The 57671-nt window shown below is 50.3% G+C and carries 55 protein-coding genes (1 of these 55 cut by a window edge); 31 read left to right on the top strand and 24 right to left on the bottom strand.

The window, feature by feature from the left end:
* Positions 1-419 precede the first annotated feature (419 nt).
* Positions 420-1814: an outer membrane channel protein TolC gene (gene tolC, locus A0G03_RS05210; protein ID WP_048258387.1), complete on the bottom strand. Its 1395-nt coding sequence runs from the start codon at positions 1812-1814 to the stop codon at positions 420-422.
* A gap of 336 nt (positions 1815-2150) precedes the next feature.
* Between tolC and nudF the strand changes: the two genes are divergently transcribed.
* The 15 genes from nudF to A0G03_RS05130 all read left to right on the top strand — a co-directional run bounded on the left by nudF (position 2151) and on the right by A0G03_RS05130 (position 16422).
* Positions 2151-2783 carry an ADP-ribose diphosphatase gene (nudF, locus tag A0G03_RS05205; protein WP_048258388.1) on the top strand — a complete coding sequence of 211 codons (633 nt, stop codon included), beginning with the start codon at positions 2151-2153 and terminating at the stop codon, positions 2781-2783.
* A gap of 4 nt (positions 2784-2787) precedes the next feature.
* Positions 2788-3219 (top strand): DUF1249 family protein, encoded by a 432-nt coding sequence (locus A0G03_RS05200; RefSeq protein ID WP_048258389.1) that lies wholly within the window; start codon positions 2788-2790, stop codon positions 3217-3219.
* A 231-nt stretch (positions 3220-3450) separates the two neighbouring features.
* Complete coding sequence (gene cpdA, locus A0G03_RS05190) at positions 3451-4278, top strand: 3',5'-cyclic-AMP phosphodiesterase (RefSeq protein WP_048258390.1); 828 nt, start codon at positions 3451-3453, stop codon at positions 4276-4278.
* Positions 4278-4859, top strand: coding sequence for an esterase YqiA (gene yqiA, locus A0G03_RS05185; RefSeq protein WP_048258391.1), 582 nt, complete (start codon positions 4278-4280; stop codon positions 4857-4859). The genes cpdA and yqiA overlap by 1 nt, the downstream gene beginning before the upstream one ends.
* An 84-nt stretch (positions 4860-4943) precedes the next feature.
* A complete protein-coding gene (gene parE / locus A0G03_RS05180) occupies positions 4944-6839 on the top strand; it encodes a DNA topoisomerase IV subunit B (protein ID WP_048258392.1) in 1896 nt (631 codons plus the stop codon).
* A gap of 592 nt (positions 6840-7431) precedes the next feature.
* Positions 7432-8142 carry a hypothetical protein gene (locus tag A0G03_RS05175; protein ID WP_048258393.1) on the top strand — a complete coding sequence of 237 codons (711 nt, stop codon included), beginning with the start codon at positions 7432-7434 and terminating at the stop codon, positions 8140-8142.
* Positions 8111-9592, top strand: a complete 1482-nt coding sequence (locus A0G03_RS05170) for a 4-hydroxyphenylacetate 3-hydroxylase family protein (RefSeq protein ID WP_053075279.1) — start codon at positions 8111-8113, stop codon at positions 9590-9592. The genes A0G03_RS05175 and A0G03_RS05170 overlap by 32 nt, the downstream gene beginning before the upstream one ends.
* Positions 9576-9953, top strand: coding sequence for an NUDIX hydrolase (locus tag A0G03_RS05165; protein WP_048258394.1), 378 nt, complete (start codon positions 9576-9578; stop codon positions 9951-9953). Before A0G03_RS05170 ends, A0G03_RS05165 begins: the two co-directional genes overlap by 17 nt.
* Positions 9943-11148: a M24 family metallopeptidase gene (locus tag A0G03_RS05160; RefSeq protein ID WP_048258395.1), complete on the top strand. Its 1206-nt coding sequence runs from the start codon at positions 9943-9945 to the stop codon at positions 11146-11148. The genes A0G03_RS05165 and A0G03_RS05160 overlap by 11 nt, the downstream gene beginning before the upstream one ends.
* Positions 11149-11160: 12 nt before the next feature.
* Positions 11161-12180, top strand: coding sequence for a pyridoxal-phosphate dependent enzyme (locus tag A0G03_RS05155; RefSeq protein ID WP_048258396.1), 1020 nt, complete (start codon positions 11161-11163; stop codon positions 12178-12180).
* Positions 12177-13232 (top strand): quinone-dependent dihydroorotate dehydrogenase, encoded by a 1056-nt coding sequence (locus A0G03_RS05150; RefSeq protein WP_048258397.1) that lies wholly within the window; start codon positions 12177-12179, stop codon positions 13230-13232. Before A0G03_RS05155 ends, A0G03_RS05150 begins: the two co-directional genes overlap by 4 nt.
* A complete protein-coding gene (pyrE, locus tag A0G03_RS05145) occupies positions 13213-13866 on the top strand; it encodes an orotate phosphoribosyltransferase (protein ID WP_048258398.1) in 654 nt (217 codons plus the stop codon). Before A0G03_RS05150 ends, pyrE begins: the two co-directional genes overlap by 20 nt.
* Before the next feature lie 303 nt (positions 13867-14169).
* Complete coding sequence (locus A0G03_RS05140; protein WP_048258399.1) at positions 14170-14622, top strand: DMT family transporter; 453 nt, start codon at positions 14170-14172, stop codon at positions 14620-14622.
* 84 nt (positions 14623-14706) lie between these two features.
* Positions 14707-15270 carry an LOG family protein gene (locus tag A0G03_RS05135; RefSeq protein WP_048258400.1) on the top strand — a complete coding sequence of 188 codons (564 nt, stop codon included), beginning with the start codon at positions 14707-14709 and terminating at the stop codon, positions 15268-15270.
* Positions 15271-15525: 255 nt separating this feature from the next.
* A complete protein-coding gene (locus A0G03_RS05130; RefSeq protein WP_048258401.1) occupies positions 15526-16422 on the top strand; it encodes a LysR family transcriptional regulator in 897 nt (298 codons plus the stop codon).
* 40 nt (positions 16423-16462) lie between these two features.
* On the opposite strand, the gene A0G03_RS05125 is transcribed toward A0G03_RS05130, so the two are convergent.
* The 8 genes from A0G03_RS05125 to A0G03_RS05090 form a co-directional block, all read right to left on the bottom strand.
* Positions 16463-17044, bottom strand: a complete 582-nt coding sequence (locus A0G03_RS05125; protein ID WP_048258402.1) for an NAD(P)H-dependent oxidoreductase — start codon at positions 17042-17044, stop codon at positions 16463-16465.
* Positions 17045-17247: 203 nt separating this feature from the next.
* Complete coding sequence (locus A0G03_RS05120) at positions 17248-18108, bottom strand: ketose-bisphosphate aldolase (protein ID WP_048258403.1); 861 nt, start codon at positions 18106-18108, stop codon at positions 17248-17250.
* A gap of 89 nt (positions 18109-18197) precedes the next feature.
* Complete coding sequence (locus A0G03_RS05115) at positions 18198-19049, bottom strand: class II fructose-bisphosphate aldolase (RefSeq protein WP_048258404.1); 852 nt, start codon at positions 19047-19049, stop codon at positions 18198-18200.
* 11 nt (positions 19050-19060) lie between these two features.
* Complete coding sequence (locus A0G03_RS05110; protein ID WP_048258405.1) at positions 19061-20152, bottom strand: PTS fructose transporter subunit IIC; 1092 nt, start codon at positions 20150-20152, stop codon at positions 19061-19063.
* 25 nt (positions 20153-20177) lie between these two features.
* Complete coding sequence (locus A0G03_RS05105) at positions 20178-20492, bottom strand: PTS fructose transporter subunit IIB (protein ID WP_010297459.1); 315 nt, start codon at positions 20490-20492, stop codon at positions 20178-20180.
* Between the two features lie 13 nt (positions 20493-20505).
* Positions 20506-20985 carry a PTS sugar transporter subunit IIA gene (locus A0G03_RS05100; protein ID WP_048258406.1) on the bottom strand — a complete coding sequence of 160 codons (480 nt, stop codon included), beginning with the start codon at positions 20983-20985 and terminating at the stop codon, positions 20506-20508.
* A 48-nt stretch (positions 20986-21033) separates the two neighbouring features.
* Complete coding sequence (locus tag A0G03_RS05095) at positions 21034-22584, bottom strand: BglG family transcription antiterminator (RefSeq protein ID WP_080965204.1); 1551 nt, start codon at positions 22582-22584, stop codon at positions 21034-21036.
* 421 nt (positions 22585-23005) lie between these two features.
* On the bottom strand, positions 23006-25408 hold the full coding sequence (locus A0G03_RS05090; RefSeq protein ID WP_048258408.1) for a TonB-dependent receptor domain-containing protein: 2403 nt from the start codon (positions 25406-25408) through the stop codon (positions 23006-23008).
* A gap of 252 nt (positions 25409-25660) precedes the next feature.
* Here A0G03_RS05090 and A0G03_RS05085 point away from each other — a divergent pair, with 252 nt between their 5' ends.
* From A0G03_RS05085 to A0G03_RS05060, 6 genes are all read left to right on the top strand, one after another.
* Positions 25661-25996 (top strand): DUF2314 domain-containing protein, encoded by a 336-nt coding sequence (locus tag A0G03_RS05085; protein ID WP_048258409.1) that lies wholly within the window; start codon positions 25661-25663, stop codon positions 25994-25996.
* 89 nt (positions 25997-26085) lie between these two features.
* Positions 26086-26589, top strand: coding sequence for an SUKH-3 domain-containing protein (locus A0G03_RS05080; RefSeq protein ID WP_048258410.1), 504 nt, complete (start codon positions 26086-26088; stop codon positions 26587-26589).
* A 213-nt stretch (positions 26590-26802) separates the two neighbouring features.
* Positions 26803-29073, top strand: a complete 2271-nt coding sequence (parC, locus tag A0G03_RS05075) for a DNA topoisomerase IV subunit A (RefSeq protein ID WP_048258411.1) — start codon at positions 26803-26805, stop codon at positions 29071-29073.
* A gap of 150 nt (positions 29074-29223) precedes the next feature.
* Positions 29224-29961 carry a 1-acylglycerol-3-phosphate O-acyltransferase gene (locus tag A0G03_RS05070; protein ID WP_048258412.1) on the top strand — a complete coding sequence of 246 codons (738 nt, stop codon included), beginning with the start codon at positions 29224-29226 and terminating at the stop codon, positions 29959-29961.
* A 72-nt stretch (positions 29962-30033) separates the two neighbouring features.
* Positions 30034-31449 (top strand): cell division protein FtsP, encoded by a 1416-nt coding sequence (ftsP, locus tag A0G03_RS05065; protein WP_048258413.1) that lies wholly within the window; start codon positions 30034-30036, stop codon positions 31447-31449.
* Positions 31450-31813: 364 nt separating this feature from the next.
* Positions 31814-32551: a GntR family transcriptional regulator gene (locus tag A0G03_RS05060; protein WP_011091978.1), complete on the top strand. Its 738-nt coding sequence runs from the start codon at positions 31814-31816 to the stop codon at positions 32549-32551.
* Positions 32552-32593: 42 nt separating this feature from the next.
* On the opposite strand, the gene dkgA is transcribed toward A0G03_RS05060, so the two are convergent.
* The 3 genes from dkgA to A0G03_RS05045 form a co-directional block, all read right to left on the bottom strand.
* Entirely contained in the window at positions 32594-33421 is an 828-nt protein-coding gene (dkgA, locus tag A0G03_RS05055) for a 2,5-didehydrogluconate reductase DkgA (RefSeq protein ID WP_048258414.1), read from the bottom strand.
* Between the two features lie 395 nt (positions 33422-33816).
* Positions 33817-34980: an alcohol dehydrogenase gene (gene yqhD / locus A0G03_RS05050; RefSeq protein WP_048258415.1), complete on the bottom strand. Its 1164-nt coding sequence runs from the start codon at positions 34978-34980 to the stop codon at positions 33817-33819.
* A 3-nt stretch (positions 34981-34983) separates the two neighbouring features.
* Positions 34984-35724 (bottom strand): NADPH-dependent oxidoreductase, encoded by a 741-nt coding sequence (locus tag A0G03_RS05045; protein WP_048258416.1) that lies wholly within the window; start codon positions 35722-35724, stop codon positions 34984-34986.
* A gap of 251 nt (positions 35725-35975) precedes the next feature.
* Between A0G03_RS05045 and A0G03_RS05040 the strand changes: the two genes are divergently transcribed.
* Positions 35976-36941 (top strand): AraC family transcriptional regulator, encoded by a 966-nt coding sequence (locus A0G03_RS05040; RefSeq protein WP_048258417.1) that lies wholly within the window; start codon positions 35976-35978, stop codon positions 36939-36941.
* A 29-nt stretch (positions 36942-36970) separates the two neighbouring features.
* Here A0G03_RS05040 and A0G03_RS05035 read toward each other — a convergent pair whose 3' ends face one another.
* On the bottom strand, positions 36971-37630 hold the full coding sequence (locus tag A0G03_RS05035) for a DedA family protein (protein WP_048258418.1): 660 nt from the start codon (positions 37628-37630) through the stop codon (positions 36971-36973).
* Positions 37631-38081: 451 nt separating this feature from the next.
* Positions 38082-39272: a cystathionine beta-lyase gene (metC, locus tag A0G03_RS05030; protein ID WP_048258419.1), complete on the bottom strand. Its 1191-nt coding sequence runs from the start codon at positions 39270-39272 to the stop codon at positions 38082-38084.
* Positions 39273-39435: 163 nt separating this feature from the next.
* Here metC and A0G03_RS21845 point away from each other — a divergent pair, with 163 nt between their 5' ends.
* Positions 39436-39600: a hypothetical protein gene (locus tag A0G03_RS21845; RefSeq protein ID WP_157860046.1), complete on the top strand. Its 165-nt coding sequence runs from the start codon at positions 39436-39438 to the stop codon at positions 39598-39600.
* A 6-nt stretch (positions 39601-39606) separates the two neighbouring features.
* Here the strand turns inward: A0G03_RS21845 and A0G03_RS05025 are convergent, their stop codons facing one another.
* The 3 genes from A0G03_RS05025 to A0G03_RS05015 all read right to left on the bottom strand — a co-directional run bounded on the left by A0G03_RS05025 (position 39607) and on the right by A0G03_RS05015 (position 42604).
* Entirely contained in the window at positions 39607-40899 is a 1293-nt protein-coding gene (locus tag A0G03_RS05025; protein ID WP_048258420.1) for a TRAP transporter large permease, read from the bottom strand.
* A gap of 15 nt (positions 40900-40914) precedes the next feature.
* Positions 40915-41421 carry a TRAP transporter small permease gene (locus A0G03_RS05020; protein ID WP_048258421.1) on the bottom strand — a complete coding sequence of 169 codons (507 nt, stop codon included), beginning with the start codon at positions 41419-41421 and terminating at the stop codon, positions 40915-40917.
* Between the two features lie 205 nt (positions 41422-41626).
* Positions 41627-42604 carry a TRAP transporter substrate-binding protein gene (locus A0G03_RS05015; RefSeq protein ID WP_048258422.1) on the bottom strand — a complete coding sequence of 326 codons (978 nt, stop codon included), beginning with the start codon at positions 42602-42604 and terminating at the stop codon, positions 41627-41629.
* A gap of 676 nt (positions 42605-43280) precedes the next feature.
* On the opposite strand from A0G03_RS05015, the gene exbB reads away from it, so the two are divergent.
* Together exbB and exbD are read left to right on the top strand one after the other, a co-directional pair.
* Positions 43281-44291, top strand: a complete 1011-nt coding sequence (gene exbB, locus A0G03_RS05010; RefSeq protein WP_080965205.1) for a tol-pal system-associated acyl-CoA thioesterase — start codon at positions 43281-43283, stop codon at positions 44289-44291.
* Between the two features lie 3 nt (positions 44292-44294).
* Positions 44295-44720 (top strand): TonB system transport protein ExbD, encoded by a 426-nt coding sequence (gene exbD / locus A0G03_RS05005; RefSeq protein ID WP_039304187.1) that lies wholly within the window; start codon positions 44295-44297, stop codon positions 44718-44720.
* Between the two features lie 105 nt (positions 44721-44825).
* Here exbD and A0G03_RS05000 read toward each other — a convergent pair whose 3' ends face one another.
* From A0G03_RS05000 to A0G03_RS04980, 5 genes are all read right to left on the bottom strand, one after another.
* Positions 44826-45845, bottom strand: coding sequence for a LacI family DNA-binding transcriptional regulator (locus A0G03_RS05000; protein WP_048258423.1), 1020 nt, complete (start codon positions 45843-45845; stop codon positions 44826-44828).
* Positions 45846-45875: 30 nt separating this feature from the next.
* Positions 45876-47285 (bottom strand): glycoside hydrolase family 32 protein, encoded by a 1410-nt coding sequence (locus tag A0G03_RS04995; protein ID WP_048258424.1) that lies wholly within the window; start codon positions 47283-47285, stop codon positions 45876-45878.
* Positions 47285-48655, bottom strand: coding sequence for a sucrose-specific PTS transporter subunit IIBC (locus A0G03_RS04990; protein ID WP_048258425.1), 1371 nt, complete (start codon positions 48653-48655; stop codon positions 47285-47287). The genes A0G03_RS04995 and A0G03_RS04990 overlap by 1 nt, the downstream gene beginning before the upstream one ends.
* Before the next feature lie 70 nt (positions 48656-48725).
* Positions 48726-50261, bottom strand: coding sequence for a carbohydrate porin (locus A0G03_RS04985; RefSeq protein WP_048258426.1), 1536 nt, complete (start codon positions 50259-50261; stop codon positions 48726-48728).
* Between the two features lie 186 nt (positions 50262-50447).
* Complete coding sequence (locus tag A0G03_RS04980) at positions 50448-51383, bottom strand: aminoimidazole riboside kinase (RefSeq protein WP_048258427.1); 936 nt, start codon at positions 51381-51383, stop codon at positions 50448-50450.
* Between the two features lie 471 nt (positions 51384-51854).
* On the opposite strand from A0G03_RS04980, the gene A0G03_RS04975 reads away from it, so the two are divergent.
* From A0G03_RS04975 to A0G03_RS04960, 4 genes are all read left to right on the top strand, one after another.
* Positions 51855-52406, top strand: coding sequence for a bactofilin family protein (locus A0G03_RS04975; protein WP_048258556.1), 552 nt, complete (start codon positions 51855-51857; stop codon positions 52404-52406).
* A gap of 159 nt (positions 52407-52565) precedes the next feature.
* Positions 52566-52877, top strand: coding sequence for a type II toxin-antitoxin system HigB family toxin (locus tag A0G03_RS04970; protein ID WP_048258428.1), 312 nt, complete (start codon positions 52566-52568; stop codon positions 52875-52877).
* A complete protein-coding gene (locus A0G03_RS04965) occupies positions 52874-53290 on the top strand; it encodes a helix-turn-helix domain-containing protein (RefSeq protein WP_048258429.1) in 417 nt (138 codons plus the stop codon). The genes A0G03_RS04970 and A0G03_RS04965 overlap by 4 nt, the downstream gene beginning before the upstream one ends.
* A 235-nt stretch (positions 53291-53525) precedes the next feature.
* Positions 53526-53984: a hypothetical protein gene (locus A0G03_RS04960; RefSeq protein WP_048258430.1), complete on the top strand. Its 459-nt coding sequence runs from the start codon at positions 53526-53528 to the stop codon at positions 53982-53984.
* An 81-nt stretch (positions 53985-54065) separates the two neighbouring features.
* On the opposite strand, the gene A0G03_RS04955 is transcribed toward A0G03_RS04960, so the two are convergent.
* Positions 54066-55418, bottom strand: coding sequence for a pyridoxal phosphate-dependent decarboxylase family protein (locus A0G03_RS04955; protein ID WP_048258431.1), 1353 nt, complete (start codon positions 55416-55418; stop codon positions 54066-54068).
* A 32-nt stretch (positions 55419-55450) separates the two neighbouring features.
* A complete protein-coding gene (locus A0G03_RS04950; RefSeq protein ID WP_048258557.1) occupies positions 55451-56719 on the bottom strand; it encodes an MFS transporter in 1269 nt (422 codons plus the stop codon).
* A 154-nt stretch (positions 56720-56873) separates the two neighbouring features.
* Between A0G03_RS04950 and A0G03_RS04945 the strand changes: the two genes are divergently transcribed.
* Entirely contained in the window at positions 56874-57320 is a 447-nt protein-coding gene (locus A0G03_RS04945; protein ID WP_048258432.1) for a winged helix-turn-helix transcriptional regulator, read from the top strand.
* Positions 57321-57329: 9 nt separating this feature from the next.
* Positions 57330-57671: the 5' portion of a YhbP family protein gene (locus A0G03_RS04940; protein WP_048258433.1), read on the top strand. 120 nt of this gene lie beyond the right edge of the window; only the first 342 of its 462 coding nucleotides appear in the window; its start codon is at positions 57330-57332; its stop codon lies off the right edge, out of view.

The raw sequence follows: 57671 nt of genomic DNA, 5'->3' as shown, positions 1-57671 counted from the left end.
CGTGTTTATCCCAGAGCAAAGCATCACGGCCAATAACAAATAAGTGTGCCTAAGAATAGGGGAACGTTGCTTGAATTTAAAGCGCCAATAGGTGTAACGGAGGGGGTCTTTACGTTGCTATACATTAAAATCCTACCCCATTAGGGCTATTCCATTTGCCATTTTGAACCTGGGCAGTGCTCTAAATCCTCACGTACTACGTGTACGCTCCGGTTTCTGCGCGCTGTCCGTGTCCAAACTGGCTGCACCAATCACGCCTACTGGGATAGGCTTTGAGTCGTGCAGCGTTTCTCCTTATGAAGAAAGAAGAGGGTTCCGGCATGCTGATGCCGTTGCGTTATTTTGTGGAAAAGAGACGGGTATGAAAAAGGGGAACCGTGGTTCCCCTGTATCGGATTGCTTGTCAACGTATCTACAGATTAACGCTGCGCTGAGGCGGTCGTTGCCTGCGGAGCGGTATTATCCGTTACGGTCGGTGTCGTTGACAACGGTTGACCCAATGACGCATTCAGCGCTTGCAGATCGGCTTCATTCAGCGTGCCCTGCGCGGATTTGATGTTTAACTGATTGATCAGGTAATCATAACGTGCGCTGGAGAGCTGCTGTTTGGCGTTATACAGCGTGGTGGTGGCATCGAGTACGTCAACGATGGTGCGCGTTCCTACCTGATAACCCGCTTCCATTGCATCCAGAGAGCTTTGTGCAGACACTTCAGCCTGTTTGTAAGCGTTGATGCTGCTGATGGAGGCAGAAATATTGTTAAACGATGAACGTACCGTCTGGATAACAGAACGGTGTGCGCTTTCCAACAGTTCACTAGAGCTGACGTAGCTGTGCTGCGCCTGCTTCACCTGAGAGTTGGTCGCACCACCGCTGTAAAGTGGCAGAGTGAAGTTAATCCCCACTCGATGCTGCCCAGCGTCTGAATCGTTAAACGAGTTACTGTTCTGTGTTCTCGAACCTGAGTAGCGGGTATCGCTCACGCCCGTCGATGCAGTGAGATCCAGCGTTGGCATATAGCCTGTTTCGGCGGAACGAATCTGCTCACGCGCCAAATCCTGACTCAAACGTGCGGATAACAGGTTCAGGTTGCGAGCTTCGGCTTCTTTCAGCAGGTTGTTAACGGCTTCAGGTTTCTGGGTAGAGAAACGTTCGATGTTCAGACCAGCCAATTGCGGGTAGAAATTGCCCGTAATCTGGCGCAGTGATTCCAGCGCATTATCCAGCGTATTACGCGTCAACACTTCATTAGCCAGCACGCTGTCATATTGTGCACGAGCGTTCTGGACGTCGGTAATAGCCACCAAACCTACATTGAAACGCTGTGTCGTTTGATCCAACTGGCGATAAATTGCCTGCTTCTGCGCATTAATGTAGGACAGTGAGTCAATCGCACGCAGCACGTTGAAATAAGCGGTCGCCGTGTTCAGCATCAGATTTTGCTGAGCGGTCTGATAGGTTACGTCTTCAATACCCGCCTGTTTTTCCTGTAACGTCAGCGCACGCCATTTGGACATGTCGAACAGCGTCTGGGTCAGCTGTAGTGTCGCGCTTTTCTCATTGCTATTGACGCCGTTGCTGTCACGGTAACCTTTGTTATAGGTATAACCCGCGTTGATCCCCAACTGTGGTAGTAATGGGCTGCGTGATTCGTTGATTTTTTCAAACGCGGCGTCGCGGGTTGCCGCAGAGCTGCGTAAATCAGGGTTGGTGCTTTTTGCCTGTTGGTAGACCTGTAACAGGTTTTCCGCCTGACTCATGGCGCTAAAGCCACCCAGGCTCAGACCAATAAGAAGAGGGAGCAATTTCTTCATTTGCATTCCTTGTTGTGCAGCAATCTCGCTATGGTAGCGCTGTCTGTAGACGAATAATTGTCGATTCTATCAGAATCTGCCAATAGGATAAGGTAGCTGAACGTGCCATCTTTCAGCGGAGTATGTCCAAATGGTCAGATAAATTGACCCATTGGATGATTCAGCGCGACGTTTTGCTGTTCTGTCAGGCACGAAAAAGTGATGCGATGGGCGAGTATTGCCCCACGTCGCTGACGTCACGCCTAATAAACGTTCAAAAACAATGATGAGTATAATGACAGCGGATTCCGCCATACAATACCGAATTCCATTAATACTTGTTACAGGAGTGCAGCCATGGCGTCTTCCGTATCCGGCTCCGTTACTTTCACCAAAGATGATGTAGAAATTATTGCACGCGAAACGCTGTACGACGGTTTTTTTTCGCTAGAGCGTTATCGCTTCCGTCATCGTCTGTTTAATGGCGGGATGAGTGGTGAGGTGAGCCGTGAAATTTTAGAGCGCGGCCACGCCGTCGTGCTTTTGCCTTACGATCCGGTACGTGATGAAGTGGTATTAATAGAACAGATTCGTATCGCCGCTTATGACACCAGCGCGTCTCCCTGGTTGTTTGAGCTGGTGGCTGGCATGATTGAGCCAGGAGAAAGCCACGAAGACGTAGCGCGGCGTGAAGCAGAGGAAGAAGCTGGATTAAGGGTTGGTCGCTGCCGACCGATAATCAACTATCTTGCCAGCCCCGGTGGCACGAGCGAACGTTTGGCGGTGATGGTGGGTGAAGTAGATACCCGCTTGGCGACAGGGATTCACGGTCTGGCAGAAGAAAATGAAGATATCCGCGTACATGTAGTGAGCCGCGAGCAGAGCTATCAATGGGTTGAGGCGGGGATTGTTGATAACGCGGCGTCTGTCATTGCCTTGCAATGGTTGGCGTTGCACCATGAAGAACTCAAGCGCGCGTGGGTGGGGTGAATTTATGAAACGTTATACACCGGATTTCCCTGCCATGATGAGGCTATGTGAAACCAATTTCATGCAATTACGGCGTTTACTGCCGAAAGTGGATGAAGTCGGTGAAATCGCGGTTTATCACGTCGATAATGCGGTCTACCAACTGACGATTGTTGAATCTACTCGCTATACCTCATTGGTCGAAATTAAGCAGACGGCACCCGCTGTCAGCTATTGGAGCCTGCCAATGATGAGCGTTAGGTTGTATCATGATGCGTTGGTTGCGGAAGTGTGTTCCAGCCAGCAGATCTTTCGTTTCAAAGCACGTTATGATTATCCTAATAAGAAGTTACATCAACGTGACGAAAAGCATCAAATTAATCAGTTTCTTGCTGATTGGCTAAAGTATTGTTTGGCGTATGGTTCGATGTCGATACCGGTTTTTGATACCCAATAGATTTCAACGTGCAGGAAAGTGGCGGTCGAGCCATAAGGGAAACCAACGTATACCCTAAATAATTCGAGTTGCAGGAAGGCGGCGACACAGTGAATCCCCGGGAGCTTACATCAGTAAGTGACTGGGGTGAGCGAGGAAAGCCAACGCACATGCAGCTTGAAGTATGATGGGTATATTCTGCAAGTTGAAAGATGACGGGTAGAGACAGATTTACGTAACCAAGGACACCATTTGGAAAGCCTGTTGACACTGCCTGTGGCGAGTGGCGCCAGAGTCAGGATTTTACAAATAACAGATACCCATCTTTTTGCGGGCGAGCATGAAACCTTGCTGGGTATCAACACCTATCGTAGCTATCACGCTGTGCTGAATGCCATCGAGGCTCGGCAGGATGCGTTTGATTTGATCGTCGCGACGGGCGATTTGGCGCAGGATCATACGCTGCAAGCCTATCACCATTTCTCACGCGGGATTGCGCAGATTCCTGCACCTTGCGTATGGCTTCCGGGTAACCACGATTTCCAACCGGCGATGGTCGACGCGCTGGCTGACGCCGGTATTGCGCCGTCCAAGCATGTGCTGCTGGGCGACAAATGGCAGATTATCCTATTGGACAGCCAGGTGTTCGGCGTCCCGCACGGTGAATTGAGTGAATACCAGCTTGAGTGGCTGGAGCGTAGCCTGAAAAGCCAGCCCGACCGGTTTACGCTATTGCTGCTGCACCACCATCCGCACCCTTCCGGCTGTACCTGGCTCGATCAACACAGCCTGCGTAATGCGCACAATCTCTCTGCGGTGCTGGATCGCTATCCAAAGGTGAACACCGTGCTGTGTGGGCATATTCATCAGGAGATGGATTTTGACTGGCATGGCCGCCGCCTGCTGGCAACGCCATCGACCTGCGTGCAGTTCAAACCACACTGTACCAATTTCACTATTGATAACGTGGCACCGGGATGGCGCTATTTGGACCTGCTGCCGGATGGTCGCCTGGAAACTGAGGTTTACCGCCTATCGGGCAGCGAATTCCTGCCTGACATGGATTCGGACGGTTACTAATGCCAACACTTCTTTATCTGCACGGTTTTAACAGTACGCCTCAGTCGGCGAAAGCGACGGCGCTGAAAACGTGGCTGGCAGAACAGCATCCTGAAATTGACATGGTGATTCCGCAACTTCCTCCTTATCCGACGGAGGCCGCTGAGATGATGGAGTCGTTGATTATGGAACGAGCGGGTCGTCCGGTGGGCATTGTTGGCTCTTCCCTCGGTGGTTATTATGCCACCTGGCTATCCCAGCGTTTTATGCTGCCTGCCGTGGTGGTGAATCCCGCAGTGAAGCCGTTTGAACTGTTGCTGGACCATCTCGGCGAATATCAGAACCCCTACACCGGCGAACAATATGTGCTAGAGTCTCGGCACGTGTACGATCTGAAAGTCATGCAGGTTGACCGACTGGAATCGCCGGATTTGCTCTGGCTGCTATTGCAGACTGGGGATGAGGTTCTGGACTATCGTCAGGCAGTCGCGTATTACACGGCCTGCCGTCAAACTGTGGAATCAGGGGGCAATCATGCCTTTGTTGGATTTGAGCATTTTTTCACACCCATTGTGAATTTTTTAGGGCTCACGACAGACTGAACCGCCGCATATGCATTGAAAAACGAATCGCTAAAAGCGGTTCGTTAAACACCATTCACTGAACTCAAAGAATTAACGCAAACTATGGCTCAATCAAGTTATAACGCTGATGCGATTGAAGTACTCAGCGGACTGGAACCGGTGCGCCGTCGTCCGGGAATGTACACCGATACCACACGTCCTAACCATCTGGGACAAGAGGTCATAGATAACAGCGTTGATGAAGCGCTGGCGGGTCATGCACGCCGTATTGATGTGATTTTGCACGCCGATCAGTCTCTCGAAGTGATTGATGATGGTCGTGGGATGCCGGTGGATATTCACCCAGAGGAGGGTGTGCCCGCCGTTGAGCTGATCCTCTGTCGTTTGCATGCGGGCGGTAAATTTTCCGGTAAAAACTATCAGTTTTCAGGCGGCTTGCACGGCGTAGGGATTTCCGTGGTGAACGCCTTATCTACCCGTGTTGAAGTCACCGTCAAGCGCGATGGTCAGGTCTATGACATCGCTTTTGAAAACGGCGATAAAGTGCAGGAATTGACGGTAACGGGCACCTGCGGACGTCGTAACACCGGTACGCGCGTGCACTTCTGGCCGGATGAGAAATTCTTCGACAGCGCCCGTTTTTCGGTATCTCGTTTGACGCACCTGCTGAAGGCCAAAGCGGTCTTGTGCCCCGGTGTGGAAATCATCTTCAAAGATAAAGTTAACAATACCGAGCAGCGCTGGTGCTATCAGGATGGTCTGAACGACTACCTGTGTGAGGCGATAAATGGCCTAATCACGCTGCCGGAAAAACCGTTTCTTGGCTCGATTAGCGGCGATACGGAAGCCGTAGACTGGGCGCTGCTCTGGCTGCCGGAAGGCGGTGAATTGCTGACGGAAAGCTACGTTAACCTCATCCCGACGCCAATGGGCGGGACGCACGTTAACGGCCTGCGCCAAGGGTTGCTGGATGCGATGCGTGAATTCTGCGAATTCCGCAATATTTTGCCGCGCGGCGTGAAGCTGAGCGCCGATGATATCTGGGAACGCTGCGCTTACGTGCTGTCGGTAAAAATGCAGGAACCGCAGTTTGCCGGGCAGACCAAAGAACGTCTTTCTTCTCGTCAGTGTGCTGCGTTTGTTTCCGGCGTCGTGAAAGATGCTTTCAGCCTGTGGCTGAACCAGAACGTACAGGCTGCGGAGCAACTGGCCGAGCTGGCTATCTCCAGCGCTCAGCGCCGTATGCGTGCTGCCAAAAAAGTAGTGCGTAAAAAGCTGACTAGTGGGCCGGCGTTGCCTGGCAAGCTGGCGGATTGCACTTCGCAGGATCTCAACCGGACGGAGCTGTTTCTGGTGGAAGGGGACTCGGCGGGTGGATCGGCGAAACAGGCGCGTGAACGTGAATTTCAGGCGATCATGCCGCTGAAAGGTAAGATTCTGAATACCTGGGAAGTCTCCTCCGATGAAGTACTAGCTTCGCAGGAAGTGCACGATATTTCGGTGGCGATCGGTATCGATCCCGACAGCACCGATCTCAGCCAACTGCGTTACGGCAAGATCTGTATTCTGGCGGATGCGGACTCCGATGGCTTGCACATCGCGACGCTGCTGTGTGCGCTGTTTGTCCGCCATTTCCGAGCGCTGGTTCAAGGTGGACACGTTTATGTCGCGATGCCGCCATTGTACCGTATCGATCTGGGCAAAGAGGTTTACTACGCGCTAGACGAAGAGGAAAAAGCGGGAGTACTGGAACAGCTTAAGCGCAAGAGAGGCAAGCCTAACGTACAGCGCTTTAAAGGTCTGGGTGAAATGAACCCGCCGCAGCTGCGTGAAACTACGCTGGATCCCAATACTCGCCGTCTGGTGCAGTTGACCATCAGCGACGAGGAGATGGATCAAACGATGGCGATGATGGATATGCTGTTGGCGAAGAAACGCTCGGAAGATCGTCGCAACTGGCTGCAAGAGAAAGGCGATAGGGCGGAGATCGAAGTGTAACGTCACCGAGGTTGAGTTTTATATAACTCAAACTACGGGCGAACGTTAGCCGTCTTTTAAGCAGATCTTGGTTCATTAAATGAAATGATCCAGTGCAAAAATATCATGGGGTTTCCTTCCATCAAGTCGGATGATGGGGGAACCACCCTTGTTGAACCATGTTGATAATCAATACATTGCCTGAATTTCGGGTTTTATCCAGATAGGCCTGCCAATTTTCCCCAATTTTCCCCAATTTTCCAAATACCCTCGGATTTCTCTGAGCACGGTGCCGCATTCAATAAAAAATAGAATTTTTATTGATCTCATCCTCTTGAATTAAAATTAGCCCTCCATTTTTTTACAAAAATCGTGATGCATGTCTCTTTTTATGGCAAGCGTAAATTTTTATTCAATTAATAATGAGATCCAACTCTCATTTCAATCAATTAAATTTGATTCATTCAAATTGGTTTGTAATTTATAAATATATCTTATGAATTTGCCTATACATCACAAGGAAGCGATGATGAAAATAACAATCTGTGATTAATTTTATTGTTAATAATTAGCTAATTTATTTTCATTTAAAAAACGATAAAGTACCTAAATCATGTCATTTATTAGTCAACAAATAATGATCAAGCCTTGCCAGATCGAAGTAAGGGGATTAAACGATAAGACTTATCTGGTTAGCATTCGTATCGCCTCCTATCATTATTTACCTGGCCAATATGTAAAATTAAGCTGTGGGGATGAACTCGAAAGGTACTTTTCTATATCCTCTTGGCATACATTAAAGAATGAAAATGATGAAATAATTATAGAGTTAATCATAGGGTTTAATGAATTATTCTCAGTATCGCACCGAATTATTATCGAAATACAATCCGGAAAAAACGTCTCTGTTTCATTGCCACAGGGTCAGGCACATTGGCGGCAATCTGATTACGGTAACGTATTAATCGTATGTGATACTGGTTATAGTTATGCCAGAGGTATCATCCAATATCTGGCGAAGCATTACAGTGAACAATCCACGTTATTAATTTGGATAAATGATAAATGTGTTAATTATTTCACTGATGATGATGTGAATGATGCTTTTATTTCCAATGAAAAATTTGATCTCAGAATGGTCCAACGTAGTCACGACAGTCGTGATGTTAATTTTATAAATAAAACAATCAAGACAATTAGTTCCTCTCACTTTTCCCAATCCAACTTCTATATCGGAAGCGGTAAAAACTTCTTTAAATTGATACAAAATGAACTTCATGCCCTAGGGGTTAATGAAGACAGAATTATTTCAGACAATTGCTAATAAGGCTGCTGTTATGTTAAAGGAAGACTATTTACGCAGATTGAAAAGTCCGCGACAGGTTTATATTGATTCTAAATTGATATCTGACGTATCTACTGAACCCTCATTCCGAGGGGCAATTGATAGCATTGCTGAATTCTATCAGCTTCAGGAATCGCAGCCGGAATTGTTCTCTTATGAAGAGAATGGCAGAAATTATCACATCAGCACGCTTGCCCCTAAGACTAAAGAGGACTTGGCGAGAAAGAGAAAGAGTTATAAAGCGATTGCTGATTTATCATTTGGGATGCTGGGAAGAACCCCCGACTTCATCAATAGTGCTTTAGCAGCTATGGCCACAAACTCTCATGTGCTGGGGTCTGGTCAATACACTGATTTTTCTAATAATGCAGTTAAATACTATGACAGATGTCGAAATGATAATTTGTTTGTAGGGCATGGGGCAATCAATCCTCAAATTGATAGAGGCATTCAGTTAGGATTACAAGCAAATCAATATTGCGGGGTTCGGTCTATTTCTCATGATTCAAAGGGAATGATTGTCCGCGGCGCTAAAATGATAGTGACTTTGGCTCCTATTGCTGATGAACTCTTAGTATTTAATATGCCCGGACTGATTCCCGGTGACGAAGACTTTGCCCTGGCATTTGCTGTACCCGTCACCGCTCAGGGAGTGAAGCTCATTTGCCGAAAACCTCTGAACCATAATGGTTACAACCTTTTAGATCATCCAATTGCAAATCTCTTTGATGAGTCTGATGCGTATATGGTTTTTGAGGATGTATTTATTCCGTGGAGCGATGTGTTTGTCTTCAGGGATATAGAGAAATCGAATGCATTTTATGATAAGACAAGAATTCGAAACCATAATGGGCATCAGGGAATTGTTAGGGGGCTTGCAAAAGCCGAATTATTGACAGGCGTTGCAATTGAACTGGCTAATAAAATGGGGCTTGGTGGCTTCTTGAACGTCCAGGAACAACTCGGAGAGATGACCTCAAGCTTGGAGTTAGTTCGCGGTGCGATTTTGTTGGCGGAAGAAGATGCAACTTTAGAAAACGAACTTCTAAATCCGAGTATTCACGCTATTCAGGCTATCCGATACCATTTTCCTAAGTGGTATCATCGGATGGTAAATATCATTCAATCTCTTTCTGCAGGTTCAATGCTTGCTGTCCCCCATCATGGGGATTTTGAAAATAACAATGGCCCGGTTCTTAAAGAAGCATTAAGAAATAAAAACATAAGCGCTGAAGATCGGTGTTTCCTCTTGAATTTGGCGTGGGACCTTAGCGGTGATGGTTTTGGACAAAGGCAAATGGTATATGAAAAGTACCATGCAGGTGATCCTATTAGAATAGCTGCAATACATTATTCACATTACCCTAAGGGTGAATTATTTAAGCATCTGGATAATATAAAGAGAATTTATCATGATTCTTTGCGCTAGCTTGGCATATATCAAGCAAGACAAAGTACTGCTGGTTCGTGTTCGGGATAACACGGTGTGGTATTTTCCTGGCGGAAAAATATCCCCAGGAGAGAATCCTAAAGAAACATTAATACGAGAACTGGAAGAGGAACTCGGATTAGTTGTTCCGGCATCTGAATTGACGTTTCTGACCACAGTAACCGGACCAAATCATGATGGTAGCGATAGGGTTCATCTGTCCATTTTTACTATCTCGTTTTTACCGCCTGTCACCCCATGCGCTGAAATCAGTGAATTGGGGTGGTTTTCTCTTTCTGACACGGAGCACATGGCCCCGGCTGTCGTAAAAACGCTCAAGGTTATTAACAATGGCTTATGATACGGCTCAAATTCGAGACCTTTTCGAAAGAGAAAAAATAGACTTATTGATTGGAGCAAGCAGAGAGAATCTCCACTATTTCACGGGATTTTCACCTGTTGTTAAGACATTGAATCCCTATCATGGGCAATGCTATGTATTACTTCATCGGTATGACGTTGGTGCTGTAAGCATTGTGCATTCGATTGGTGAAATCGATCAGATACTTGATGCGGATGTTCCCGTCCAACATGTTCAGCCCTATGGGATATTTTATCGTGAATATGGCGGTCAAATTCGCTTAACGGAAGATGAAACTGAACTTCTGAAGCTTAGCAATATCGAGTTATCTCAGGCATCGCCAGCTGAAGCCTTAGAAAAGCTGATTCGTAAAATACGAGACTATGGTGACATAAATCGCATCGGGTTTGATGAAGATGGTATTCCACTACAGACCTTGGACTATCTTAAAAATAACTTGCCTAGCATCAAATGGATTGGGGTATCTAAGGCTATACGCCATGCGAGAAGGCGTAAAACACCAAACGAAGTCGAGATGCTGACAAAATCAGCTTTGATTAATGAAGCTGCGATTTATGAGACGGTAGAGTTAGTCAGTAGAGGTTCCAGTGAGACTGAAATAGCAAGTTGGTTCAATCAGGCACTTGTGAAGAAAGGGGCTTTTCCTTCCCTGACTATGCTCAAAGTGGGCCGAGCCGCAGTCGGTGGGCAGAGGCGGCAAAATGAAAACTTGTGTCTGGAATCAGGAGATCTTCTTTGGTTTGATTCTGACGCAGTTTATCAAGGCTATTGGTCCGATATTGCTCGTGTATATGCAATCGACCGTGTCGAACCCCTTATACTAAAGCGTTATCAAGCACTGCAAAATGCAATGTTATCGGCGCTTGATTTTATTCGTCCCGGACAAACGGGAAAACAAATTTTTTCTCACATTATGGATGTTGTACACCGTTCCGGTTTTCCTGAGTATCGTCGTCATCATGTTGGGCATGCAATTGGTTTAGAACCCTATGAACTTCCAATATTAAATCCCTCTGACGAAAATATTATACAAGAAGGAATGGTCTTGTCGGTAGAAACACCTTACTACGAGTTTGGAATGGGGGCTTTGCATATAGAAGATCCGCTTTTTGTCGGCGTTTCTTGCAACCATTTTTTAACTTCAAATCCTGCGCCTAATTTTAAAATTATATAAAGGAATATAAATATGTACGCAGTAACTAATGTTAGTGAACTGATTGGGAATACTCCGGTTTTTTCTCTTGAACATCCTTTAGTTCCAAAAAATAAAAAACTTTTTATTAAGCTTGAACAATTTAATCCGAATTTTAGTATAAAAGATCGAACGGCATTGGGATTGATTAACAAAGCATTCGAAAGTGGTAAATTGCGTCCCGGTGGTGCAGTTATTGAATCGACGTCGGGTAATTTGGGGAAATCTCTTGCTATGCTTAGTGCTTGTATGGGGTTTAATCTCATCGTTGTTGTCGATCCGAAAGTGAGTAAGAATTCGCTGAATTGGTTTACCGCTTTTGGTGCCAAGGTGGACGTTGTAAACACTCCCGATGCCTCTGGTGGATATCAAAAGGCCAGAATTGAGAGGGTTAAAGCATTATTGAATCAGCATCCCGGTGCCTATTGGACCAATCAATATGATAATCCTGACAACCCTGATTTTCATGAAACAGTCACAGCAAAAGAATTCCTTGAGGTCCCCGTAGATATGTTGGTTGGTTCCGTGAGTACAGGAGGACATTTCGGCGGGATTACTAAAGGAGTAAAGGCTGTTCACCCTCATGTTAGATTTATGGCATGTGATGTTGCAGGATCGGCTATTTTCGGGAAACCTTTTCATCCTTACTTATTAAACGGGCTGGGATTAAGTTGGCGAGCGGAGAATACTGATCTGGATGTATTTGATTTTCTCCACAGCGTTAGCGATCAAAATGCAATATCATTATGTCGATTGCTTGCAAAAGATGTCGGACTTATGTTGGGGGGATCTTCCGGTGTTGTTATATTTTCAGCATTGATGGCTTTACAGATTCCTGAAATTAATTCGGTCATGGCGATTGCACCAGATTCCGGTGTGAATTATCTCGAGCAATTTTATGATGATTCTTGGCTTGAGGAGAAAAATGTAAAGTTGCTGACGGGTGAACAATTAAAAAATGAAATAAAAATCAGTTTAGATGAATTTCAGGATGAACTGGTAACTGAAAAATGATTCTCGAACTCTGCCGAAAAACCTTACTCCGACTGCCACTAGAAACTGCGCACCATCTTGCCGTTTTTAGCTTAAGCCGTTTTTCATATGAAAACCGGATCGCTATACCAGATGGTGTTTCTCAGACAATCTGGAATAAGAAGTTCGCTCACCCTTTAGGTATCGGCGCGGGGTTTGATAAAGATGCTGAGGTGTATAATGCTCTGGGGAAGCTAGGTTTTAGTTTTGTTGAGGTTGGCTCAATAACGCCGAAAGCCCAGCCAGGTAATCCCCGCCCACGTTTATTTCGTTTAAAAGACATGGGCGCAATAATTAACCGTTATGGCTTTAACTCTAAAGGCATGCTATATGCTCAACAACGTTTAGCGAATAATAAAAAGAACGTTATTCTGGGTGTGAATATTGGAAAGAATAAGGATTCTGTAGACTATCTCGACGATTTCATTTGCGCTGCGGAGGGGCTTATAGACTATGCCGACTATTTAACGATTAACCTGTCTTCGCCTAATACCCCAGGGTTAAGGGATTTACAGCATGCTGAAACCATCGATCCACTGTTAGAGAAACTACATCGGTTAAGGTTGGATAGGGGGATAGATTGCCCGATCCTTATCAAGCTCTCTCCAGATATGGAACCGCATGATGAAGCCAATTTGCTTACTTATCTGGCGGGTTCTTTGGTTGATGGACTCATCGTGAGTAATACAACCGTTAGCAGACATAACTTTTCAATGGTCCCCACACAGTTACAAACGGGTGGGATGTCTGGTAAACCGTTACAGGAAAGATCGCGAGATATGCTTATGAGGGTCTTTAAGGTAATAGGTTACAGCAAACCCATTATAGCTTCAGGTGGTATTGATAGCGGTGCGGAAGCCTATAGACGCCTTTGTTTAGGTGCAAGTCTTTGCCAAATATACACCGCCTTTATCTATGACGGCCCAGCCATTTTGCCGAAGATGCTCTCTGAGATTGAATATCTTATGAGGCAGGATGGATTCCAAACAATTAATCAAGTAATAGGTTCATATTATGAAAAGCACTCAGGATGAGTTTGCACAGTTTTTAATTGATAGTCAGGTAATAGAGTTCGGTGAGTTTACACTTAAGTCAGCTAGGATTAGTCCTTATTTCTTTAATTTTGGGAAGTTATCAAGCGCGAGTCTGTTAAATAAAACGGCTTATTTTTATGCGCGATTCATCATGGAAAATGGTTTAAGCCCTGATATAGTTTTTGGGCCTGCATATAAAGGTATACCGTTGGGGGTGGCGACGGCTTTGGCTTTACAACGTGATTTCGATTATGAAGTTAAGTATTCTTTTAATAGAAAAGAAGTGAAGTCATATGGCGACGGTGGCCTTCTGGTTGGTGAGGCATTGTCAAACGCGAGTGTCATGATCGTTGATGACGTTATCACCTCAGGAATGACAATCGATGACACAATAGAGATAATCCGTTCTCAAGGCGGAAACCCTTTGGCTTATCTTGTTGCATTAGATCGTCAGGAATGTGCTCTGGACGCGGAAAAATCAGCATTACAAGCTGCTAGAGAACGATTGGATTTGACTATTTTTTCCATCACTACTATTCAGCACGTTATCAGTTGTTTGCAGAAACATGGTCAGGCGCAAGAAAAAATCGATGCTATCCAGATCTACCTCAATAAATATGGGGCTAAGTGTTGATATCCTGAAAATGGAAACTAGAATTTACGGTGTCGGATCTGAATGAGTTAAAAGTCGGCGATAATTTTGAGAGTTGAATACCGATAATGCTAACTATTTATCTAACAAGATTAGATTAGAAGGATTCTAACAAGTCGTGTTGCCAGTAGGAAGCCTATCTGGTTGAGTTTCTTTTTCCTGACAAGATAGTCAAATGCTGGCTTCACCTATTGTTCTCAGGCACCTTGTTAGATCTGATTATTTTAAATTCAACGGTATCGCCGAAAATGAAATAAATATCTGACATAATTAGCAGGAGATTCTTTGAATTTTATCTATTATTTTTTAGCGATAAGCGTAGGCATTGCTATCGCGACCCAATCTGCTGTCAATAATCAACTGAAATCTATACTGGGCGGCAGTACAATGCTTGCTTCGCTAGTTTCATTTATTGTTGGCACGCTATGCCTTTTCTGTCTGTGTGCGGCATCGGGAGAACGTTTGAATCAACTGATTCAATTACGTCATTGCAACGTATGGTTGCTATCTGGTGGCCTTTTAGGCGCATTTTTCGTTTTTGGCACGACATTCCTTGCACCCAGGCTGGGAATAGCCGCCATGATTTCTCTTGTCATTTTTGGACAGATATCGATGTCTTTATTGTTAGATAAATTTGGAATTCTCGGATTGCCTATACGAGAGATTGCACCAATGCGACTCGTCGGCGTATTATTAGTTTTAGCAGGGGTGTTATGCGTTAATCTAAAGACTAGTTGATTTATGAAGCATGATAATAAATTCGATATGCTAGTAAATGTTATTGGTTAAAAAAACGATAATTACGATGAAATAAGGTTGAATATGCGTGCAGCTGTTTTCTGCGGTTCCAGTCACGGAACAGATCCTGAATATGCAAGAAAAACTGAAAGCCTGGCTTTAGCAATGGCGAGAGAAAAGGTTGACCTGGTTTATGGTGGTGGGCGAGTTGGATTAATGGGAACACTCGCAGACGCCGCAATATCTTCAGGTGTTCATGTCATCGGCATTATGCCTCAATCCTTAGTCGATCATGAGCTGGCTCATCGTGGAGTGCATGAGCTTAAAGTTGTCAAAGATATGCATGCCAGAAAGTCATTAATGGCAGAACATGCTGATATCTTTATCGCGTTACCAGGGGGCGCGGGTACGCTAGAGGAGATTTTTGAGGCTTGGACGTGGGCACAACTTGGTTTGCACAATAAGCCCTGTGCTTTTCTTAATATAAATGGCTATTACGATGAATTGTTAGCCTTCATCGACAAGATGATCAGCAATGGTTTTATGAAGCCGGAGTACTCCGAAATGCTGATTGTTTCACATGATCCCGAAGACCTTCTCCAGAAAGCGCTCTCCTATGTTCCACCAAAGCCGAAATGGCAGCGCTAGAAATGCGAAAAGGTATGATGATCCGCACGCGTTGAACATCCTTCCATGATAAAAGTTAGTGAGAAAATCACTGATTTGTCTTTTCTACTCATCGAGTGACTGATTCAGGCCACATATTCATGTGTGGCCTTTGGATGTTTTATGCCGAAATTGAATGAAGCCTAATGGTTTATAATCGTGGCATGATTCATGTTCACTGAAAGTGGTGTATCGCACCGGAATAAACAGCTTCATCAGTAGCAGGTATATTCGCTTATGAAAGTCACGCTTGAGGAACTTCAGGCTTTTGTGGTGGTGATCGACACTGGTTCGATCACGGCGGCTGCGGAACAGCTTGGACAAACGACGTCGGGCATCAGCCGAGCGTTGCGACGTCTTGAGGACAAGCTGGGGACGACTTTACTGCATCGTACTACCCGACGCCTCTCGCTTTCCGAAGAAGGCACGATGTTTCTTGAGCACGCTCGTGGTGTGATTCACGCCGTGGAACATGCTGAAGAGCAGGTGCTATTGCGGCATGAGCAACCGAGCGGACGGCTGCGGATCAATTCAGCCTCAGCGTTTATACATCATGTGATTGTGCCTCTGGTACCGGAGTTTCGCCGCCGCTACCCAAAAATCATTCTTGAACTCAACACGGATGATTTCATTATCGATCTGCTGGAACAGCATATCGATATCGCCATTCGTATTGGCACACTCAAAGACTCGACTATTCATGCCCGGCCGCTCGGATCAAGCAAACTGCGGATTGTCGCCAGCCCCGATTATCTACAGCAGCACGGCACGCCCACGACGGTCGAGTCATTAGCCGATCATATTTGTCTGGGGTTTACTCAGGTGGAGTCGTTGAATCATTGGCCGCTACGGCACGGGCTTCAGGATTTTTACCCCATCACGCCAGCGCTGTTGGCATCAAACGGTGAAATATTGCGTCAGCTTGCGCTGCGGGGTGAAGGGATTGTGCGTATGTCTAACTTCCTGATTCGGGAAGATTTGGCGGCAGGACGACTGGTGCCGATTCTTACCGAGGAGACGGTGGAAGCCAGCCTGCCGGTTTATGCGGTGTACTATCGCAATAGCCAACTGGCGGCGCGCATTAGCTGTTTTCTGGATTTTATGAGCGAGAAGTTAACGGAAAATCCGCTGTGAGGCGTGACTCACAGCGGTGAAGAGACGCGTAAACTGCCGATCAAGCAAAGAGTTCATCCAGATGTTGACGGTAGTTTGCAAGATAAGCGGGGACGTCCGGTGCCTTTATCACATCGTTGCAGATGAAGGTCGGCAATGGGGATAACCCGATGAACTGATTCGCTTTGTGGAACGGCAGATAAACTCCGTCTACCCCTACACCGTGGAAGAACTGCTCAGGATCGTCGAAAGCTTCCAGCGGCGCATTCCACGTCAGAGACAGCATGTATTTCCGACCCTGTAAAAGCCCACCAGAACCGTATTTCTTGCTGGCATCCGAACGGCTACGGCCATCGCTGGCGTAAAGCGAACCGTGACCGGCGGTAAACACGTCATCGATATATTTCTTCAGGATCCACGGTATATCCATCCACCAACCCGGCATCTGATAAATGATGGTATCTGCCCACAGGTAGTTCTGAATTTCCTTTTCAATATCATAGCCATTGTCCACTGCGATCACGCGGACGTCATGACCTTTATCGCGCAGGAAACTGGCGGCGACATCGGTAAGGGTATGGTTCAACTCACCTTTGGAGTGAGCGAATGATTTGCCTGCGTCAATCAGCAAAATGTTTTGCATAGGTCTGCTCTCTAATCGGTTATCAACGAAGATGTTGGGCGTAGTCTAGGGAAGCGAGCAGCGGAGAAAAATGGGCGGTAGCGCATAACACTATTGACTGATTATCAATAATCAAGAAGCAGAATGACGCCATATTGAAATAATGAGCGTAGGGTGAAAGGCAAGAGAGTCCTTCCCTTGCCTTGTTCAGCGCGTTTAGCGGATCAATATAAATCGGCTTTTCCTAGTGAACCGAAGAGCGCCATTTTGTAGCGAATCACCTCTTTTGCCGCGTTGATGGGTTCCGGGTAGATGGCATTGGGATCCCACCAGGTTTCACGGCTGAGGATTTCCCGCGCTTTCTGGAAATAGGCGAATTTCATGTCGCTGGAGATATTGATTTTGCCCACGCCAAGCGTTACCGCTTCGGCAATTTCGGCGTCCGGGTTGGCGGAACCACCGTGTAGAACAAGTGGGATCGAGACCCGCTGCGAGATATCCCGCAGGATATGCATTTGCAGCTCTGGCTTCAGGTCTTTGGGATAGATGCCGTGCGCAGTGCCAATGGCAACGGCTAACGTATCAACCCCCGTCCGGTTGACGAAGTCTTCCGCCTGCTCGGGGTCGGTATAGATCACTTTGCTGACGCCGCCTTCTATCGTGGTGCCGGTATCGCCAATTGTGCCTAATTCCCCTTCTACGGAAACGCCAACGGTGTGCGCCAGCTTCACCACTTCGCAGGTGAGCGCCACGTTCTCTTCATAAGGCAGTAGCGAACCGTCGATCATCACGGAGGTAAATCCGCACTGAATGGCGCGCAGAACGTGTGCAATCGACGCGCCATGGTCGAGGTGAATGACAAACGGCACCGGGCTGCGCAATGTTCTTTCTCGCACATAGGCGAAGAATTCATCGGTCACAAATTCCAGCTCACTCGGGTGGATAGAGATGATGGCGGGGGTATTCGTTGCTTCGGCTTCTTCTACCACGGCGCGGATAAAGCAGCTGTCGGCCACGTTAAAGGCGCCGATAGCGAAGCGATGTTCGCGCGCGGGTTTAAGGATGTCGGTCATTGAAATCAACATGTTATTTCTCTCCTGTGTCGAATAAAGGGCAAAGCATTTCTGTACCAGTGGGTAGCCACTGATGGCGAAAGTCGGTAAAGGGCGAACGGTCAGGCTTTGTTGGCTGAGCCGGACCAACTGAGATAATCGACGACCACGTCGCGGCAGGCTGATTCCATTGTCGCCAGCATGTCGGATAGCTCCATTGTTGGATGTTGATGCAGTGTCTGCTGCAACGCCGTTTTTCCTGCCTCAAAAACGGCTGCGCCGACGTTGATTTTGGCGACGCCGTGACGGCTGACGCGGCGAATGTCGTCAGCCTTGGTGCCGCTACCGCCGTGCAGCGCCAGCGGCACGGTTGATTCACGATGCAATGCTTCCAGACGCTTAAAATCAATCTGTGGTGTCACCCCCGGTGGATAAATGCCGTGGGCGGTGCCGACCGACACGGCAAGCAGGTCGATACCGGTTTGGCGGATAAAGGGAATGACATCTTCTACCTGCGTCATTTTCACCGTGGCATCTTCAAGGTCGTAGACGGGAGCATCGGCGATGTGTCCAAGCTCACCTTCCACACAGACGCCAGCGGTTGTGGCGATAGTGACTACCTGATGTGTGCGCTGGATGTTTTCCGTCAGCGGATGGCTGGATGCATCGATCATCAGTCCGGTAAACCCCGCACGGAACGCCTGCCCGATCAGGTTGAATGCTGTGCCGTGATCCAGACTGAGCGCGACAGGGACGGTTGCCCGTTCGGCCAGCGCCTTGACCAGCTGCACCGCAAGATGTGGAGGAAAGTGTGCACTGTGTCCTTGGTAAACATTCAGGATCAGTGGCGCACGCTGCTGCTCGGCGGCGGCAATGGCCGCACGAGCAGTCTCCAGATTGAAACAGTTGATGGCGAGCACGGCATACTGCTGTTGATACGCGTCATCAATGAGGGCTTTCATTGCGGCATACATGGCGGCTCCTGTTATTCGAGAGTGAATTTAATGTCTTCGTCACGAACGCGGCTGTCATCAACGTCGTCGAACTCTTCATCAGCCTGCGTGACGCGTTTCTTAATCAGCGACAGCATCACGCCGCAGATTACGGTGCCGATACCAAGCGCCAGACAGAACATCAGCGGCTTAGTAAACAGCGGGACCACAAACATGCCGCCGTGTGGCACGGGTGCCTCCACACCCCAGACCATGATCAGCCCACCCGCAATGGCGGAGGCGACGACGCAACTGGCAACGACTCTAAACAAATCACGTGCGGCAATCGGTATGACTCCTTCGGTAATCATGCAGATCCCCATCGGGAAGGCGGCTTTCAGCGCCTCTTTTTCTGCGCGGGTGTATTTGTAGCGGGTCAATAAGAAGGACAGTGTGATGCCGAAAGGCGGAATCATTGAACCGACAAACTTGACGGCTTCCGGCCCGTAAATGCCATCGACCAACATGCCGTCCGCGAAGAGCGACATCGTTTTGTTTACTGGTCCGCCGAAATCGAAGGTTGCCATTGCCCCCAAAATTGCACCCATCAGGAATTTCGATCCGCCCTGCATGGATTCCAGCAGATGAATCAGTGATTTTTGCAGCCAGATGATGGGTTGACCGATAAACGTCATCATCAGCAGTCCCGCGATAATGGTGCTGAGCAACGGTAGAATCATGACGGGCATCAGCCCCTGCATCGACGTGGGTAGCTTGATGTAGCGGCGCAGCAGCAGCACCGTGTAACCGACTAAGAAGCCGCCGAGAATACCGCCGATAAATCCGGTTTGAATCTGGCCGCAGATAAAGCCCACAATCAGGCCGGGTGCGAAGCCAGGGCGGTCGGCAATGGAGTAGGCGATCGCGGCGCTGATCAGCGGCACAATCAACCCCATTCCCCAGCCGCCGATCTGATTGAGCATCCATGCAATGCTGCCAGTCTGCTTGCCGACATCCGGTCCGCCGATAACCTGGCCGAGTGCAATGCAGATCCCGGCTGCAACAATCAGCGGGATCATCCAGGAAATACCGGTAAGGAGGTGCCGTTTTATTTCCTGTCCAATGGTTATTTTTCTGGTGTTCATAATGATTACCCCGAAATGGATATATTCAGGCACCCGCTAAAGAGCTAGCGACTTTTTCCAGAAACTTGATTGGAGATTTAATAACGACCTCCGTTTTTACCCGAACAATAGGTTTACCTTTAAATCGCTCCTCGCCTGTTATTTTGATATCGATAGCTAGAATAACGACGTCGGCGGCAGCTATCTCATCGGGTGTTAATTCATTCTCAGTGCCAATCGTGCCTTGGGTTTCCACTTTGATCGCGTAATTTAACGCGTTGGCACCTTTAATTAGTTTCTCGCGGGCGATATAGGTATGCGCGATACCTGCCGTGCAAGCGGCAACACAAACAATATTCATTTTGAGCCTCGTCTTATGTCGGAGTGACAGGCGCTGTTTCTGCATACTGACTAAACAGCCGAATAATTTTATGGGGATCGGATTCGTCTAACAGTTGAGCAATCACCTCATCATCGGCCAGTGCACTGGCAACCTGAGACAGCAGGCGAATGTGTGTCGTGTTCTGATCTTCCAGACGCACGGCAAAGAGAATAATGCAGCGAACTTGGCTACCGTCGAGTGTTTCCCAGGGAATATCCTGACGGGTTCGGCCAATCGCGAGCGTGGTTTGTTTTACGGCAGATGATTTCCCATGCGGGATCGCAATATGGTTTTCAAAACCGGTTGAACCTTCGGCTTCGCGTAACCAGACATCGTGAATAAAGTCCTTTTTATTGGTAATAGCACCATCAGCATATAACAGATCGGTTAATTCATTAATGACTTCATCTTTATTGGTCGCGGACATATCTAACTTTACGCGGTTGGCATTCAGTATTTTATTGATATCCATATATCACACCTCATCTATAAATTTAAAAAATTAACCTTCGGAAAATAATCAGTGAGGGACGGCTTGATGTAGTTGATTAGCGATAACTCTTTCGGTAACACGTTTAATGTCATCGTCATTAAAAAAGGCGGATACATAAACAACCGGAATCAGTTGCTCTTCCAGATGAATCGTAGAAATAATCAATTCAATGTCTTCCTGCTGGCAGAATACCTGCATATTACTGGCTGATATCACGCCAACAATAATCCAGTCAGGAAATGCACGCAGAATACGGTTTTTTAGCAAATGTGACGTTCCCACGCCGCTGGAGCACACAACCAAAATACGTTTATGAGCAATTTGGCGTTCCAGCGCGGCTTGAAAATGAATGGTCAAATAGCCGACTTCATCCTCAGCGACGGGATTTAATTGAAATCGCAGACAGACTTCATTCATGGCTTGCTGAGTCATTTCATAAATATCGATAAATTCGATTTTGATATCGTCTAATAATGGATTTCGAATGTGTATTTGATACTTTAATCGGTTAAGCAACGGCTTGATATGAATAAGCAATCCTTCATGTAATAACTTATCCGTACGCAAGTCGATATTGATTAAATCAGAAAATACCTGTGTTAATGCACGTGTAATTCTGCGGGACTCACCATTAGAAAATTGGTAGCGGAGCAGTTGGTTATCCGCACGCTCTTCCATCACAATGCCTGAAGAAATAATATATTGGTAAATAAACCAGACTTCATCGGAAGGTAGCGTGTTCTCGACGCGTTGCTCTATTTGGGTCACCATATTTTGAGCGATGGAGAATATGCGATTATCAACCTGCTGATGAACAGCGTCTTCCGCCATGATGAGCGCTTTTCCCTGCGCAATGCGGTGCATCATAATTAACGTATGGGTGAAAATATTGATGTAATAAGGCTCGCCTAGCGGATAAGAAAGCGATTTCTCCATGTCTTGTAACAGCGCTTCGACGAAGGAAACGTCGTTTTCGCCGAAATAGTTAATCAGTGCCCTATAGCTACCGGGGTCGAGGCGCGAGTGGCTAAGTGAGCCGGGCTCTTTATGATGCATAACGTCATTAATAAGCGAAGCCATCGCCTGACGCACCTGATTCTCGCTGCCTTCAATGTGTGTGCCGCTCTGGCTGCGCACCAGCGATAATCCCAGTGGATGTAGCCAGCTTTCGATGATTTTCAGATCGTTAACGATAGACGCACTACTGATAAAGTAGCGTTCTGACAGTTTGCTGATGGAGGTTTCATGAGGCGTGTCGCTTAATAATTGTGAGGCGATTTTGACGCGGCGAGCATTGTTGATCAGCGCATCGGTCTCCCCATCATCCACGACAAGTTGCTGTTCCAGCAACATGATGTGTCGGTCGTCATCCGTTGTTAACATAATTCCCGCACCGACCTTTTTGTCTGGATAAATATTCCAGACAGAAAGGAAGGCTTCAACAAATTGCATATCGCGATAGACGGTTTTTTCCGACACATCCAGATAATGTGCAATATCTTTAACCGTTACATATCCCTGGTGTTGTAGCAGATATTTCAATAAACGGTTCTGGCGGGAGGTGAGTGGCTGCATCATATTACCCTCTGTGATTCGTTAGATTTTCTGATGCTTATCGGATTGATAATTTTTTCTAAATAATTTCCTTTTTTATTTTCTCTTTCGTTTTATTTGCATAGGGTGCTGTAATGATCAATCTAGTCGCGATAGTCGATAGGGACAATACTAAATGCTGTCCGCCGAATAGGACAAAAATAAAACAGGGTATTGAGTGGATATTAATTGGGATCGCGATCACGCTATCATGGGTAATAATTGTGATCTCACCTGCATATTAATTGTTTCGTTAAACAATGCAGTAAAAATAAGAATATGAGCAAGTCAGAGTGAGGGGAAATAAAAAAGGCAAGAAAGCCGTGGTGCGCTTTCTTGCCTGATTACGGAGGCGATGCCTGAACTGAACATCGCCTTATTTCAGTGAATCAGCGTATCGTGCCGATTAGAAATCGACATTCACACCGAGCTGGAAGGAACGGCCGGGTGCAGTAGACAGCGCGCGATCGTATTGTCCCTGTCGGTCATTGGTTTCAATCTGACGGCTGCTCAGGTAGTCCCAATATTTACGGTCAGTCAGGTTATACACGCCACCGCTGATTTTCACGTCTTTGGTCACGCGATAGTAGGCGGTCAGATCCACCATGCCATAGCCGGGAATCCGCATATATTCAGCTGTTGAGCCGGTAATAGCGGTGCCAGCATTGGTATAGCTTTCACGGCTGGTATCCTTTGCCTGTTTCCCTTTCTGGAAGGTCGACGTCAGGGCGGCGCCGTAGCGCTGAGAAGGATCGTCATAGGCGATGCCAACAACCGCTTTCATCGGCGCGACGCTGTCGAGATCGACATAGCGGTCGCCAAGGTAGCGAGACTGTGATTGACCTTTGGTGTAGCCAAACGCCAGCGTGGTGCTGAGTCCATCAACCGCTGGGAACCAGGTGCCTAGCTGTATTTTGCTGCTGACTTCACCACCGTAGATGTAAGCTTTATCACGGTTTTCGGCCTGAAATATCGTATTGATATTGCTCGGAACATTGGTAAATCTGTCTGGGTTCGTGCTACGACGGTAGCGGGTATTGGCGATAAAATTCTTATACGTGTTGTAGAACAGCGCTGTACGGAATGTGATCCCTTCCGTTGCTTCGCCTTTTAAGCCCCATTCTACGTTGTTGCTGGTTTCTGTTTTGAGGTCGCTATTACCGATAAAGGCATACTGTGCAGGTCCTGCAAAGTTGGCGTCAAGGTTGGTGCTGCCATAGAGCTGGCTGGCATCGGGGAACTGCGCGCCGCGGCGGTACTGCAAATAGGTCGTCAGCGTTGGGGTGATGTCGTAGAGGAAGCTCAGTGAAGGCAGGATTTGCGTATCACTGTTGGCTTTACCGTACAGTCTGTTGACATCGGATCCACTGATGACGCTGCCGTTGCCGCTCAGGCTAACCGTGTTGGTCGCTTTGGTACGTTGATGAACGGCGCGCACGGCAGGGACGACCGAGAAGGCGTGCCCGGCCAGATCCCAGGAGACGGTATCCTGCACGAAGCCGCCGACGTTATAGCTGTCACTATCGGCTTCTGGCTGCATGATGTTATTCGCACCCGTTTGATTCGGTGATTGCCTGAATGGGCGCTCGGTTTTAGTTTGGCTGGCATTGAGACCCCAACTAAACTCGTGACGATCCCAGCTTTTCACCAGATGGGTATCGAAGCCGTACGTTTTTACATTGTAATCAGAATAGACACGGTGGCTATCGGCTGCCGCCATGCCCGTTGTTGCAGGCAACCAGGTGTTGTCGTGAGACTCACTGTTTTGGAAGTAAACGCGGCTATCGATCATATCAACCAAGGTATTGTTGATCGGCGTCCAGCGATCTTTCAGGCTGGCGCTCCAGCGGCGAGTCTCGCTGCTTTGTTGTGCGGTGCCATAAATCGTATTATTGCCGCTCGGTAAGTTACCCCAGTAATCGTAGTGGGTATGGTTGGTTTTATGATAATAATCCAGCGTACCGGTGAGCTGGTGTTCATCATTCGGCTGCCAGATACCCGATGCCAGAATGGCATTAGAGTGCCAGTTTGCAGGGTAAGCGGCGATCTCGTCGCTGTTATTACGCGTTTGCTGGCCGTCACGTCGACTGAGCACGACAATGCCGCGCAGCTCGGTATCCCCGCCTGCGGCGGTGATACCGTTATGCCAACCATGGTTGGCAGAGTCGAAATCACTCTGGAAGCCAACATATTCCTGCTTATTCGCGTTTAAATAATCATCTGCTGATTTGGGACGGAACGAGACGCTGCCACCTAACGCATTAATCGTATTTTCCGCCGAGGTCACGCCAGATTCGATATTGACTCGCCCGTAGAGATAAGGGTCGACATAGTCGCGTCCCATGCCAAACGTATTAAAACCAGCCCTGCTGGCATAACTGCGCCCCGTTGCATTAGGCAGCGCGATGCCATCGGTATCAATGGCGACGCGGTTGCTTTCTATCCCGCGAATGTTGTAGCCCGTGTAGCCGCCACGATCAAAGCCACTTTTCCCTGTATTGCTACCGCCGCTGGAGCCTGTTGCGCTGATTAACGGCTGATAACGCATGATGGTGCCAAAGTCATTACCGCCAGACTTCTGCATATCGTTGGCTGTGATTGAAACGGACGAGCCCGCTTTTTTCTCAATCTCGGGCGCGTGCACGGTCATGACATCACCCGTCGGTTCCGTTTTCGCCGCTGCATTATCTTGATTCTTCACGTTGAGTGCGTTGTTGCCTGTGGTGCTATCCGCTGCCATGCTGTTCAGCGCGACGCCAGTCAAGATGCCGGTGAGAAGAATTTTATTTAAATTCTTGTTAATTAACATAATGATACTCTGCTATAAGGTTGTTCTGGCCAGCGGCGTTGGGGAAACATGGCGTGCTGGTAGCTAACGTCTGCAAGGGAAATGCAAAACGGCGAATAACATTAATTATCATGTGGTAATGATATTTATTATCAATATGTTAATCATTATCGTTTGTCGCGGCAATGATGATGAATAATTCTTAATGAAACGGTTTGTTGGCTATCAAAATCTAAAGCAGGCGGTGTCTGCGTGATGTATCAATGAGGTGTCATGAAATTACCGACGTACGAAACCGATCACTACGAGCTGGATGATGGCGAAGCGATTAACTGCGAGTACCCGGATTCATTCTGGATTCCGGCCAAGGCAGTGCGTGAATCGCTGGAACCCGGCGATTTTGTTAAGTTGATCTTCCGTATGGAGGAAACGGCAGGCTCTGATGACCTCTCGGTCGAAAGAATGTGGGTCAACGTGACGAAAAAGCATCCTGCGTTTTACGAAGGGGTTTTAGATAATAAACCTACGGGAAGCGACTGTGTGCAATGCGGCCAGACGATTACGTTTCATTCTTGCCATGTGATTGGTATCTATGAAGAGAATGAATAACGGCATCGCTAACACCGGTGATGTTCGTGCTGATATTCACTATGTTTAGCACCGCAGTGCGGTGCCCTTAGGGTGCAAGGTGACTAACGATGTTTATTGAAATACCCAAATCTGTTTTTCCACTGTTTCACGCAGCAGGCTGGCCGCATGTCGAACCACAATCAGTCCCGTCGTTTGTGCCAGAGAACCATCCTGCCGCTGACATCCTGCACGCGTTCGGTGGGCTGACGGTCGGGCAGAGCGGCGCAGGAGAAGAGTGCGCCAGCGGTGATATTATTTTTGGCGGCAGTGAGGACTTGCAGGAAGATGAAACGCTGCTGGAGTGGCAAGGCATTCTGAACACGACGCTGATCCTGATCGGCGAGACTCATCATTCGCATGCTGCCTTGCTGATGGATAGCGCGGGAGCCTGCTACGGGATGAGCTTTATACATGAGGCATTCTGGTTTGAAGGAGAGTCTTTTGAGGCCGCCGTTGAGTGCATTCTACTTGGCCGGAAGGGGAAACCCATGCTGCGGCCAGACCAATTGTCAATATCCGCATATGGCGAGACGATTACCACAGATCATCCGAGTGTCCACCACTACGACTAGCCGCCTTCTCCAGCCGCCGTCGGATTCACACCGGCTATCGCCCGGAGTGAGGGTTTTCTGAGAGCGGCATCGTTTCCTGTGACGCGGTTCCCTGCTAACTGTTCCCTGTGACATCACCTCATCAGATAAGGTACTATTCCCGCCAAACATACCGCCGCTATGGCGTGTCGGAAAGCGTAACAATCGCGCCGCGATGTGAGGAAAGTGAGATAAATGAGTGAGATGACTCATGACGGCGCAGAAAGCCTTGCGCTGCGCACGTTTACCGAAAATGCATACCTGAATTATTCCATGTACGTCATCATGGACAGGGCATTGCCGTTCATTGGCGATGGTCTGAAACCTGTGCAGCGTCGCATTGTGTATGCGATGTCCGAGCTGGGACTGAATGCCAGCGCCAAATTTAAAAAATCCGCCCGTACCGTGGGTGACGTGCTGGGTAAATACCATCCGCACGGTGACAGCGCCTGCTATGAAGCGATGGTGTTGATGGCGCAGCCGTTCTCTTACCGCTACCCTCTGGTGGATGGTCAGGGGAACTGGGGGGCACCGGACGACCCGAAATCGTTCGCCGCCATGCGTTATACCGAATCGCGGTTGTCCAAATACGCGGAAGTGCTGCTGTCAGAATTAGGACAGGGCACGGTCGATTACACCCCGAATTTTGACGGCACGATGCAAGAGCCGAAGATGCTGCCTGCGCGTCTGCCGAATATTCTGCTGAACGGTACCACCGGGATTGCGGTCGGGATGGCAACGGATATTCCACCGCATAACGTGCGTGAAGTCGCTGCTGCCGCAGTGATGCTGCTGGAAAACCCGAAAGCCTCGCTGGACGATTTGCTCCAGCATGTGCAGGGGCCGGATTTCCCGACGGAAGCCGAAATCATCACGCCGCGCGATGAAGTGCGCAAACTTTACCAGAACGGTCGTGGTTCGGTGCGGATGCGCGCGGTCTGGAAGAAAGAAGACGGTGATGTGGTCATTACTGCGCTGCCGCATCAGGTTTCCGGTGCCAAAGTGCTGGAGCAAATTGCCAGCCAGATGCGCGCGAAGAAGCTACCAATGGTGGAAGATCTGCGTGATGAATCCGATCACGAGAATCCAACCCGTTTGGTGCTGGTGCCGCGCTCGAACCGTATCGATATGGATCAGGTGATGAATCATCTGTTCGCGACTACCGATCTGGAAAAAAGCTACCGCGTTAACATGAACATGATCGGTCTGGATGGTCGCCCTAGCGTGAAAGGGCTGGTCGAGATCCTGAGCGAGTGGCTGGTATTCCGTCGCGACACCGTGTGCCGCCGACTGAACTACCGTCTGGAAAAAGTGCTCAAGCGCCTGCATATCCTCGAAGGTTTGCTGATTGCGTTCCTGAACATTGATGAAGTGATTCATATCATCCGCACGGAAGATGAGCCGAAGCCCGTTCTAATGCGCCAGTTCAGCCTGAGTGAAACACAGGCTGAAGCGATCCTGGAGCTGAAATTACGTCACTTGGCCAAGCTGGAAGAGATGAAAATCCGCGGTGAGCAGGGCGATTTGGCCAAAGAGCGCGATCAGCTGCAAGCGCTGTTGGCGTCAGAGCGTAAGCTCAGCAATCTGATTAAGAAAGAAATTCAGTCTGATGCGCAAGCTTATGGTGACGATCGTCGTTCACCGCTGCATGAACGCGGCGAAGCGAAAGCGATGAGTGAACACGACTTTGTGCCGTCTGAGCCGGTTACCATTGTGCTGTCGGAAATGGGCTGGGTACGTAGCGCCAAAGGGCATGACATCGATCCGACCGGTCTGAGCTATAAAGCGGGCGATAGCTTCCGTGCCGCTGCTAAAGGTAAGAGCAATCAGCCCGTGGTGTTTATTGACTCCACTGGCCGCAGCTATGCGCTGGATCCGATCTCAATGCCTTCTGCGCGCGGTCAGGGCGAGCCACTGACGGGCAAACTCACGCCGCCGCCGGGTGCGACGATTGAACAGGTGCTGATGGCCGCAGACGATCAGCCGTTGCTGATGGCATCGGATGCGGGCTATGGATTTGTCTGTACCTTCAACGATCTGGTGGCGCGTAACCGCGCAGGTAAAGCGATTATCACGCTGCCGGATAACGCGAAGGCGCTGGCACCGATCGAGATCAAAGGCGAGGATAACCTGCTCATGGCGATCACCGCCGCAGGCAGAATGCTGCTGTTCCCTGTCTCCGATCTGCCGCAGTTGTCGAAAGGCAAGGGCAACAAGATTGTGTCCATCTCCTCGGCTGATTTTGCGGAAGGTAAAGATCGTCTGACCTGGCTGTATCTGCTGCCACCGCAGGCTTCCGTCACGCTGTATTTCGGCAAGCGCAAGCTGGTGCTGCGTCCGAACGAGCTTCAGAAGTATCAAGGCGAGCGCGGACGGAAAGGGACCTTGTTGCGCGGTCTGCAACGCATCGATCGGATTGAGGTAGATGCGCCGCAGCAGGTTGACACTGGCAACAGCGAAGAATAACTCCCCCCTATTGTCGTTGTGCATGTTGAGAAAGGCGGTGTTTACCGCCTTTCTTTGGTTTCCGGTTGCCATCCCGCAGCAAATTGAATCACCGTGTGTTTTAGCGCGAAATCGCTATACTAGCGGCGGCTTTCGGCTAATGAGGTTGCTATGTTATCCATTTTGCGTTTTTTTGTTGTCGTTATCTTTTCGATTTTGATCTGTATTTTTGGCTTATTTTACTGCCTGTTCAGCCCTCGAAATCCCCGTCATGTAGCGACTTTCGGCCGTCTTTTTGGTCGTTTGTCCGTGGTGTTTGGCCTGAAAGTAGAAATGCGGATACCGGAAGAAGCGGCGCATTATGGCAACTGCATCTATATCGCGAATCATCAGAATAATTACGATATGGTCACGGTATCCAGCGCAGTTCAGCCTCGTACCGTTACCGTGGGTAAAAAAAGCCTGCTGTGGATTCCATTCTTCGGGCCACTCTATTGGTTGACGGGTAACCTGCTGATTGACCGTGAAAACCGTGCCAAAGCGCATGGCACTATCGCTCAGGTGGTGAAGCATATTAAAGAGCGTAATACCTCTATCTGGATGTTCCCTGAAGGTACTCGCAGCCGTGGACGCGGCCTGATGCCATTCAAAACTGGCGCGTTTCATGCCGCCATTAGCGCAGAAGTGCCGATTGTGCCGATTTGCGTTTCGACTACCAGCAATAAGGTGAAATTAAACCGCTGGAATAACGGCATTGTGATCGTAGAAATGCTGCCACCGATTGATACCCGTGCATATACCAAAGATCAGGTCCGTGAACTGGCTACACATTGCCATGATGTGATGGCGGCCAAGATTGCGGAGTTGGATGCGGAAGTCGCGGCCCGCGAAGCGGCAAACAAAAAATAAGTTCACCCCATCGGTTATTGGATTATTCCTTAGTTAAACTTTGCTTACGGTTAATGGATTTACGGAGTCATTATGTCACTCAACCGACGTCAGTTTATTCAGGCATCGGGCCTTGCGTTATGTGCGGGTATGACGCCACTGGCGGCGAAAGCCAGTGGGAATCCTGCCGCATTGCCGATACCGCCATTACTGGAGTCGCGTCGAGGCCAGCCTCTCTTTCTGACCATGCAGCGTGCCCATTGGGCGTTTTCCGGTGACCGTAAGACATCCATTTGGGGAATCAACGGCCGTTATTTAGGGCCGACGGTGCGAGTCTATGACGGCGATGACGTTAAGCTGATTTACAGCAACCGCCTGAACGAGCCTGTTGCAATGACGATCGGTGGGTTGCAGGTGCCGGGGCCGCTGATGGGTGGCGCTGCCCGCATTATTTCTCCTGGCGGCGATTGGTCACCCGTGTTGCCGATTCGTCAGTCGTCGGCGACCTGCTGGTATCATGCAAATACGCCGAACCGTATGGCGCCCCATATCTATAACGGGTTGGTTGGGCTATGGCTGGTGGAAGACAGCACCAGTAAATCGCTGCCGCTGCCTAATCACTACGGTGTTGATGATTTCCCATTGATTATTCAGGATAAACGACTGGATAACTTTGGTGTACCTCTCTATAACCCGCCTTCTAGCGGTGGATTCGTAGGGGACTCGCTGTTAGTCAACGGCGTCCAAAGCCCCTTTGTTGAGGTTTCTCGCGGCTGGGTTCGCCTGAGATTACTGAACGCATCGAACTCCCGCCGTTACGTGATGCGACTGAGTGATGGACGGGCGATGCACGTGATCGCCAGCGATCAAGGGCTGCTACCGGCTCCGATGGCCGTGAACCAGCTTTCTCTCGCGCCCGGTGAACGACGTGAAATTCTGATCGACATGTCACAAGGCGAGGAAGTCACGCTGACAGCCGGTGAATCCGCTGGGATTATGGATCGCCTGCGCGGCCTGTTTGAGCCTTCCAGCATCCTGATTTCGACCCAGATACTGACGCTTAAGCCGACGGGGCTGTTGCCATTGGTAACGGATAACCTGCCGATGCGTTTGCTGGCCGATAACATTATTGAAGGCAGCATCAGCCGCACGCGAGAATTCCGCCTGGGTGACAGTTTGCCTGGCATCAATGGCGCGATGTGGGATATGACGCGTGCCGATGTACAAACCCAGCTTGGTCGCTGCGAGCGTTGGATTATCCACGCCGACACGCCGCAGGCTTTCCACATTCAGGGCGTAAAATTCCTGGTGCGCAGCGCGAATGGTCGCCCACCGGCGGTGGAAGACAGCGGCTGGAAAGATACGGTATGGATCGATAATGATGTCGAGCTGCTGGTTTATTTCATGCAGCCTTCCTCAATGGCGTTTCCCTTCCTGTATTACAGCCAAACGCTGGAACTGGCCGATCGCGGTTCGACAGGGCAGCTCATCGTACAGTCTGCGATGTAAACCTATAGCCCACCAGTCACCTTCCGCTATTATCCCTCTGCCGTGACCGATGTTACGGCAGCCCTGTCTGACCGCGATGTTTCCGATGCCCACTTGCTTCTTAATGTGATCCACCTCTATTCAGACAAACCAAAATTAAAGATGCGGAGCCGTGCGGACGATACCTTATATATTGATGTTGCTATGAATTAAGAGTGAATTGTTGTTTAGCGTACGTACTGTTCCGTGTCTGATAAGTACTAAAAAAACATTTTTAATTACAACAATTTCAGAGCCAGAGCGTTTCGTTTCGCCATGAAATCAGGTTCACTTCTGTTTTAACCTGTACGCAGCCAGACGCTGCGTCACTAAAAAAGGCTGCACTATGCGGGAATTACTGCTTTGGCTCAGGGATCAACTGGCTGGTGCATCGTCGGCGCCTCGCTATATACAGCTCGCGTCGTTGCTTGAATCAGAAATCGGTCGCCGTAAGACGTTGTCAGGCCAGTTCTTACCTGCGGAAAGATTGATTGCGCAGCAGTTGGGCTTATCGCGCGTGACGGTTTCTCGGTCCCTGTCGCTGCTGGAAGAAAAAGGACTGGTTACTCGCCAGCAAGGGGTGGGAACCCGCGTTACTCAGCGGCTGAATTATGCTTTGAGTGCCGAGGATGAAGGGTTCACTGCGCTCGTGCTGAAACAAGGCGGCATCGCTGGCAGCCTCTGGCTAGAGCGATCAATACAGGTACCGCCTGCTAGCATCGCGGAAAAAATGTCTTTGCCGGAAGGCGAAGCCGTCACCTATCTGCGGCGTGTCCGGCTCAGTAATGGCGAACCCGTCTCGCTGGAAACGACCTGGATTCCGCAAAAATTCTTACCCGACCCAGAAACACTCGAACAGTCGCTCTATCAATATTGGATAACGGGTGGGGTCATACCGGACAAAAAACGCTATCGTTTCAAAGCGATTGCCTGTGCGGCAGAAATCGCTACGCTTCTGGGTATTGCGGCGGAAGCCCCTGCGCTGTATTGCCAACTGCATGTTTATAACGAGCAGGGTGAACTGCTGGAATACAGCGAAGCGCACTGCCGTAGCGATGTGTATGAGATTCAGTTTGCTGATTAGAGGAAGAATGCCAGCACGGAGAATGCTGGCATCAAAGATGGATTAGTCGTTTCTTGGTTCGTCAGGATCCGAGCCCAGACGTTTTCCGCAGTCCAGCTTGGTAATTTCACTCAGCTCGTCTTTATCCAGACGGAAATCAAACACCTCGAAGTTTTCCTTGATGCGTGCCGGCGTCACCGATTTAGGAATCACCACTAGCCCACTGTCCAGATGCCAGCGGATCACAATCTGTGCCGGTGTTTTCCCGTATTTCATCGCCAGTTTACGGATAATAGGGTGATCAAAGACCCCTTCACCACCCTGCGCCAGCGGGCTCCAGGATTCAGTCTGGATATGGTGTGTGGCATTCCAGGCATGGAGCTGCTTTTGCTGGAGAAGCGGGTGCAGTTCGACCTGATCGATGACCGGCAATACGCCAGTTTCTTCTTTTAATCGCTGTAAATGGTGAATATGGAAATTACTGACGCCGATACTTTTCGCCAGACCTTGTTCCTGAAGTTTGATGAGTCCACGCCAGGCATCCACGAAGGTATTTTGCTGCGGGAGCGGCCAGTGGATCAGATAGAGATCGATATAATCTAACCGAAGTTTTCTCAGGCTCTCTTCCAGCGCTTTTTGCGGATCGGTGTGATCGCCATTCCAGAGCTTGGTGGTGATGAATACCTCTTCGCGCGGTAAATTCGCGGAGCTCAGCGCCTGACCGACCGCTTCCTCATTCTTATAAATCGCGGCGGTATCGATCGCCCGATAACCGATGGACAAGGCTTCATTCACGGCGATCGCCGTGTCTTCACTGCTTGCTCGCCAGACCCCAAGGCCCAACTGGGGCATGATATTGCCGTCCGCCAGCTTAACTTTCGGTTGCGTCATCTCATTCTCCTTTTATATCCGTTAATCCATAAACGTATCATAGGCTTAACTGGATGGGCGACCTGTTCATATCACGGACAGAGAGGAACGTGATCCCTCGCAGGAACAGGCATATGATTTCATTCTAGTAGAAAAATTCGTCGGCTATACGTTACCTGATGATAAAGGGAGCCGATTGGCTTACTGCCGATCGTATAAGCATCGAGATACACGGGGCGACCACAGGGGTGAGGCGTCCCTACGGGAACCTCCCCCTGTGTTTCCCCTAACAACGGGCTTAAGTGACCAGTATTAGCCGATTGGCTCCCCTTAACAGACACAGCATTGAGGGGGATAGATGTGGTTTAAACGATAGCGTTTTCTCCTGTAACTCGAGTTATTGAGGACTGAGGGGCTTAACGCGCCGCCTCGTAAATCTTCTGGCTTTCTTCCAATGTTATGTCGCGGTGCTCGCCTAGCGCAGTCAGGCCGTGCTCGCTGAGTTTGGCGACCAGTGTCGGAATGGAACTGCCATCCAACTGATAGTCAGACAGGCGGGTCGGTACGCCCATTTTTTCAAAGAAGTCACGCGTGGCGGCAATCGCGCCATCGATACGTTGGTCTTCGCTACCGTCGCGCAGGTTCCAGACGCGCTCGGCGTATTGCAGCAGCTTGTCGCGTTTCTGGGCTTTTCTTGCCGTCAGCATGGCGGGCAGAACGATAGCCAGCGTTTGGGCATGGTCGAGGCCGTGCAGCGCCGTTAATTCGTGCCCCAGCATGTGGGTTGACCAATCCTGCGGCACACCTGCACCAATCAGGCCGTTCAACGCCATGGTGGCGCTCCACATCACATTGGCTCTGACCTTGTAGTTTTCCGGTTCAGCCAGCGCACGCGGGCCTTCTTCAACCAGCGTCAGCAGCAAACCTTCCGCAAAACGATCCTGTACTTTGGCATCGACGGAATACGTCAGATACTGCTCAACCGTGTGAACGAAGGCATCGACCACGCCGTTCGCGATCTGGCGAGCGGGCAGGGTGTAAGTCACGACCGGATCGAGCACGGCAAAAAGCGGCTGTGTGTATCGTGAACGGAAGGCGAGCTTATCGTTGGTTGATTTACGGGTGATGACTGCACCGTTGTTGGATTCCGAACCGGTTGCAGGCAGGGTAAGTACCGCCGCCAGTGCGACGCCGCGATCGATTTCCGCGCCACCCGTTTGCAGAATGTGCCACGGGTCTTGTGCAGCCTGATAGTCTGCGGCAGCAGCGATAAATTTCGTGCCATCGACGACAGAGCCACCGCCAACCGCTAGCAGGAAATCAATCTTCTCTGCACGGACGACCTCAACAGCTTTCATCAGCGTTTCATACGTCGGGTTCGGCTCAATGCCGGAAAACTCGCGTACGTTGCGGCCTTCCAGTGCGCGATAGACCTGATCCAGCACGCCATTGTGCTTCACGCTGCCGCCGCCGTAAGTGATGAGGATGCGGGCATCGGCAGGAATTTCTTTGCCTAATTCAGCAATCTGGCCTTCGCCAAACAGAATCTTGGTCGGGGTATGAAGTGTGAAATTTAGCATGGGTTATTTGTCCAGTTTAAAGCCCTGTTGAAGGATCGCGGGCAAGACTTTCGGGAAGTAGATGTGTTGGTAGTAGCTGGCGGTGTTATCACCCCAGTTGTCGCCGTCTGCGCGGCCAGTTTGCTGCCAGTGTGTCACCAGCGTGTGGTTATATTGCTCAATCGCGGCAGGCAGAACGTCCTGATGATAGGTTTCATCATGGCGGAATGAATCCAGCGGCAGGCGCGGTTTCTGGTGTGCTGGGGTATCGACGTAGCCGATGGCGACGCCTGCAACGGGGAACGTTAGTTCAGGGAGTTGCAGAAAATCGATCAACTCCTGTGGTTCGCGACGGATGCCGCCAATCGGGACGATGCCCAGCCCAAATGAGCGCGCAGCGGCCATCAGCGTGCCGAGTGCGATGCCGACATCCGTTGTGCCAGCGATCAGGCTTTCGAGACTTTCATGCGCGTGCTGCTGTTTGCCGCTCATGGCAATCCCGAGCTGCGTTTTATGCATATCTAGCACTACGGTGATGAACACGGGTGCTTTGGCAATCCACGGTTGTCCACCAGCCAGTTCGGCAATGCGTGCCTTGCGTTCTGGGTCGCGGGTGACGATGAGCGAGACTTGCTGAGAGTTCACAGACGTCGGGGCCAAATGTGCGGATTGAATAATGGCATCCAGTACGTCATCGGGAATAGGTTTATCAAGGTAGCTACGTTCGCTGCGGTGTGACGTAAACAGTTCAGTCGTTTTATTCATGTCTTTTCCCGGGGGATGAGGGGACGAAGGTATGCTCAGTATTGTCATCAACCTATGGAAGACGTTCAATGCACATTTCTGTTTGGTTATTGCCTATTTCTACAAATCATAAGAGAAAAGGGTGATAATAATTCACGGGTATGTCATTTTGTTTCCCCTGTCAGGAGAGAGGCTTCAGGCAGGAAAAAAGAGCCGGTAGCGAGATAACACTATATTTATGGAGACCAAGGCATGTTGATGGAGACCAGGGCATGTTGACGGAAAACCAAGGCATATCGACGGAAAGCCAATGTGAGCAGCTTGTTCAGCAACAGACCGTGCGGCAGCGTATCGTGCAGCAGGCAATACGCTGTTCAACCAAAAGTTGGGTCACGCCTTCGCTCGTGCCTCAGGTCAGAATTCTGTATACGGAGCAGCATCATCCGCGTGTGCCGGTGATGTATGAGCCGACGATCGTCATCATTTTTCAGGGCCAAAAAATTGGCTATCTGGGCGGAAAAACGTTTCAGTACGACCCGGAAAATTACCTCTTAATGACCATTCCGCTGCCGTTCGAATGTGAAACGATAGCCAGCGTTGATAACCCGCTGGTAGGGATGTCGATCAGCATCGACATCCAAATGCTTCAGGATTTGCTGATCGACATCGGTGATGATGACAGTGCGATCCGTCCCTGCTCTTGCACGTGCGGGGTGAACAGCGCGCCGTTGAGCGATGAGATTCTGTGCGCCGTTGAACGGCTGCTGGATGCGATGAATAACCCGCGCGATGCCCGCGTGTTGGGCCCGACGATTGTGCGCGAGATTATTTATCATATGCTCTGTGGCGAAAGCGGTGCGGCATTACAGGCGCTGGTGAATCGGCACACGCACTTCAGCCAAATCGCCAAAGCACTGCGGCGCATCGAGAATCACTACGCCGATAACCTCAATGTGGAGCAGTTGGCTGCCGAGGTGAACATGAGCGTCTCTGCGTTTCATCATAACTTCAAGGCGGTCACCAACACCTCGCCATTGCAGTATCTGAAATCCTATCGCCTGCATAAAGCGCGGGTGATGATGATCAACGATGGCCTGAGAGCCGGCGTTGCAGCGGCTCGCGTCGGATATGAAAGTGCGTCGCAGTTTAGCCGGGAATTTAAACGCTATTTCGGTGCGACGCCGGGCGACGAAGTGACAAGATTAAAGGCCACTAATATGGCGGTTGAAGAAAGCTGAAGGCGGCAATCAATCACACGGTTACCGGATTAGGCGACCGTGCGTTTTTTACGCCATACGATGACAGCCATACCGATAAGGCCGCTGATCAGTAAAATAATCGGCAGCAGGATCAGTGCAGTCATCACCTGATCTTCATAGCGTTTGACCAGCGGGATATGGCTGAGCGCATAGCCGAGCGTGACAATCCCCCCGACCCACAGCAGCCCGCTGAGCCAGTTGAAAATCTGAAAACGTGTATTGTTTAACCCTGAAATCCCCGCCATTGTTGGCAGCAGCGTGCGGATAAAGGCTAAAAAGCGGCCAACCAATAGCGCCGTCATGCCGTGACGGTGGAACAGGTGATAGGCGCGCTGGTGGTAATGTGCAGGAAGCTGCAACAGCCAGCCTTTTACCAGACGGGTATCACTTAGCCAGCGTCCTTGAAGGTAGCTGAGCCAACAGCCAAGGCTGGCGGCGATGGTAAGCAGAATCATCGTGGGGAAAAAGCTCATCACGCCTTTGGCAATCATGGCACCGGTGAGCAGCAGCAGGCTATCGCCGGGCAGAAAAGAGGCGGGTAGCAGGCCGTTTTCCAGAAACAGCGTCGTGAACAGAATACCGTAAATCACCCAAATGACGTGGGGATCGGCCAGTGCACTAAAATCCTGTTGCCAGAGCGCCTGAATAATGTCGTGAACCATACTCATATTACTTCCCGCCAGTGACGATATTCACTATCTCTCAGGCCGCGGCGGTGGAATGCTGGGTTACCTGAAATCTACTGCCTATCAAGCCCTAAAATCAGTCTACCCGTCATACTTCAAGCTGCATGTGCGTTGGCTTCCTTTGTTCACCCCAGTCACTTACTTGAGTAAGCTCCTGGGAATTCACTACGTCGCCGCCTTCCTGCAACTCGAATTATTTAGGGTATATGGGGCAAAACGCCTTACCGCATTGTGAGAATACGATAAGGCTTAATGCTTAATTTTTGGTTAAGGTAACGCGGTTTTTTAGTAAGCGTTGACTCATTATTATCATAACGCATTACCCACCGCGTCGCAGGGGAAATCAAGACGCGGCGGTTTTATGGCCGTCACACTTCCTGTATTTTGTTTCCTTCCTGTATTTTTTTCCGGTCGTATGGCAGTGCGTCGCTGATTAAGAGCCGAGTCTGTCAAAGCCTGCGGCCAGATCGTCGATCAGATCGTCACTGTCTTCAAGTCCAATATGTAACCGAATAAGTGTGCCGGTAAAGTCCACGCCGCTCACAGGACGAATAGCCGCCAGTTCTTCTGGCTGATTTGCCAGAATCAGGGACTCAAATCCGCCCCAGGAATACGCCATGCTGAAATGCTCAAAATGGTCCAGATAGTGCGCCAACGTTTCTTTGCTTAATTTCTCTTTCAGGACGAATGAGAACAAGCCGTTACAGCCGTTAAAATCGCGCTCGTAGAATTCATGCCCTTTGCATCCTGGCAATGCAGGATGATTAACGACTGCGACTTCTGGCCGTTCCGCCAGCCATTTCGCAATGCGGATACTGCTTTCCTGATGCTGTTTGAGTCTGACGCCCAACGTGCGCAGGCCGCGGCTGGCGACGTAGGCGGTATCAGCATCCACCATTTGCCCCATCAGGTAAGAGTGTTCACGTAGCTGTACCCAGCAGCGTTCGTTAGCGACTGCGGTGCCGATCATGGCATCGGAATGGCCGACGATATATTTCGTACCCGCCTGAATCGAGATATCAATATCGAAGTCGAACGCCTTGAATAAAATGCCCGCCGCCCAGGTATTATCAATCATGATGACGATCTCGGGATTGATACGGCGTACGGCTTGGACGATGGCGGGGACATCGTGTACTTCCATGGTGATAGAGCCCGGCGATTCAAGAAAGACGACTTTGGTATTGGGCTGGATCAGCTCGGCGATATCGGCACCGATGAGCGGATCGAAATAGGTGGTGCTGACGTTCAGCTTGTTGAGCACTTTCGAGCAGAAATCCTGCGTGGGTTCGTAGGCCGATTCCGTTACCAGAATATGATCGCCAGCCGCGACGAAAGAGAGGATCGCGTTAGAAATGGCAGCCGCACCACAAGGGTACAGTGCACAACCTACGCCGCCTTCCAGTTCCACCATCGCTTCCTGAAACGAGAAATGGGTCAACGTGCCACGGCGACCGTAGAACAGCGCACCTTTAGCTCGATTAATGGTGGCGTGCTTCTTGTCCTGCACGGTATCAAATACCAGAGAGGACGCGCGCTGAATAACGGGGTTGACGGAGCCGTGGGTGAATTTCTTGCTGCGTCCTGCGGCGACTAACGCTGTTGCCGTTTTTTTGCTTGTCATGACCACTATCACCTTTTCTGTTCAGTCCTGCCGAATGACTCAATACGCCTGCTCTTCCCGACCGTGAACGCTGGGAAATTACGGGGCATCATTGGATTTATTAGGATTCGATTTATAAGGTCTACGTTATCACGGCTGGAACGGCGTGTGGGCGGGTTTTGTCATGACAGAAAACTTGCTCGATATTGCGAGCATTCCCGCAGCGAAAGGGGCTTCCGCCGATTTTGATAAGATAAGGCAGAAGGTAGGTGAAAATATTTCAGGTAAGACAACGCGAAGGAAAGCGCCATGTTTTTCTGCATTGCTGCGAATGACATGGCGCAATTGAGATGTGTTAACCCGTATGGACGCCAAAGAATTTAGGCAGCCAGAGCGAGATGGCTGGAATGTAGGTGACCAGCATCAGCACAAAGAAGAGCCCACAGTAGAAGGGCAGCATCGCTTTAACAACCTGTTCTATCTTCTGTTTACTCACTGCACTGGCGACGAAAAGCACCGACCCTACCGGTGGCGTAATCAAACCGATCCCAAGGTTCACCAGCATGATCATGCCGAAATGGACCGGATCGATGCCGAGTGAGATGGCGACAGGCAGCAGAACGGGAGTCAGAATCAGGATCAGCGGTGCCATGTCCATCAGCGTGCCGACCAGTAACAGCATGATGTTAATCCACATCAGGATGACGTACTTGTTATCTGAAATGGAGGTAAAAAACTCGGTAATGCGGCTTGGCAACTGCATGTAGGTCATGATAGCACCGAACGCGGCGGCGAAGCCGATCAGGATCATCACGATCGTGACGGTTTTTACCGTGCGGTACATCAGCTTGGGCAGTTCTGACCATTTATAATCTTTATAGATAAACATGGTCACGAAGAAGGACCACAGGCAGGCGATGGCCGCAGACTCGGTCGCGGTAAAAATACCGGACAGAATCCCCCCCATGATGATGACGACTGTCATCAACCCCCACAGTGTATCGACAAAGATTTTTAGCGCCTGACGAAACGGTACACGTTCGCCTTTCGGGTAGCCGCGCCGATGTGCAAAACCGACACACATCACCATCAGAGTCAGGCTGAGCAGCAAACCGGGCAGGATCCCTGCGATAAACAGTGAGGCAATAGAAACTGTGCCGCCGGTTGCCAGCGAGTAGATCACGGAGTTGTGGCTCGGCGGTGTCAGAATGGCCTGCACGGAACCGCTGGCGGTGACGGCGGCGGAGAAGTCGCGCGGATAACCCTTCTTCTCCATTTCCGGGATCATCACTGAGCCGATTGAGGCGGTATCTGCTACGGAAGAGCCGGATATCGCACCGAAAAATGTCGATGCCACGATGTTAACCAGCGATAAGCCACCGCGAATAAAGCCGACAAAGATGTACGCGAAGCTGACTAGACGACGGGCGATACCGCCTTCAGCCATAATGGCGCCAGCCAGAATAAAGAAGGGAATCGCCAGCAGCGAAAATTTGTTCACGCCGTTGGTAATTTGAATCATGACTGCCTCAAGTGGCAAATCGATCCAGAAAGCGCCAACAATCGCGCTCAGTCCTACCGCGTAGGCGACGGGAACGCCGACCGCCAGCAGCACAGCCAGCGTGACAACAAGAATAAATGCATCCATGGTATTGGCTCCGAATTAAGAACTACCAAGCATGACCACAGGGCGTTTATCCTGCGGGCCGAAAAACATTTTTTCGATGATGAAGAGCACGGTAATTAACGAGCCAATAGGCAGCGGTAAATAACTTTCACCCGCGGTTAATAATGGAAACTCTGCGACGGGTTGTTCCCATAATTCCATGCAGAGCACGGTGCTGTAATAGAGAATAAACAGGCTAATTAAGAGCATCAGGAGATTCGACAAATGAATGCAAATCTTCTTACCGGATTCTGGCAATCTGTCGGTCAACATGCTGACGGCAATATGTGAGTTGGAACGGTAACTGACTGCTGCGCCTACAAAAGTAAACGTCACCATACAAATAATCGAAATGGGTTCCGGCCAGGATAATGCAGCATTTAAAACATAACGTGCAAATATGCCGATAGGAATTATTAGCGTCATAATGAGTAACGCCAGACCAGAAACCCACATGGCAATACGATAGAGTACATCCATACTTAAGTGATAAGACTGTGCCATTGTGTCACCTATATTCACTCGGCTGAGTGATAAGCGAAGGATAATTGTTTATATCAGGCCATTAGGGTGGCGGATAATAGATAACAGAGATCGCTGACAAAGCCGTAGCGCGGTGATAATGGATTAGTCTTCCATTATCACCGTTTTAATTACGTAAATATGCTCGTCAACATTCTGCTATTTATCCGCTGGAATGCGGTCTGAATTATTGGACGTCGGCGACGGCTTTAATCAGCTCCTGATATTTGGCACCAAATTGATCGCGCACGGGCTGCGTCGCTTTGAAATAGTACTCGGTATCGATTTCATGGAACTGAACGCCACCAGCCTTCATTTTATCCAGTGATTGCTGATTGTATTCATTCCACAGTACGCGTTGTTCTTGCTGCGCTTCTTTTGCCAGCTTCAGGATAAGATCCTGATCTTCCTTGGAAAGCTTATCCCACTTGGTTTTGGAATACAGGAACAACTCAGGAATAATGAAGTGGCGGCTCCAGGTGAAATTCTTGGCAACAGGCATGTAGTTATGCGCAACATAGGTCGGTGGATTATTTTCGGTACCGTCAATGACGCCGGTTTGCATGCCGCTAAAGACTTCGCTGGTGCCCATGGCGATGGCGTTAGCCCCCATGGCTTTCAACGTTGCGAGAGCAACCTGGCTGGTTTGAACGCGAATTTTCATGCCTTTAAGATCTTCAGGTTTTGCTACTGGCTGTTTGGTAATTAAATTACGCGTTCCCGCGTCCATCCAGCCCAGGAAAACCAATTTTGATTTACTGCTATGGGTAATCTTGTCACCAATTTCCTGGCCAATTTTTCCGTCCAGTACTTTGTGAAGATGATCTTCATCACGGAAAATATAGGGCAGGGTGAAGACCTCTATTTCCGGTAAAATAGCGGCAACGGGCGTCATTGATACACGGATAATATCAATCGCACCGAGCTGTGCCTGCTCAATCATTTGTTTTTCATCACCTAATACGCCGCCGGGGAAGGTTTTAATTTCCAGCCTGCCATTGGTGGCAGCTTTTAATTTCTCTCCCATTTTCTGAACAGCAACGACATTAGGGTAACCTTCAGGGTGAACATCAGAGGCTTTAATTTGTTGTGCCTGAATCGCTTGACTCATCAGTAATGCAGTAGAGCCCAGACAAACGCCGATCAATGTTTTCGACAGCTTCATTGAGTTATCTCCAGAGGTAGGGTGACATTATCGATAATCAAATGGTGACATTAAAAATGTAAACCCATGAAAAATAGAGTAATGAACAGAGGGTTTACGGGTGAGAGGACGGCGTCCTTATGTGAGCTATTATTGTGGCGCGCGCCGATATTCTCTGTGGATTAAGCTAACCTATTATACAACTTGGTAGAATGACTCGTGTCACAAAAGAAAAAGCTAATGTGAAATGCTGTTTTATATGGATTTTATTACTGGTTTCTTAATCTAAATATACGTAACTTGGTGTTTTTATTTATCTTATTGTGTACTTATGTTTCTATTTATTTCACTAAACTTATCGCCAGCCATCATGAAATGGTGTGATAACTTAATGTCGATCACAAAAACCTCATGATATAGAACTGAGTTTTAGATGAGCCCCAGCGCCTGCCACCTGCCAGATATATTCCTGAATGCTATTTTTTATGATTTTCTTATGCCTTTCCTGTCGATGTGCAGGTAATACCCCCAAAAACCCTGTCAGAACGCAAGAAAAAGTGGGTTATCTGATGTAAATAATAATGAGAACTACTATCAATCCGTTCAGGGTTTGGTATCATTTCAGGCTGCGTTATTGCTGCATTGATACCTGTGGGTATGTGTGGATATTGTACAGAACGAATGGTGGAGGCACAGCGTGAAGACGGCTGTCAGTAATACAACTCAACAGGTGTTATCAACCTGGCAAAAAAAACGTGGCGCGTTCAGCGCATTTTCCCGTAGCGTGCTGGTTATCCTGCTGTGTACGGCGGGACTAAGTGGAAATGCGTTTGCGGCTCAGGCAACGACGCCGTTATCGACACAGAATGCCGCGCCAGCCGCGCAGCCTGCTGCTGCGTCCCCTTCCGCACCCGTGACGACCGATGCACAAGCATCAACGTCAGCGCTCACGCTTCCTGCCAGTGCGGCGCCGGGCACTAACAATCTGATGAAAACCGACTTGTCCGTCTGGGGCATGTACCAGCACGCTGATGCCGTAGTGAAAACGGTAATGATCGGTTTGCTGCTGGCTTCCGTGATTACCTGGGCGATCTTCTTCAGTAAAAGCGTCGAAATGTCTGGCGCGAAACGTCGACTGCGCCGTGAATATCTGGCGCTGGAACAGGCGAAAACGCTCGACGATGCGCTGGAAACGGCGGATGCGTTCAAAGCAGGTAGCGTAGCGCAGCAATTGCTGGTCGATGCACAGAACGAACTGGAACTGTCCGCCCGTTCTGATGATAACAACGGGATTAAAGAGCGCACCGCGTTTCGTCTGGAACGTCGTGTGGCGGCTACCGGGCGTCACATGGGGCGTGGTAACGGCTATCTGGCAACGGTCGGCGCGGTTGCACCGTTCGTGGGGCTGTTCGGTACAGTATGGGGCATCATGAACAGCTTCATCGGAATCGCACAGACGCAAACGACTAACCTGGCGGTAGTTGCTCCGGGTATCGCGGAAGCCCTGCTGGCGACGGCGATTGGTCTGGTTGCGGCGATTCCTGCGGTTGTCATCTATAACGTCTTTGCACGCTCGATTGCTGGCTACAAAGCGACAGTCGGTGATGTGGCGGCACAAGTGCTGCTGCTGCAAAGTCGCGATCTCGATGTGGCTGCCAGCAACGATAACCGGGCGTCTTCAGCCGCGCACAAACTGCGGGTGGGTTAAGTCATGGCGATGCATTTGAAGGAGGACGTGAGTGATGACGGTGAAATGCATGACATTAACGTCACGCCGTTCATTGACGTCATGCTGGTTCTGCTGATTATCTTCATGGTAGCAGCCCCGCTGGCAACGGTAGACATTCGTGTCGATCTACCTGCTTCATCGGCAGTACCGCAGCCGCGGCCAGAAAAACCGCTCTACCTGACGGTAAAGGCGGATAAGCAAATGTTTCTGGGGGAAGAGGTGGTTAACGAGCAGTCGCTGGCTCAGGTGCTGGATGCAAAAACCAGTGCCAACAAAGAAACGACCATCTTCTTTCAGGCAGATAAAAGCGTCGATTATGAAACCATCATGAGCGTGATGGATTCACTGCGTAAAGCGGGCTACCTCAAGGTGGGCCTGGTTGGTGCGGAAACCGCTGCCGCTAAATAACGGCTGATCGATTCAAAAGGGAATGTGATGCGAAGCTCTCAGAAGCGGCGCTAACCACATTCCCTTTTTACGTTCTACCTGCTGGTGAAGTGTGTTGGGCTATGGCTATGCCCGCGAGTCAGGATGACGCCAGTGAATACGCGTCGGGATATAGCGTCGATCTTCTTCAAGCGGCTGTTGTGCGATCAAACTCGTAATCATTTCAAAGCTGTTGCGTGCCAGATTTTCACAATCCTGTGCCACGGTATCGATCTTCAGCGGTAAACAATCAAACAGATAGTGATCGTCAAAGCAGCACAGACGGATGCCGCTTTCCATCAGGTTATGCTGGTTCATATAACGCAGCACCCCTTCCATTAAGCCACAGGCGGCAACAAACAGTGCTTTTGGCGGACGACCCAGCGTCGCACACAGCTGAGCAAACATTTCGTAACCTGCGCTGGGGTGGTAACTACCATGAAGAATCCACTCTGGCTGGCAGTCGATGCCGGCACGTGCCAGCCCAAGCTGGAAGCCTTCCAGACGGTGGCGAGTCGGGGAAATTCGCGGCTGGCCGCCAAGGAAATAGAACTCATCACGATGCTGGCGGGCGATACGCTCGACCATTTCCGCCGTGGATTCTACCGCTTCGGAAATGACCATCGGCAGGGTGGAATCACCAATAATCCGGTCAAATTGCACGACAGGTAGCTGCTGGTTAATTTTCTGATACTCGGTATCACTCAGAAGGCTGGAGGCGACAATCAGGCCATCGACCTGACGCTGTACCAGACTGTTGACCGCCATCATCTCCTGACTGGCATTTTCGTCGGTACAGGCAATCAGCAGCTGTAACCCAGCTTCACGGCACCGCATCTCCAGCTCGCGGGAAATCACGGCGAAGCCGTAGTTGGTCATTTCCGGCACTACCAGCCCCAACGTGTTACTGCGTGAGGAACGCAGTGAACGTGCGTGAATGCTGGGCTGATAACGCTGCTCGTGCGCGACGGCTAAAATGCGATCGCGCGTTTCATCAGAAACGCGGAATTCTTTGCTACGGCCGTTAAGCACCAGACTGGCGGTGGATTTTGATACACCAGCCAGCGCGGCGATGTCACTGATTGTTATGCGTTTAGTCGGTTTCACCGCGTGGTCTGCTATCAGAAAAAAGGAAAGTTATTCTATCACGCACTGCGCTAACAGCCAGTGTTGTAGCGTTAATCGCCCAGAGCCACTGAACGTCATGGTCGCCTCGCTTTCTGGGAACATGCGTGCAGACATCACGGCCTCGCCGTCGTTGATAAAAATTTCAACGCTGGAGCGATCGCATAATATCTGCAATTGACTCAGGTCGCCGCGCCAGTAGCGGTGCTCGGGCTCGCCAGTGCGGCGGTTGCGTCGGCTCATCGTTACACGCTCGCCGTCCCAACAGAGAACAAGCTGGGAGGCAAGATTGAGCTGGAATTCCCCCTGAACTGTGATGAGCACTTCCGCGCTACTTATGGGCAGCGGCGAGGCGTAGTCTGCGGCACCTTGCCAGGTGTAATGCTGTCTACGCAACTGTTGCAATTCGCGCGCAGGACGTTGGTAAACGCGATCGCCATGCCGCGTGAGTTCACGCGGACAGGTCATAATATGGATCCAGCCGTGCTCGATCGTCGGTTCAAAAAACTCATTGTCGTCAGGAATCGACATCCAGCCAAACAGCAGGCGTCGCCCGTCTTCACTCAGCGTGGTTTGTGGAGCGTAAAACTCAAAGCCGAGATCCAGTTCGTGGAAATCCTGATGTGGGTAAACGCCGCTCTCGTAGTCGAGTGAGCCAATGAAATAGCCCGCCTGAAAGGTATTCAGATAACGTTCGTCTTCGGCGGGAACGCCCTGCGGGCAGCAAATCAGTATATCTTTGCCATCCAGCGGGAACAGGTCTGGACACTCCCACATATAGCCAAAATCACCGAGCCCACTCAAACGAGAACCGGCGATCTCGGCGATCTTTTCCCACGCCAGTAGATCGGCGGAGCGATAGAGCACGACCTTCCCCTGAAGATCGAGATCCTGTGCGCCGAGCACCATGTACCAGTGGTCGTCATGATGCCACACTTTGGGATCGCGAACGTGGCCAGTGTAGCCGTCCGGGAGCGTCAGAACCGCGCCCAGCTTGTCGTATTCTCCGTTAGAATTTTCGCGGGCGAGACACTGAAACGCGGTGCGTGAACCGTCATCGTATTTGACGTTACCGGTATAAATCAGCGTGATTGCACCTTGGTCCACGACGGCAGAACCGGAGTAGCAGCCGTGGCTTTCATAGCTTTCGCTCGGCACCAGCGCGACGGGTTCATGCTTCCAGTTCACCAAATCGGCGGAACTCCAGTGCCCCCAGAATTTTGCTCCGTGGGCACAGGCTAAAGGATTCCACTGATAAAACAGATGGTAACGCCCATTATGATGAATAAATCCGTTCGGATCGTTAAGCAGACCCACACACGGTGACAGATGCCATTCCGGGCGATACGGGTCTTCCTGTTTCCGTGAGTGACCTGACATCAGGGCGTGCGCCATGCGCTTTACTAAGTGGACTTCCTTCATTATTCGCTATCCGTTTTGTATTTCAGCAGTAAGGAAATGACAAAGGCGGCACCGAATGCAATCAACATCCCAATCAGATAGTTAAGCATCGATCCACCTTGCACAATGGCCAGCCCCGGAAAACCGGTCAGCCCGACGGCCGTCATATTGACGTGATTGAAGACGACCCACGCGCCACCGAGTGCACCGCCTGCCAGTGCTGCGAGGAACGGCTTGATGAAACGCAGGTTGATACCAAAGATCGCTGCTTCGGTGATACCCAGCAGACAGGAAAGCCCCGCCGGAACGGCAATCGCTCTGATTTTTGCGTCACGCGTTTTAAAGTAGACCGCCAGACACGCGCCGCCCTGCGCCACGTTCGCCATTGCCCAAATCGGCAGCAGGAAGTTGACGCCGATATTCGGGTTACCAAGCAGCCCTGCCTCAATGGCATGGAAGCTGTGGTGAACGCCGGTGATCACGATGACGGAATAGAGGCCACCGAACAGTAAACCCGCGAACCAACCCGCGTGAGCAATTAACGTGCTGAGGACGAGAGAAATACCATCGCCCAGTGCGCGCCCCGCCGGGCCGATGAGCAGCATCGCGACGAAGCCGGAGATGATGACCGTCAGGAAAGGTGTGACGATAATGTCCAGTGCGTCCGGTACAACTTTACGCAGACGTTTTTCCACGATGCTCATGAACCAGACGGCCAGTAGTACCGGGAATACGGTGCCCTGATAGCCGATCATGGCAATGTCCATGCCGAAGAAATGCATGGTCTGGAAGCCACCCGCGACGCCCCAAGCGTTGGTCAGCGCCGGATGCGTCAGAATGCCGCCCAGCGTTGCGCCCAGATAGGGGTTACCGCCGAATTCCCGTGCGGCAGTGAAACCGATCAGCACTGGCAGGATGATAAAGGCAGCGGAACTGAACATATCCAGCATCACGAAGATTGCACTGCTGGAGTCGACCCAGCCGTAGGTCTTGATCATGCCGAGCAGCCCCATCAACAGGCCGGACGCGATAATCGCAGGCATGATAGGGACGAAGATATTAGATAACAGACGCGCCAGACGTTGCAGCGGATTCAGCTTTTTCGCCGCGATAGAAGCCGCTTCGGATTTGCTTGATTCGCTGATGCCTGCGGCTTTAATGAACTCTGCATAGACTTTGTTCACTAATCCGGTACCGAAAATAATCTGCATTTGTCCGGCGTTCTGGAAGCAGCCTTTAACGCCGTCAACGCCCTCAATGGCTTTCTTGTCAGCCAGGTTGTCGTCATTTAATACCAGACGTAGGCGGGTCGCACAGTGGGCAGCGCTGGCGATGTTTTCTTTCCCGCCGAGAAGGGGGATTAGCGCAGCGGCAGTAGCGTTGATATCCATGTTATTCCTCTATATATGCTGTTTCTTCAGCGTCGATCACAGCGTAATCGACGCTAAGGCTGGCTAATGATCAGAACCAGGTTTCCATCTGGATGCCGAAGTTCCATTCACCGCCTGCTTTAAAGCCGGTGGAGCCGAACGTATCATCGTTGGAGTAGTTATCCAGTCGTTTATCCCAGTCCATGTAGCTGGCAAACACGCGCAGTTCAGGACGGCTGAAGAAGTTGCCGATATCGCCGACCTTGAACGTAGGCGCGAAGGTCAGTTTATAGAAGCCGCCGCTCACCTGATTCAGGCTCCGATAACCGCGCGGATCGAGGTCCATGTATTGATAGCTGCCTTCATAGGCCAGTGCAAAGTTTTCGGTGATTTCCTGAATCAGGCGCGCATTAAAGGTCACCCATTCGTAGCTATCGCCGCTGACGTAACGGTCTTTGCTGGTTTGCGCCAGAATGGACGGTGCGAAGCTCCAGGTTTTGTTCAGCGCGGTTGTGCCGTAGGTTGCAAAGCGCCATGTGTTGGCATCGTTGGTGAGATTACCGTCGGAACCGATACTCTTCACTTCGCCGCCTAGCCCGTGACCGTAGAGGATCGCGGTTTTCGATGTCCCGTCGCGTAAGCCATAGAAGCTGTCGCCGTGGTAAGCCACCATCGCGTGATAGCCTTTGTCGCCCGCATTGGTATTGGTGACGGTGATGTTATCGCGGCTTGTACCTGTGTTTTCTTTTACATCGTTATTCTTGGCCGTTAATCCGCTCAGCATGAATTGGAATGGCCCAACGTAGTTGTTGGCGGTAAAGACGTAGTTTTTGATGTCGTTATCCAGCGAGGTGATTTCACCGAGGCTGCGGCCATACAGCGAGAAGTTACTCTTGGCGCTATCCGCCCATTTCACGTCGTAGATCCCGCCGCCGGTGCCTGCGAGGAACACAACATCGCTATCTAGCCAGTGAATATCGAAGTTATCACGATCGAAGCGTTTGCCTGCCCACAGCGTGGTGTCCTTAAAGACACCGGTGAAGGTCGGCAGTGAACCCAGTTCGACGAAGGCTTCGCGGATGTTCAGATCGCTGGTGGTCGCCGTCCAGTCGTTATAGCTGCGCTGACCGTCCGCCATCATCACCTTGAATCGAGTGGTTGCGCCATTATCCAGCTTCTGTTTGTGTTCCAGTTTGAGCTCGACGTAAGTGTCGTCTTCATTACCCAAACGACCAATATGTCCACCTGTCTGACCGGCAGGGGACATGCCCGGCCCGATATCGGTTTTGGCACTGGTGGCGGAATCATTGATCGACAGGCCGGAACGTGCGTAGCCGTGGAATTCGAATCCATCGGAGAACGACTTCTGTTTGGCCAGCGCCGTCGTGCGCTGTTCCACCTGCTGGGTTTTTTGTTCGGTTTGGGTTGTGCGGGTTGCTAGCTGCTGGGTTTGCTTTTCAGCGGCATTGGCTCTGGCCTCGGCGGCTTGAGCACGTGCTTCAGCCTGTTGCAAACGCTGTTCCATTGCGTTCAGGCGGTCTTCGATACTGTCGGTGTTGGCAGCAGAAACATAAAACGGGGAGGAGAGTAATAATCCTATCGTCACAGCAAGGTGGCTTGGTTTCATTTTTTCGTTCTCGTCGTGAAGGAGATTTATTGTTTTTGGAATTCTCACGTTTAGCTAAATTGCTAAACCGGTTTTTCATGAGGAAAATAAAAGCCAGCAGAAGGGTTAGCAAGAAATTTCACTCACCCGATTCTGTAACTGTGATCCTGGCTACAAAACCGGGCGGTAACCGCATGAGCCGAAGGGTTAGGGCTTGGCTACGGGGAGGGTGTGCAATTGCTGCGCGTAGGGGAGTGCTGTCATCGCGCCTTTTGCCGTAGTAGCCAGTGCGCCACACTGCTGCGCCTGCTCGATAATCGGGTCCCAGCTCAGCGGCTGCGATAAATCGTCATATTCCGCCAGGCCGTGCAGCAAACCGGCAACGAAGGCATCCCCTGCACCCGTGGTATCGACAGGTGTTACCGACGGCGCAGCAAAGTGTTGTAGCTGGTGGCGATCGTGCAGCCAGACGCCTTCGCTGCCCAGCGTCACCAGCAATAGCCGAGTGGGGTAGCGCTGCATGAACTGCTGGATCCCTTCTTCAACATCCGCTGTTGGACAGAGGAAGGTCAGCTCCTCGCGCGACAGTTTCACCACATCAGCCAGCATCAGCGCTTGTGTCAGGCAGTCGCGCAGTTCCTGCTCGCTCTGCCAGAGGTCGTCACGGATATTGGGGTCGAAGCAAACTCGCCCCAGCGCGGCTTTAATCTGCCGCATTGCCTCAAACGCCGTACTGCGCGACGGTTCCTGCGACAGTGCAATAGAACAGAGGTGCAGCCATTCTCTCCGGTTGAATACCGGCAGATCTTCCGGTTGTAAGAACAGGTCGGCACTCGGGCGCACCATAAACGTGAAGGTGCGTTCACCCGCGTCATCAAGGCTCACGACCACGGTTGATGTGCGGTGGTGTTTGTCGTACGTCATGTGATAGGTATCGACGTTTTCCTGTTCCAGCACCGTTTTCAGGAAATGGCCAAAAACATCGTCACCGACGCGGCCGACAAAAGCGCTGCTTCCCCCCAGTCTGGCAATGCCAACCGCGACATTGGCTGGTGCACCGCCGGGGCATTTCAGATAGCGTTCCGTATCTTCCGGGATGAGATCGACAACGGCGTCGCCCATGACCCAAATTCTGTTTGCCATAAAGTTACTCTTATCAACGATAGTCAGACTGTTTGCTAAAATAGAAGAATCGGTTTAGCTGCGCAATACTCTTCACCGAAGAGATGCACCCACATCAATAAAACTCACATTTCCACACCGTATTGGCGAAAATTTATGCGATAGTCATCACGTTGCCACGGTCATTGGACTAAATAAAAGGGCTTACCATCCGATAGTTATGGGGCGTGGCCAGAATTAATCTGGAAATTAAGCAGCAAAAAGGACGAATGGAGAAGGATATGCGTTACCCCACCTCTTTCTGGGTTTATCCCGGTGCGTAATTACAACCTGCTTTGGGGAATATGGGCGATATGGGCTTTATTAGTTGTCGTCTGGCTTGTTGATATTTATAGCGAATTTCCCCTTCACTATTACGGTCAAGGAGTGGCTGCCATGTTGGCCGCAAGTGCCGTGATTGCATTTTTCTATACTGTTAAAAGGAATAACATGATGTTTTCATTTGATAAAAATAAAAAAGATGTAAAAGAACCGCAAGGGCGCAGTGAAATAAACAGCTCTCCCGCTATCAGCCCATCGAACGAGTTGATTAATTCAGTGAACCCTGTGCGTGTGAAAAAGGATACCTTCATTTCTCAGGGCGCGCGTATGACGGGCTCTTTGTCCGTTGATGGCAACATCACTGTGGAAGGTCAGGTAGAAGGTGACGTGCAGTGTGATAACACGATTAAAGTGGAGCACACCGGCCAGATAAACGGCGAAATGAGATCGCAGCAGATCGTCATCAACGGTCGTGTGGAAGGACGCGTAGTCGCCAGCGTTGTGGCGATTCTGGCGCAAGGAAAAGTGTTCGGCGATATCTTCACCGATGAACTTTCCATCGAAAAGGGTGGCATCTTCACTGGCCAATCCCACCCGGTGACCCCACCGACGCAGAGTCAGGAAAAACTGACCTATGTGGAAAAGAAAAAAGAGAAAACCAGCAAAGCTCCCGCAGAACAAGAGAACGTCGTTGCACTAGCGAGTAATGCGCCGACTGTGTGAGGCTCGTTCTTACCATCTGAATGCGATCTCCGTATTCCCCGCGCTAGCGGGGAATAAACCGAATATCAGGAATGTAAATTATACGGGTTTCCTTATTGTCAACTCGTTCCGTTTACGGCATATTATTTCCAATTTGGAAACAAAAGGGAATGAATCAGGATGCATGTGATTTCTCGGGCACCTTTTGACACTGCAACCAACCAGTTTCCGAATCAGGCGGCAGCACTTGCTGACCTATATCGAGTTATAAAACGCGAAATGTACGCAACGCCGGACGATATGAAAAATCGCTTTCCCAGCTTAGACAGGATGAAATATCGGGAAAAGTGGTGGGTTATTGATATCGGTGGTGGGCATCTTCGAGTGATGTTTTTTGCTGATTTTGAGCGAGGAAAAATCTTCATCAAACACATAACATCCCATGCAGAGTACGACAGGCTGACAGAGCATTACCGGAGGAATAAAGAATGATATATTCAGACGCCATCAAGGCAGCTAACGATCTGACGAGTATCGTCCCTTTTCTCGGAGGCAGCACCTCTCGTAAGGATTATGAGGATGCACTGAAACTCACTGAATATCTGATCGAGAGTGAGCCAGATAGTTCGCTAATCGATATGCTGACTGCCAAAATTGATCAATACGAAAATGATGCGCCGGAGTTTGCAGCCTTCAACGAACGTATTAAGGCACTCCCTGCCGGTATCGCTTTGCTACGTGTCCTCATGGATCAGCACCAGCTAATGCAGAGTGATTTTGAAGCTGAGATCGGTAAAAAGTCTCTGGTATCCCGTATTCTAAATGGTGAGCGTACGTTAACACTTGCTCACATGAGGGCACTCGCTAAGCGATTCAATATTCCCGTGAGTGCTTTTGTCGATTAACACGCTGGTTCGGCGATTATTGCTAAGAGCAGCATGATGCACTGCACTATATAGTATAGTGTTCCCCGCATCATCATAGTGCTCCCCGCGCCAGCGTAACCAAATCCCGCTTCTGGCTGGCGCGATGGTGGATTGCGTGTCAGTATTAAAGAACGCTATTTTTGTGCTCACCGTACTGGTGAGGCACTATGCCAATGAGTTTTTGTCTTCCATACGTTACCCGTAAGGAGGTGATATGAAAGTTGAAGCCGCAGAGTCGTCCGTCTTTGCCAGCCAGCAGGTGATGGCGAAGCGTTCTACAGAGCATGCCGAGAAAGTGGCGCTGTCCGAACAGCTTCAGTCTTATCAGGCGGGCAGTGGTGCCGTTCCTGCCGGTGAGACGACGCGGTATGATTTCACCCGCATTAGTCCTGCCGAACTGTACGAAACGGTCGGTAGTCTGGTTAGCAGCGGGCAATTGGGGCGGGAAGAAGGCTCCGCGCTGCTGGGTTTTATCTCCTCGCCGCCAGCTGAAGGTGGGAGTATTCCACCTTCTAATGTATTCCAGCCGATTAATGTTTTCGACACTATTCAGCAAGGTGTCGCGGGCGCGTCATCCCGTAGTGAAGTGCAAAATACCGAAAGTCTGCAACGTGCGGCAGAGGCGTTGAATCGCTTTCAGGGACAAGTCTCCAGCATTAGCGTTTACGTCTAGCACATCGGTACGCAATGGCCTGATGACGTCATCCTTCCCCCCTGTCCCCGCGTTTGCGGGGATAGTCGTTTTATACCTCGATCAGCGTGGGGTTTGAGCTTTGATCTCCGTCAGCAGCGCGATCAGCGCCTGCACGTTGTCGTCCTGTGTACGCCAGGATGAGACGCTGATTCGTAATGCCGGACGCCCTTGCCAGACAGTGCCGCCAAACCATGCCTTGCCCGAAGCCTGTAACGCTTCCCGTATTGCCGTCGTTTGGCTGTCGGTTTCCCCACGCAGCAGAACCTGATTGAGCACCACCCGATTTACTATCTCAAAACCCGCATGGCGCAGGCCGTCGGCGATCCACGTTGCCTGCCGGCAGTGTCGTTCGATCATCTCAGCCACGCCGTCACGCCCCAATGTACGCAATGCCGCCCATACGGGAATCCCACGCGGGCGACGGGAAAATTCGAGCGTTAGATTCTTCTGGGCATCGCGTGCCGCGCTTGAGTAAACCGCATCCGCGTTCATCGCCTCGGCTAACGCGTCCGCATTTCGGCAAATCGCCATCGCGCAGTCGTAGGGGGTGTTTAGCCATTTATGCGCGTCCGTTGTCCAACTGTCGGCCAGTTCGATACCCGCAGTGAGTGCCGCGTGAGATGAGGCTCTGGCCCAGAGCCCGAACGCCCCATCAACGTGAACCCAAGCTCCTGCCGCTTTAGCGAGCGGAATGATTTGTGCAAAGTCATCAAATTCGCCCGTGTTTACCTCACCAGCCTGCAAACAAAGAATGGTGCGCTCGTCGAGCGGAGGAAGCTGTGTTACATCGATCTGCCCAAACGCATTAACAGGTGCGACGATGACATGGCGTAGCCCAAAGCCAAGCACGCGCAGCGCTTTTTTCACGGTAATGTGCGTCAGTGCTGAAATCACAACCTTAATCTCAGGTGCGCCGAGTAGCCCATCGTTGTCAAAATCCCAGCCCTGTTTTGCCAACAGATCACGGCGTGCGGCGACCAGACAAGAAAGGGTGCAGGCGGTGGCGCTGGTGCCGAAACCAACGGCACTTTCTGTCGGTAAATTCAGGATATCAAGCACCCAACGGCTGGCGAGGCGTTCCAGCGTGGCGGATACCGGCGAATTATCAAAGGTGGACGCACACTGATCCCAGGCGATCATCAATCGCTCGGAGGCAGCGGCAACTGGCAATGTCGCACCGATAACAAAGCCGAAATAGTTCGGGCCATTAGAAGCGGTGGTGGCGGGTGAACCGACCTCATCCAGTAGCGTTAGGGTGTCTTCAGGCGAGAAACCTTGTTGCGGCAGCACTTCATCAAAACGCGCTAGCCCTGCGAGGGCATCGGCATCGGGAAAAACCCGACGCTGTGTATTCCCCGCCAGATAACGTCTACCGCGCTCATCGGCATCAGCCAGTAATGTCAGTTCGTTCATGGTTTTTCCTTTATCAAGAATCGTTTCCGTTATCATGACGGTGTGAATGCGGTCGATGACGGCGCTGAAACGTGCAACGTCATTTTCCAGAAGAGTAATGCCAACAGGCTGACGGCGGCGCCAAGAAGGCATACGCCTGACCAGCCAGCAGCGTCATATGCCACTGTCGTTGCCATCGCGCCAAGGCCGCTACCGATGCTATAAAACAGCATATAGCAGCCAACCAAACGGCTGTGTGCATCGGGATGCGTCTTGAAAATCATGCTTTGGTTGGTAACGTGAATGGCCTGTCCGCCCAGATCGAGAACGATGATGCCGACCACCAAAGCGAAGAGAGAATAGGGTGCTAGCCACAGCGGCAGCCACGATGCCAGCAGCAATAATAGGGCGATGCCGCTGACCCACTGTTCGCGGCCCTTATCGGCCAGCGAGCCTGCTTTCACTGCCGCCAGTGCGCCGAGAATACCCACCAGACCAAACGCGCCGATAACCGTATGAGAAAAGAAATAAGGTTCGCGGCTTAGCGGTAAAACGAGCGCGCTCCAAAAAATGCTCAGGGCAGCAAACATCAGTAAAGCGATGACGCCGCGTATTTGCAACACGCGTTCTTTACGCAGCAGGGTCAGCATCGAAAGTAGTAGCGCGGAATAATGCGGGCGCTGTTGGGCTAGCGGCTGATGTGGCAGTGCGCGCCATAAAAGCGTGGCAAGCAGGAGCATCAGCAGTGCGGAAAAGAAGTACACGCTGCGCCAGCCTGCCATATCAGCGATGAAACCGGACAGTACGCGAGCGAGCAAAAGCCCAATCACCACGCCGCCCTGCGCGGCTCCCACAACGCGCCCACGCTCCTGCGGTGCGGCAGCGGTCGCGGCATAAGCAATCAGACCCTGAGTCATGGCCGTACCGAACATGCCCACGGCTAGCATGCTGATCAATAAATACAGGGATGTGGTGGCTAACCCAACGGCAATCAGCGCCACAATTAGCCCACTCAACTGTACCAACATCAAATTGCGTCGATTGAGGATGTCACCTAACGGCACCAGCAGAATTAACGCCAGCGCACAGCCAAGCTGTGTTGCCGTCATCACGCCGCCAACGGCGGCGATACTGATATGAAAATCTATCGATAGCGCATCCAGCAGCGGCTGTGCGTAATAAACATTAGCGACGCTGAGGGCGCTGGCACAGGCAAACAGCAGCACTAACGCGCGCGGTAATGCCGTCTGCGCAGGTAGCGCATTGCTGTAAAGATCATATTCAGTGACGGATGACGTGGTATGAATAGGACTATTTTTCATAATATTGGCTTTCATTACTCAGTTTGGTTTCAAAATAAAACCAGTTGAAGCATGAACGATCTGGTTTTACTCTGCAACCAGAAAATGTGCGGTCAGTTTTTCAGCTTGTGGGTAAGGCAGGTAGGATGAACAGGAAAAAGGGGAGGAAATAGTCATGGTGAAGCGCAAAAGTCTGAAAGAGGATGTGTGTCCCGTCGCGCGCGCGCTGGATGTGGTTGGCGATCGTTGGACATTGCTAATTATCCGGGATGCTTTCGACAATCGCCGCCGTTTCAGCGATTTTCAGCGCAGTTTGGGCGTTGCCAAAAATATTCTTACCGACCGTCTGCGTACCTTGGTTGACGAGGGCATCTTTTCCGTTCAGCCCGTTTCCGAAAGCTCGGCCTATCAGGAATATGTTCTGACACCAAAAGGTGAGCAGCTATTTCCGCTCGTTGTGGCGCTACGCCAGTGGAGCGAGCAGCAGTTGTTCGCTGAAGGGGAACCCCGCTCTCTGCTATTGGATAAACACACCGGGCAGCCTCTGCAAACCATGCTGCCGCATTCTGCGCAAGGCCAACGTGTGGTCGGGCAGGATACGTTCGTTCAGAAAGTGGATTGAGGTGCCGTGATGCAGAAAGAATTGAGAGAAACAGGCCGCGATCTTGAGGCAATCTCCCGCTATTTGAAGAAGTTGCACGTACTGACGTTATGCGTAGGTGAAAATTCGGAATTATGGTGTGCGAGTTGCTTCTATACTTATGACGATGAACAAATAGCCTTCTATCTAATGACGGAGTTGCAGACACGTCACGGTGAAATCATGGCAAGGCTGCCGCAGGTGGCCGGTACGGTCAGCGGCCAGCCGAAGAGTGTGATGCTGATTAAAGGCGTACAGTTTCGGGGACAGGCGGTGCAGTTAGACGGTGATGCGGCACAAGAGGCCAGAGCGCGGTACAACACTCGCTTCCCT

Source organism: Pectobacterium peruviense (assembly GCF_002847345.1).
Classification (GTDB): domain Bacteria; phylum Pseudomonadota; class Gammaproteobacteria; order Enterobacterales; family Enterobacteriaceae; genus Pectobacterium; species Pectobacterium peruviense.
The sequence above is the reverse complement of the archived record's forward strand: the minus strand, read 5'-3'. Positions and strand labels throughout refer to the sequence as shown.

Bases quoted from the DNA above. Each gene is read 5' to 3' on its own strand.
- tolC (WP_048258387.1), bottom strand. From the start codon at position 1,814: ATGAAGAAATTGCTCCCTCTTCTTATTGGTCTGAGCCTGGGTGGCTTT.
- nudF (WP_048258388.1), top strand. From the start codon at position 2,151: ATGGCGTCTTCCGTATCCGGCTCCGTTACTTTCACCAAAGATGATGTA.
- A0G03_RS05200 (WP_048258389.1), top strand. From the start codon at position 2,788: ATGAAACGTTATACACCGGATTTCCCTGCCATGATGAGGCTATGTGAA.
- yqiA (WP_048258391.1), top strand. From the start codon at position 4,278: ATGCCAACACTTCTTTATCTGCACGGTTTTAACAGTACGCCTCAGTCG.
- parE (WP_048258392.1), top strand. From the start codon at position 4,944: ATGGCTCAATCAAGTTATAACGCTGATGCGATTGAAGTACTCAGCGGA.
- A0G03_RS05175 (WP_048258393.1), top strand. From the start codon at position 7,432: ATGTCATTTATTAGTCAACAAATAATGATCAAGCCTTGCCAGATCGAA.
- A0G03_RS05170 (WP_053075279.1), top strand. From the start codon at position 8,111: ATGAAGACAGAATTATTTCAGACAATTGCTAATAAGGCTGCTGTTATG.
- A0G03_RS05165 (WP_048258394.1), top strand. From the start codon at position 9,576: ATGATTCTTTGCGCTAGCTTGGCATATATCAAGCAAGACAAAGTACTG.
- A0G03_RS05160 (WP_048258395.1), top strand. From the start codon at position 9,943: ATGGCTTATGATACGGCTCAAATTCGAGACCTTTTCGAAAGAGAAAAA.
- A0G03_RS05155 (WP_048258396.1), top strand. From the start codon at position 11,161: ATGTACGCAGTAACTAATGTTAGTGAACTGATTGGGAATACTCCGGTT.
- A0G03_RS05150 (WP_048258397.1), top strand. From the start codon at position 12,177: ATGATTCTCGAACTCTGCCGAAAAACCTTACTCCGACTGCCACTAGAA.
- pyrE (WP_048258398.1), top strand. From the start codon at position 13,213: ATGAAAAGCACTCAGGATGAGTTTGCACAGTTTTTAATTGATAGTCAG.
- A0G03_RS05135 (WP_048258400.1), top strand. From the start codon at position 14,707: ATGCGTGCAGCTGTTTTCTGCGGTTCCAGTCACGGAACAGATCCTGAA.
- A0G03_RS05130 (WP_048258401.1), top strand. From the start codon at position 15,526: ATGAAAGTCACGCTTGAGGAACTTCAGGCTTTTGTGGTGGTGATCGAC.
- A0G03_RS05125 (WP_048258402.1), bottom strand. From the start codon at position 17,044: ATGCAAAACATTTTGCTGATTGACGCAGGCAAATCATTCGCTCACTCC.
- A0G03_RS05120 (WP_048258403.1), bottom strand. From the start codon at position 18,108: ATGTTGATTTCAATGACCGACATCCTTAAACCCGCGCGCGAACATCGC.
- A0G03_RS05115 (WP_048258404.1), bottom strand. From the start codon at position 19,049: ATGTATGCCGCAATGAAAGCCCTCATTGATGACGCGTATCAACAGCAG.
- A0G03_RS05110 (WP_048258405.1), bottom strand. From the start codon at position 20,152: ATGAACACCAGAAAAATAACCATTGGACAGGAAATAAAACGGCACCTC.
- A0G03_RS05105 (WP_010297459.1), bottom strand. From the start codon at position 20,492: ATGAATATTGTTTGTGTTGCCGCTTGCACGGCAGGTATCGCGCATACC.
- A0G03_RS05100 (WP_048258406.1), bottom strand. From the start codon at position 20,985: ATGGATATCAATAAAATACTGAATGCCAACCGCGTAAAGTTAGATATG.
- A0G03_RS05095 (WP_080965204.1), bottom strand. From the start codon at position 22,584: ATGATGCAGCCACTCACCTCCCGCCAGAACCGTTTATTGAAATATCTG.
- A0G03_RS05090 (WP_048258408.1), bottom strand. From the start codon at position 25,408: ATGTTAATTAACAAGAATTTAAATAAAATTCTTCTCACCGGCATCTTG.
- A0G03_RS05085 (WP_048258409.1), top strand. From the start codon at position 25,661: ATGAAATTACCGACGTACGAAACCGATCACTACGAGCTGGATGATGGC.
- A0G03_RS05080 (WP_048258410.1), top strand. From the start codon at position 26,086: ATGTTTATTGAAATACCCAAATCTGTTTTTCCACTGTTTCACGCAGCA.
- parC (WP_048258411.1), top strand. From the start codon at position 26,803: ATGAGTGAGATGACTCATGACGGCGCAGAAAGCCTTGCGCTGCGCACG.
- A0G03_RS05070 (WP_048258412.1), top strand. From the start codon at position 29,224: ATGTTATCCATTTTGCGTTTTTTTGTTGTCGTTATCTTTTCGATTTTG.
- ftsP (WP_048258413.1), top strand. From the start codon at position 30,034: ATGTCACTCAACCGACGTCAGTTTATTCAGGCATCGGGCCTTGCGTTA.
- A0G03_RS05060 (WP_011091978.1), top strand. From the start codon at position 31,814: ATGCGGGAATTACTGCTTTGGCTCAGGGATCAACTGGCTGGTGCATCG.
- dkgA (WP_048258414.1), bottom strand. From the start codon at position 33,421: ATGACGCAACCGAAAGTTAAGCTGGCGGACGGCAATATCATGCCCCAG.
- yqhD (WP_048258415.1), bottom strand. From the start codon at position 34,980: ATGCTAAATTTCACACTTCATACCCCGACCAAGATTCTGTTTGGCGAA.
- A0G03_RS05045 (WP_048258416.1), bottom strand. From the start codon at position 35,724: ATGAATAAAACGACTGAACTGTTTACGTCACACCGCAGCGAACGTAGC.
- A0G03_RS05040 (WP_048258417.1), top strand. From the start codon at position 35,976: ATGTTGACGGAAAACCAAGGCATATCGACGGAAAGCCAATGTGAGCAG.
- A0G03_RS05035 (WP_048258418.1), bottom strand. From the start codon at position 37,630: ATGAGTATGGTTCACGACATTATTCAGGCGCTCTGGCAACAGGATTTT.
- metC (WP_048258419.1), bottom strand. From the start codon at position 39,272: ATGACAAGCAAAAAAACGGCAACAGCGTTAGTCGCCGCAGGACGCAGC.
- A0G03_RS21845 (WP_157860046.1), top strand. From the start codon at position 39,436: ATGACAGAAAACTTGCTCGATATTGCGAGCATTCCCGCAGCGAAAGGG.
- A0G03_RS05025 (WP_048258420.1), bottom strand. From the start codon at position 40,899: ATGGATGCATTTATTCTTGTTGTCACGCTGGCTGTGCTGCTGGCGGTC.
- A0G03_RS05020 (WP_048258421.1), bottom strand. From the start codon at position 41,421: ATGGCACAGTCTTATCACTTAAGTATGGATGTACTCTATCGTATTGCC.
- A0G03_RS05015 (WP_048258422.1), bottom strand. From the start codon at position 42,604: ATGAAGCTGTCGAAAACATTGATCGGCGTTTGTCTGGGCTCTACTGCA.
- exbD (WP_039304187.1), top strand. From the start codon at position 44,295: ATGGCGATGCATTTGAAGGAGGACGTGAGTGATGACGGTGAAATGCAT.
- A0G03_RS04995 (WP_048258424.1), bottom strand. From the start codon at position 47,285: ATGAAGGAAGTCCACTTAGTAAAGCGCATGGCGCACGCCCTGATGTCA.
- A0G03_RS04990 (WP_048258425.1), bottom strand. From the start codon at position 48,655: ATGGATATCAACGCTACTGCCGCTGCGCTAATCCCCCTTCTCGGCGGG.
- A0G03_RS04985 (WP_048258426.1), bottom strand. From the start codon at position 50,261: ATGAAACCAAGCCACCTTGCTGTGACGATAGGATTATTACTCTCCTCC.
- A0G03_RS04980 (WP_048258427.1), bottom strand. From the start codon at position 51,383: ATGGCAAACAGAATTTGGGTCATGGGCGACGCCGTTGTCGATCTCATC.
- A0G03_RS04975 (WP_048258556.1), top strand. From the start codon at position 51,855: ATGTTTTCATTTGATAAAAATAAAAAAGATGTAAAAGAACCGCAAGGG.
- A0G03_RS04970 (WP_048258428.1), top strand. From the start codon at position 52,566: ATGCATGTGATTTCTCGGGCACCTTTTGACACTGCAACCAACCAGTTT.
- A0G03_RS04965 (WP_048258429.1), top strand. From the start codon at position 52,874: ATGATATATTCAGACGCCATCAAGGCAGCTAACGATCTGACGAGTATC.
- A0G03_RS04960 (WP_048258430.1), top strand. From the start codon at position 53,526: ATGAAAGTTGAAGCCGCAGAGTCGTCCGTCTTTGCCAGCCAGCAGGTG.
- A0G03_RS04955 (WP_048258431.1), bottom strand. From the start codon at position 55,418: ATGAACGAACTGACATTACTGGCTGATGCCGATGAGCGCGGTAGACGT.
- A0G03_RS04950 (WP_048258557.1), bottom strand. From the start codon at position 56,719: ATGAAAAATAGTCCTATTCATACCACGTCATCCGTCACTGAATATGAT.
- A0G03_RS04945 (WP_048258432.1), top strand. From the start codon at position 56,874: ATGGTGAAGCGCAAAAGTCTGAAAGAGGATGTGTGTCCCGTCGCGCGC.